The sequence below is a fragment of the Lactococcus sp. genome, from assembly GCF_036648155.1.
Classification (GTDB): Bacteria; Bacillota; Bacilli; order Lactobacillales; family Streptococcaceae; genus Lactococcus; species Lactococcus cremoris.
Genome location: NZ_JAVXIY010000001.1, coordinates 114,004 through 171,674 on the forward strand (window position 1 = coordinate 114,004; position 57,671 = coordinate 171,674).

The following is a 57,671-nucleotide window of genomic DNA, read 5'->3' on the forward strand; positions in this document are numbered from 1 at the left end:
ACGCTAAAGACACGACGATATCCAGTTATATTAACAAGAACCCCACCAACTATAGGTCCGATTAATGTTCCAGCTACGGAACCTGTTGTGAGTAATGATAAAACGGAACCTGATTTTTCTTTAGGTGCTGAGCTTGCCATCAAAGCCATTGAATTGGATACAAATCCAGAAAAAGCACCAAGCAACATTCTTAAAATAAGGAGTTGCCAAGCAGCTGTGACGAAAGCCATTAGAGAAATTGAAATGGCCATTCCGAGAGAGGCTCTTAAGAGCATCAGCTTTCGACCTTTTTGGTCAGCTAATCTCCCCCATAAGGGAGAAACGATGGCTAAAACAATAAAAGTAGATGAGAAAACCATACCAGACCAAATGTTTAATTCCGTTTTTGAATAGTGACCTAGTGTTCCGATATAGAGTGATATAAAAGGGGAAATAAGGCTTGAGCCAATTCCCGTCATAAATGTCCCAAACCAAAGGACGATTAAATTTCGTTGCCATGATTCTTTCATGAATAAATGTACTTCTTTCTTGATGTATTCATAATAATATTATAAAACTATTGTTCGTAGTTTGTCAATGACGAATCATCACTTGAAAAAGAGAGTGAATAGTTTTATACTGAAATAAGATGCTTTGAGATGAAAAAAATCTCAAACTTCAAGAAAACTTTCTAATCAGAAAGTACTGAAAGGAATCCTATTATGGCAAGGATTGCATTAACCCGCGATAAAATTGTTCAAGCGACAATCAAGTTAGCTAGTGAAATTGGACTCTCTAATGTGAGTTTCCCCCGTTTAGCAGAATATTTTGGAATTAAAGCTCCGTCACTTTATAATCATTTTAAAAATATGGAAGAAGTCCGAGTAGCGACTGCAGTTTACTTACAAAAAGAACTAAATCATGAATTGACTCACGCAATGGTAGGCTTGACGCCTTTAGCCGCTCTTAGAGCTTATGCTGAAAGCTATAAAAAATTTGCCGAAAAATATGAAGCAGTTTATGAATTGATTAATGTGATACATCAGACAAATAATGGTGAACTTGAATATTTAGCAAAGGAAAATATTCGCTTGGTTCGTCGTAGTTTAGAAAATTTTAATTTATCAGAAGAAGAGAATTTTCATATTAGTCGAATGTTTAGGTCAACATTGCATGGTTTTATTACATTGACACAGTTGGGCTATTTTCGTCAATCGGGTTCAATTTCTAAGGAAGAATCTTTTACTTACATGGTAAACCATTTACTTAGTACACTTGATAGTGTTCGTAATACATAAAATACTTTTGTTGATGAAAAACTTATAGTAAAAAAGCAATTAAGAGAAATTTCCGCTAAAAGAACGTTTTCATTTGAAATAGTGACTTTTTAGCAACTTTATGATAAAATTAGTACGATAATTTCTAAAATGGGAGAGAGTGGCTTGGCTATAAAAAAAACATATCGCGTTAAACGCTCAAAGGATTTTGACCAAATTTTTTCAGCGAAACATAGCTTTGCCAATAAAAGGTTTGTAGTATACAAATTAAATGCAAATCAGCCTCATTTTCGTGTAGGTTTATCAGTAAGTAAGAAACTTGGACATGCGGTTTTGCGTAATCGAATTAAGCGTTTGTTACGTCATGCGGTAGCTGAATTTAAACCTTATTTGGTAAATGAAGATTTTGTAGTCATCGCTCGTTCGGGTGTTGAAACACTTAGTTTTGAAGAAGTAAAGAAAAACCTAAAACACGTGTTGAAATTGTCAAAAATCTATGTGGATGGAGAAAACGATTGAAAAAGAAATTTAGTTTGATCGCAATGGCGGGAGCTGCTCTTTTGTTACTTACAGCCTGTGGAACTACGGCAGTAACAAGTGGTTCAAGCAATCTTTGGGATCAAATTGTATATGGCTTTGCACAGGTTATTCGTTTCTTGTCATTTGGTGGTTTGACCGGAGTTGGTATTATTTTATTCACAATTATTATTCGGGCAGCATTGCTCCCGTTGATGAATATCCAAATCAAATCTAGCCAACGTATGCAAGAAATTCAGCCAGAAATTAAAAAAATTCAGGCTAAATATCCAAGCAAAGATATGGAATCTCGTCGTTTGATGAATGAAGAGATTCAAAAACTTTATGCTGAAAACAAAGTTAACCCTTATATGGGATGTTTACCTTTGGTTGTTCAGATGCCAGTGCTTTGGGCACTTTATCAAGCCTTGTCTCGTGTAGACTTTTTGAAACACGGAACTTTCCTCTGGTTTGAAATTGGAGCAAAAGATCCAACTTTTATTTTACCTATATTGGCAGCAATCTTTACTTTCTTGAGCTCATATTTAATGATGAAGTCTGCTCCTGAAAGAAATGCAATGACGACTTCAATGACTTATATTATGCCGATTTTCATCTTGATTATGGGTGTAAACTTTGCGTCCGGAATTGCACTTTACTGGGTAATATCTAATGCTTTCCAAGTCTTTCAAACGATGTTGTTAGCTAATCCATACAAGATTATTGCAGCGCGAGAAGCTAAGGTACAGGTCGAAAAAGATAAAGTTAAAGCTCGTGAGAAAGCATTGAAGAAGGCAAGAAAAAAATAAAAAATACCATTGGCAGTTTTTATTTTAATTGGAAGTTGTGCTAGAAATTGTCAATAGGCTTTATCATATGACAGGAGTAGTTTGATTATGGCTATTTTTACTGGTGAAACGGTCGAAGATGCAATTGATCGTGGTTTAAATCGATTAGGCGTTAAGCGCGAGAATGTTCATATTCATATTGAACAAAAAGAGAAAAAAGGTTTCTTAGGATTTGGAAAGAAACGGGCTCGGGTTAATATTGAGCCAATCCATGAAGAAACGGTGCGTAAGGCTGATCATTTGGCTGAACGTGGTGTAGATGATACAATTAATCTTGGCGTTCCTAAATCACAATCCGCAATGGAAGCAACGCTTGAGCTAAGTCAAGTTGTTAAAGCGGTTCGTGCGGCTGAGAGAGAACAAAACGGCGAAATCACTGAAGAAGAGCGTAATGCGATTATTGAAGTGGCCAAAAAAACAGTTGTTCAAAATCGCCAAGGAACAACAGATCTTTCTGATGTTGTTGCAGCTGTTAAAGAAGAAGTTGAAGCTAAAAAAGAAGTTTCAAATGAAGAAGAAAAAATTGCTTCAAAAATTTCGAGCTATTTGACAACTATCACACAAGAAATGGGAATTGCGACTCGCGTTTCAGTTTCTCGTGATGGGAATTTGACAGTCTTTAACTTGACTTCTAACCATGATGCTCTACTTATTGGTAAGCATGGTAAAATTTTACAAAGTTTACAAATTTTAGCAAAAGCTTATGCCAATAGTATTTTGAATACACGAATGAATATTGCTGTTAATGTAGGTGATTATCATGAAAAACGGAAAGCTTATATCGTAAGCCTTGCTCATCGTGCGGCAGAACGTGCGCGTGGTGGTGAAACTGTTTATATCAATGATTTACAATCTAATGAGCGTAAAATTGTTCACACGATTATTGGTCAAGAAAATGGTGTGTCAAGTCATTCAGAAGGACAGGAATATAATCGCTATATTGTTGTAGCTAAAGAGATTTAGTCTTGACAAAAGACCTTTCATAGTGTAGAATTGTAAGGTATGCTTTTAATAGCAGTAAACTAAGATGAAAGGAACACCGAAAAGGTGGAGCTACTTTCAACCAAAAGTGAAGTAGCCCAGGGACTTATATAATGAAACGTACTTACCAACCACACAAAAAATCTCGTAAGACTACTCACGGATTCCGTAGCCGCATGGCAACTAAAAACGGACGTCGTGTCCTTGCAGCTCGTCGTCGTAAAGGACGTGCTTCACTTACAGTTTAATTTGTAAATGAAATAGAAACCAGCAGATGCTGGTTTTTTTATTTAAAAAAAAATTTGTTAAACGGTTTCATTTATTGTGGTATAATAGCTTTATTGATTAATTAATGGAGTTTTCCTTTAGTAATTGAAGTATAAGGTAAAATTTCATATCTGATAAGGAGATTTTTATCGTGAAAACATTTAAGATTGGTGAACTTGAAGCTTCTCAAATTATTCTAGGATGTATGAGAATTAATGAAGAAGGAAAAGACCCTGTTGCTGTAATTGAAACTTCAGTTGAAGAAGGAATTAATTTCTTTGACCATGCGGATATCTATGGTGGTGGAGCTTGTGAATCGATTTTTGCTGATGCCTTAAACAAATCATCAGTCAAACGAGAAGATATTATTTTACAGTCAAAATGTGGTATTGTTCCAGGAAAAATGTTTGACTTTTCAAAAGAACATATCCTTGAATCGGTTGAAGGAAGTCTGAGTCGCTTAAAGACGGACTACTTGGATACTTTGCTCTTGCATCGTCCAGATACTTTGGTTGAACCTGAAGAGGTAGCAGAAGCTTTTTATGAGCTTGAAAAAGCTGGAAAAGTACGTTATTTTGGAGTCTCTAATCAAAATCCAGGTCAGGTTGAACTTTTAAAAACAGCCGTGAAAGAACCTTTGTTATTCAATCAATTACAGTTTGGTTTGAAACATACAGGTATGATTGATGCTGGTATTCATGTCAATATGAGTGATGATGCTTCCTTTGTCCATGATAATGGAATTTTAGAATATTCTCGTATTAATAAAATGACAATTCAGGCTTGGTCACCTTTCCAATATGGCTTCTTTGAAGGAGTTTTTGTTGGGAACGAAAAATTCCCTGATTTGAATAAAAAATTGGAATATTATGCTGAAAAATATAATTCTAGTCCAACGGGAATTGCTATTGCTTGGATTAATCGCCATCCAGCAAATATTCAAACGATCATTGGAACAATGACTTTGAATCGAATTAAAGAAATTGCAGCTGCAGCAGATATCGTTTTGGAACGTGAAGAATGGTATGATTTGTATATGGCGGCTGGAAATATTCTGCCTTAAATCTAATAAGAATAAAAAACTAGCAATTAATAGCTAGTTTTTTTATTTAACTATGTTGAAGAGGTTTTGATGAAATTTTTAAAGTATTTTAAAGAAATAACAATAAACAAAGACTCTAATCATTCGTTTAAGTTATTGAATTTTGAAGATTTAACAGATGATGAACTACTAGGAGTTTCGGGAGGTGGATTTTCTGATAATCTCCGACAAAAAAGGCTAGAAGCAGGGTGGACACAAGAAGAACTAGGGAAATTATTATTTACGAGTAAACAAGCAGTTTGCAACTGGGAACATGGTAGGAGACAGCCAAATTTGACGCTGCTTCAAGAGATGTCAAACTTATTTGAGTGTTCAATAGATGCTCTATTGAAAGAGAGAAAGTAAAAACTAAAGTACACAAAAAGAATACTAAAAGACTATTGACCAAATATTCAGACAAGAATAAAATATACTTGTAATTAGTTACGGATATTTGAAAAATTAATGGGTGATTTTAGTAGAAGTGCACATCGACTGAAAATGCTCAAAAAAGTCCAAATCGGACTAGAAAGTGTGTTCTTATGGAAGGACAAAAGATTTTTGAAGTGTTTGAAACATTGACTGATGCTGAATTGATGGAGATTAGTGGGGGAAATGGGGTGGATAGTTATTATCAAAGCTGGCTTTCACCATTACTTGATATTGGTCCTGAAGGAGATCTTTATTCTCATTATTAATATTTTTTGCTAATCCTATTTTATTTTTGAATGAAGGATTGTTAATATGATTTAACAACCTTTTTTAGGAAGATTTTATGGTTGAGCTTATGAAAAAATGGTCACAGACTAAATTAAAAATGCTTCTAGTTTTACTAGTAACGGTAGTGCTTTACAATGGTTGGGAACCTAGTTTAGGTATTTTTCCGACTGGTTTTTATGATTTTACTTTTAATCATTATGGAGCGGTGGATATTTTAACTTTTTCTCTAATAATGATTATTGCTTACAAAAATGGAGCTTTTAGAAAGTTTTTTGATATTTTTCGTTGGAAAAATCTATTATTTATCTTATTTTTTATTATTGGTGGGGTTGTTTTTATTGCGTTAGCGCATAAATTATATTTTCAAATGACGCCTGCTTTGGAGGCATTCCCAGAACATGGTGTGGACGTAGCAAACTATCTTGCACGGACTCCGTTTTGGACACACTCTTTAGATTTATTTGTAATTGGGCCGATTTGTGAGGAACTTATTTTTCGTGAATATCTTTATCGACTTTTCGATAAAAAATGGTTGGCTTGCTTTGTAAGTGTCGTTGTGTTTGCATGGATACATACTGGTTTTACTTATTCATTCTTTTTTTATTTGCCGATAAGTTTGGTTGTTACTTTGGCTTATCATCGACGTAAAGCAATTGGGGAGAGTATTATTCTTCACAGTTCGATAAACTTGATCAATAATTATTTGCCTTATTTGCTAAATTTCTTGGTGCCTTGAGTCGATAGGACTGTAATGTACATTATTTGGTGATTTTTCAAATTAGAATTCATATTTTATTTAAAAGTCTTTTCTAAAGACTTTTGTTTACTTTACTAGAGAAAACGGTTGAATTCAGGCAAAAAATAACGTATAATTAACATGTATCTAAGAAATTTTTAATGAGATATTTCTGTCAGTATTAGAAAATGTAAAGTTCTCTAAAGATGAGAAAGTTAAGTAACTGACAGAAGTGAAATTATTAGTTTTTAGTTTGATCTGGCTTTTTACAGATAAATTTAAAGGAGGTGTCTTATGAGTTTTACAGATGAAACAGTCCGTTTTGAATTTGGTGATTCGGACAAGAAAGAAATTGGCGAAACACTCGTTGATGTTTACAATGTACTTGAGGCTAAGGGTTACAATCCTATCAATCAAATCGTGGGTTATGTTTTGTCGGGAGACCCTGCTTATATCCCTCGTCATGATGATGCGCGTAATAAAATTCGCCGTTTTGACCGAGATGATATTGTTGAGGAATTAATCAAGAATTATTTGAAAGATAATGGTGTAAATTTATAGTGTTTGCACGAATTTTAGGTCTTGATGTTGGTACAAAAACGGTGGGTGTGTCTGTCAGTGATTTACTTGGGATGACCGCTCAGCCTGTTGAAACCATTAAGATTGATAGTGAAGCTGGTGAGCTCGGTTTTGATCGTCTAGCTGTCTTGATTAAAGAATACAAACCTGAAAAGGTGGTTCTTGGTCTTCCAAAACATATGAACGGAGATGAAGGCATTCGTGCTGAAGCTTCGCGTGATTATGGAACAAAGTTGGCCAATGAATTTGGCTTAGAAGTAGCCTATCAAGATGAACGTCTGACTACAGCTCAGGCTGAAAAAGTTTTAATTGACGGTGGAGTACGCCGCAAAGACCGAAAAAAATCGATTGATAAGTTAGCTGCTGTTTTGATTTTACAAAATTATCTGGATGCGCACGCATTAAAATTATAATTTTTGATTACTGACGAGCCTGTCAGTGATAATAAGTCTGCTTGTTTTGTTATAAGTAGCAAAAACTTCCTATAATTAAGGATGAAGAAAAGGAAATAGAATGACTCATACACATGATCACGAACATGACCACAATCATGAACCTGACTATATTACTTTAGTTGATGAAAACGGAAATGAAAGTTTATTCCAAATTTTGATTACCATTGATGGACAAGAAGAATTTGGTAAAAACTATGTTGTTTTACAACCGACTGAATTTGAAGAAGATGAACAAGGTCTTATTGACGTTTTAGCTTACTCATTTACTGAGAATGCTGACGGTACTGAAGGTGATTTACAACCAATCCCTGAAGATGCTGAAGATGAATGGGATATGATTGAAGAAGTCTTCAATAGTTTCATGGATGAACAAGAAGATTAAAATAAAAAGCTGTCATTAACTGACGGCTTTTATTTTTTAAAAAAGCTGGCTAAGGCTAGAGCACCGAGCATGGCCACGCAAACCAAGCCAATAGGAGGCCAAAACCAAACAATTGGAAGGGATATTCCTAATATGATGAAGATATTTCTGCGGGAAATACTATGCGTAAGCTCTTTGTATTCTTTATCTGGATTTTCTTTGAGGAGTTCATAATCCATGAGATGAAAGACGGCTGTCCAGAGAAAAACAATGACGAGATAGAAGAACTCAGGAAGAAATTCAGTTGCATGTTTTCCGACCCAACCGGTAGTAAATGGGAAAAATGACATGATGAATAGCCAAAGGGTATTCAATAAGAAAATTCGAGGAGTAATATTTTTAATGTCGCGATAAAGTTGATGATGATTGTACCAGACGGTCATAATCATAAAAAAGCTCAAGGCATAGGCCAAAAGTGGAACAGTTAATTCTGTCAGGGCTGGCCAGCCGCTTTTATCAGGGGTTTTAAATTCTAAAACCATAATTGTTGCAATGATAGCGATGATAGCATCGGTAAAGGCTAAAAAACGTTCTTTTTCCATAAAATTATTTTATCATAAATATTAAGATTTTTTTACGAATAGATTGTAAATATAAAAATTACTGACCAATCTGTCAGTAATTTTTTCATTTATTTTTTAAATTTACGCTTCAAGCCATTTTTAGCGACGTCTTTAATCACTTTGTTACGTAAGCCTGGTTCATAGTTATCATATATTGTTCCATCAAAATTGATAATTTGAGCATTGTGATTTTTGTCATCAAAAATAAATTTACTAATCATTTGAGCTGTTTCTTCTGGAGATTTGACAAAAGGACTGTCACCAACTTTTGCGCCATTTAAATCTGTTGCAACAGCCCCAGGCATGACAGCAAAAATTTGTTTTTGTGATTTGTCTTTTTTAAATTGATGACCAAAAGCAAAAGTCATGGCATTCTGAGCGGCTTTTGAAGTGACATAGGCCAGCGGCATCCAATATTCCTGAGAAACGGGTACGGTGATGTTAATAATTTTAGCATTTTCGGTCAGTGAATGTGGGAGGAGTTCTGTAATCACTGCATGTGTTCCCAAAAAGTTGGTCTTGATTGTTTCTTCTAAGTCAGAACTAGAATAATCAAAAGCTGATTTTTCCATATCAAGATGTCCTTTATCTGAATGAATATTACCAGAAATTCCAGCATTATTAATGAGTAAGTCAATGTCTGTCAGTGCTGACAGGCTAGTTAATTGATTTAAGTCATCTAAATCAACTTTGACAAATTCCGCATTGATTCCTTCGGCTTTCAATTTTTCAACGGCTTCTTGTCCACGAGTCTCATTACGAGCTCCGACTAAAACTTCATAGCCACGATGACCGAGATTTTGCGCAAGAGCAAAACCAATTCCTTTATTTGCACCTGTGATGAGTGTTTTCATTGTATTTCTCCTTTAATTTCTAGTTGTCGCCCTTAGATATTTGTTGATGGTCAATTAAATCAGCATTTAAAAACCAGTGGCGGTGCCAATCTCCCGCTAAAGCAGTAAAGGAAACAGGTTCTTGACCAGCATTTTCAACTTTTTCTAGCAAGTAATTTCTTAAAATCCAAGTGTCTTCTAGTGTTCTTTGTTTAAGTTTGAAAATTTTTTCAAGTTTGACTTCGCTAATTTTTAAATCATTAGCAATTTCAGATTTGCTGAGTCCTGTGAGCTCAAAGTTTTGACGGAGCTCTTTTTTGGTGTTGTGCATTTGGAGTGGATTAAGTGACATTTTTCTCCCTTATTCTTTGTTTTTTGGAAAATAGTTACTGAGCATTTGATTAGAGAGAAGTTTGGTGTTTTCGTCACTATTAACTTTTCCCATTTGGTGAAGCTGTTTGGAAAAACCAGCATCAATTCGCTCTAAGCCATTTTCAAGTCCGGCTAAAGTTTCATTAATCAAATCCGAAAGGGCCATGTTATTAGGTGCGTCAGTATTTGTATGGCTTTCAAGATTTGTTTCGGCAACTAATGGTGGAACTAATTCTACAACCTTTAAAGCTTTATCAAAATATTTGGCTTGTTCTCGAAGGGCATCAGAGTAAAAATGAACACTAGCTTTGGTCAAATTGTAAATAGGATGCGCACCGTCAGCCAGATTTGATAAGCCAGATGAAACGTTAATGACCCTCCCATTATTTGCGACAAGAACTTCCAAAAAGGCTTGTGTGACAGCAATAGTTCCTAGTAAGTTAATATTAATTTCTTCTGTCAGTGCTTCTAGAGAATTGTCAGCTTGTTCAAACAAATTGATGGCACGCATAATTCCGGCACAATTCATGAGAAGGTCAAGCTTAGGGAAATTTTCATTGATGAAATTGACCAATTGGGACAGAGAATTTTCGTCAGCAACATCACTGACAAATCCTGAAAAAGTTGGATTTTCGCTTAAAATTTGATTGAGTCTATCTTCATTGCGTGCAGTGATGATAACTTTATTTCCTAATTCAGCAAATTTTTTTGCAAAACCTAGACCAATCCCGCTTGTACCGCCTGTGATTAAAATGGTATGTCCTGTAAATGTCATGATTTCTCCTTAACTATTGATAAAGGTTATTATTTTTTGTTTTTATAACCAACAAAATGAATTATAAACCAGAAAGTTATATTTGTCAAGAATTATAACTTGTGTTACAATTAATTTATGAACACACGTGAAAAAATATTAAAGAAGACAGAAGAATTTATCCTAAAAAATGGAATTGAAAAGTTGACCATTTCAAAAATTGCCAAAGAATTGAATATTAGTCAGCCAGCGATTTATAAACATTTTAAAAGTAAAGATGAACTTTTGACCATTCTATCACTTCGTTGGCTTAATGGTCAGACGCTTGTCAAAATTTTTCCTTTTGATACAAGTTCTTATGAGCATCAAAAAGATATTGTCCATGATTGGCTTTGGTCAGTAGCTATTGCCAAGTACGAAGCCCACAGAAATACACCAGAAATGTTTGCTCTATATACTACTTATATTGGTGAGAACTTAGAATTGGGACGCCAACATATTTTAGAAATGGTAGAGAGTTTAAAAACGGCGGCAAAACTAGAATCTTATGAGGAGGCTGGCGCTTATATCCAAGCTTTCGTTTATTTTCACCACCCGAAAATTGCCCCTCAGTGGGACGATCAATTTCAAACGCAATTTGAAAATCTCTGGACTTTGATGGAACCAAATTTAAATGCATTTTAGAAATTACTGACAGACTTTTCGGATTTCTGTCAGTAAAAAAACCTGTCATTTGACAGGTTTTTTTATTATTTAATTTTAAACACCATCGCTGTTCTAGGTTCAAGAATCAAATTTAAAGTTCCTTTTGACCAACCAAAACTACTTCTAGGACCAAATCCCCCGAATTTTTGATCATCACTGTCAAAGATAAGTTCTGGTTTTTTAGAAAATTGGAGCTGAAGTTTTTGCTCATAACTAGGGTGGAAATTAAAGACAAAAACTAATTGTCCTTTTTTGTATGCCAGTAATTTATCCGAATCCTTAATCCAAAGCTGTTGAACAGGATCTGTACTTTCTAAAAATTTGAAATCATGTTCTAAATTGAGCATGGCTTGGTCAAATGCCAGTAAATATTTGAAACGTAAATTTTCGTTATCAGCAAGTGACCATTGTCTTCTAGCATGTTGAAAATCATCATGATTTTCTTCTCGAGGGAAGTCAAGCCATTCAGGATGACCAAATTCGTTTCCCATGAAATTTAAATAACCTTCACCTGCTAGACTAAAAGTGATCAATCGAATTAACTTATGGAGGGCAATGGCGCGGTCAATAATCAGAGATTGACTATTGATGTCCATGTTCCAATAGATTTCTTCATTAGCTAGCCACATCATCAGTGTTTTATCTCCAACTAAAGCTTGATCATGACTTTCTGAATAACCGATATTTTTTTCTCCAGGTCGTCTGGTCGTCAATTCCCACCATAAACTTAGCAAATCTAAACTATTATCTGTTTTTTCTTTCAATTGTTTAATCCAAAAATCAGGAATTCCCATTGACAAACGATAATCAAAACCAATTCCGCCAGCCGAGATAGGTAGTGCCATCCCAGGCATGGCAGACATGTCTTCGGCGATTGTTGTTGCTGATGGATTAAAGAGATGAGTTAGTTCATTAGCCAGCATCAAATATGTCACGGCTTCAACATCTGTATTAAGTGAAAAATACTTACTATAATCTGTAAAAGCAGTTCCTAAACCATGGTCATGATAAAGCATTGAGGTTACTCCATCAAAACGAAAACCATCGAAATGATAAATGTCTAGCCAAAATTTTAGATTTGATAGTAAAAAATGAAGGACTTCATCTTTGCCATAATTAAAAAGTTTCGTCTTCCAAGCTGGATGATTTCCCCGTTCGCCTTCATGAAAATACTGATTTTCTGTTCCATCAAAATAGTTGAGCCCATCCTCAATATTTTTTACAGCATGTGAATGAACCACGTCTAAAAGCACTTGCAAACCCAAACCATGTGCCTTATCAATCAATTCCATTAAATCTTCTGGCTGACCAAAGCGACTAGAGATGGCAAAAAAATTGGAAACTTGATAACCAAAACTAGCATAGAGCGGGTGTTCCATAATTGCCATCAGCTGAATGGTATTGTAACCATCTTTTTTAATTCTGGGTAAAACATCGCGCGTGAATTCTTTGTAAGAATTAATTTTGTATTCTTCGGTTGAAATCCCAATATGTGCTTCATAAATCAAAGGTGCTTCGCTTAGTTTAGGGCTTTTATTTTTCCATTCGTACTTAGGCTGAGTAATAACCCCGTCTAAACCATGATTTTCATTAGGAAGAGCATACATAATGTAAGAAGGAACACGATAAACAACTTCTCCAGTTGGCAAAAGCAACTTTATTTTTACTTTAGAACCCACAGGTAATAATCCAGGAACTGAAATTTCCCAAGTCCCGCCATAAGCCTGTTTTAGTTCATAGTTGTTTTCCCAATTGTTAAAGTCACCAACAAGCCAAGCTTTTTTAGCATTTGGTGCCCATTCGCGGAAAGTCCAGTGTTTACTTTCTTGTTGAAAGCCAAAATACTTATAGCCGTTCGCAAAATCAACTAAAGAACCATCAACGCCCAAAAGCCGTTTCTTAGTTCTAGCAAATTCAAAGAGGCGTAAAGACAAGTCATCTTTGAAAGGTTCCAAATAGGGGTCATAATCCAAGATATTTAGAGGCATAAGCTATTCTCCTTTTACTGACAATCATTTCTAGCTCTATTTTAGCACTTTTGCAAAGGTTTTCATAATGGAATTAAAAATAAAAAAATTTACTGACCAAAAGCTGTCAGTAAATAATTATTATTCATCATTAAATCCAAACCAAGGGTCTTCCTCGCCTGTCAGATGTTCTTGACTAGGAGAAAGTGTCATTGGAATTTGCGCAGAAGCTGTAGAGGCTTGAGAATTTACTGACCAATCTGTCAGTAAATTTTTGTCCACAGAAGTTTTATCAGCGGCAAAAAAATGAGTTTCTAAATACTGAATATATTCATAAAACTCTGTCAGAAGTTCATGATAGGCCTTTAATTCAGTCGATTTATCCATGTTTTTAAATTTCTCTTGAAATTCTCCCCAGCGTTCAGCGATATGTTTACTTTTCATAAAATCATCATAATTCATGTCAGCCCTCACTTCTATCTATCTATTATAACCTATTTTATGAAGTCTATTAGTAAACTTGTATCTCATTTTATTTATTGTTTCATTCGTCATTTAAAGTAGGTTATATATTACGTTTCGCAATATTAGAAAGCTGATTTAAATTTCAAATCGATTTTTTTTATTTGTTTTTTTAAAGAGCCTATAAATCAAAAATGCTATTTAAAACGCTTGGTTGAGCTATGGTGTCTTATTTTCTATAAAGCCTTAAAGAAAAAAATATAAAACAAGCGTAACATTTAAAAATAAAATGTACGAAATACAATACACATTTGTAGTATATTGTGTTATAATGTCCTAGTATCAGAGGAACGCAATTGGATGATTAAGAAAGACTTTCTATGGTGTGATTTCTGATTAAAAACTCAACAAGGAGGACATTATGGAAAGTAGAAAAAAAGTCGCTTCTATAATTCTAGGACTAGTATTGCTTTTGCAATATATTGTTACACCAGTAGGAGTGATTGCGGAAGCATTGACTAAGGATAGCGTAAATACTGCTATTAACCTGAGCCAACTTAAAATAGACGAATCAGAAGCAAAAACTGATTTAACGTCATTTAACTTAACACTTAAAGTTGAAAAACCAATTGAACAAAATGAGACAGTAATTATCGATTTGAACAGTTCTATTAATACACCTAGTGAAGATAATAAAGCAAAATCAACAACAGATTTTACTGCTAATGAAAACAAATTAACGGTAGTTGTAGCTGCGAATAGCAACAATGAATTGAACATTAACTTTTCTGTACTAAAACAAAAATTAAAAGACCTCAATCAGTTAACAGCAACGCTTAATAATCAAAAGGTGAGTGTTGCTCTTCCAACAACTGATTCAACGACGGACTCAACAGAAAATTCAACGAGTACTTCAGAATCTAAAAGTACAAGTAATTCAGAGATTTCAACAAACTCTTCTGAGAGCAAGAGTCAGTCAACTTCTGAAAGCAAAAAAGAACAAACAAAACAAGAAACAATAACTCAAGCTGATGCCGGTCGAAATATTCGTGACCTTCTAGATGCTGCTGGTGTTTCTCCCGATTCCATCATCAATGGAGGAACGGTTGTTTATGTTGATAAAGACGGAAATCCGTATCCTGATCAAACTAATGTCCCTATTGACGCCGCTGTTAAAATTGATTACACATGGAGTATCCCAGAAGATATTATGCCATTAAAGGCTGGAGATTATTTTGACTTCAAGTTACCAGATGGAGTGACAATTGAAGAAGCTATGGGAAATATAGGGGATTACGGAACTTATACTATTGATGCTGATGGTACAGTTCACTTTGTATTTAATGAAAAAGTCGAAACAAAACATGATATTCATGGGACTTTCCATTATGATGCCCACTTTGATAAAGAAACCATTCCTGGGGAAGTTGTAATTGATACACCAACTGAGGAAAATTTCCCTCCTTCTGAGGTTCACGTTCGCCCAGACTATAATCAAGGGATAGACAAATCAGGACACTTTGACAAGACCCCAAATCCTAGTGAAGTTATTTGGGAAATTAATATTAATCGTCCATTAAATACGATGGAGAATGCAACTCTTACTGACCCAATGCCAGCTGGAACTACTTATAAGTCAGTAGTCATTTATCCAGAAACAGTTGGGCCAAATGGAGAAATCCTATCAGTTGATAAAGCTCATCCTTTAGTTGAAGGAACCGATTATACGGTAGATGCAAATGGGGAAATTACATTTATCGGTAAGTATGCGAAGACTGATCAAGCCTTTAATGTTGTTTATACAACATCTATTGATGACGATACTATTCCAGAAAAAGGCGGAAATGTAAACTTTACAAATACAGCCACATTAAATGATGGAAAAACAGATACTGATGCAAGTGCCTCAGTTGATGCTGAATATAAAGGACCGATTACCAAAAATGGCCCTTACTCAACTGGTGATGATCAAGTTTACAATTGGAATGTTGAGTATAATTATAATGAGCAAAAGCATAAAGCTGGCTCATATATTGAAGATACAATGAGCGATGCTATTGAACTCGTGGACGGCAGTGTTAAGCTCTATAAAATTACTTTTGATAAAGATGGAAATGAAATAAAAGGGGCTGAATTAAAAGAGGGCGAAGATTATAAGCTCGTTCCAGACCCCAATGACCCGCAAAAATTTAAAATTGTATTTCTTAAAGATATCGATTATGCAGTAAAAGCAGAATATCAAACAAAGGTTAAAGATATTGTAGATGAAAATGTGCCAATTGAGAACTCAGTAGAGACAGATACTGGGGACAAAGATGGGTCAACAGGAAATGCAACTCAAGAAGGATTAGTAAAAAATGTTGATGGTGATATTGACTACAGCAAAGATGAAATTCCTTGGAAAATAGATATCAATAGTGCAGGCTATTGGATGGAAAACTGGTCACTTGAAGACACAATGTCTCAAGGCCTTACATTTATAGAGGATAGTTTCCAAATTATTGATAAAAATGAGGGAAATCGTGTTCTATTACCAACAGAATATACACTAGTAAAAACTGCAACAGGATTCCAAGTTTCCTTTAACTCTCCTTTAAAAGAAGGAACTGATCATAAATATCAGATTAAATACAAGACAAAATTTGATACCAGTGCAATTGATAATGGAAGTGGTCATGAAGGAGACATCAAATTTAAAAACGATGCTTCTATGACTTGGAATGATAAAGAGGGTGGAGATCATACAAATACTGATCATAAAGATGTTAAACCTCTTCCACCATTCCAGTACAATGGACAAAAATCTGGTGACTATAATGCAACGACTAAAAAGATTACATGGACGGTTGCTGCTAATTTCAATCAACAAGAATTAAAAGATGCTTCAATAGTAGACCCAATTTCAGCGGATCAAAAATATGTTTCTGGAAGTGCTAAAGTTTATGAAGCCACAATTAATAGTGATGGGACTTATACTTTAGGTGCTGATGTTACTTCAACATCAGGAATTAAAGTGACCGAAGGTAAAAATGATATTAAGGTTAACCTTCCTGACAAGAGTAACAAAGCTTACGTGTTAATCTTTGAAACCAGTTTGGCTGGTGAACTCATCAACCAAAAAGAATATAAAAATACAGCTACATTTACTAATAATGACATTTCTCATGATTTAACTGCCAGCGTCACGGCAGCTCATGAAGGTGAATTTGTTTCAAAATCTGGTGAACAATCAAGTTCAGATTCTGATTATGTGGATTGGACGCTTACCGTCAATGCTTCACAATCAACTTTGAAAGACGTTGAAGTTGTTGATAATCCTTCTTCAAATCAATATGTTGTTCCAGAAGATGTCGTTGTTTACGGAACGACAATTGATAAATCAGGAAATATTACCGAAGATAAAAACACAGTGCTCAAACAAGGAGTTGACTATACTGTTGATATTACTACAGATAACATCACCGGAGCACAAGCAATCACTGTTGATTTCTTAGCTGAAATTAACACAGCCTATATGGTGGAATATCGGGCATTGATTACTACTGATAAAACTAATGATACCGTAAGTAATCAAGCTCATATTAGTGGAAATAATGAAACAACGATTGAAAAAGATGTTGAAGTAGATGTTCCTGTAATCAATCACGATGGGACGGCAGATGGCTCAGAAGGGTCAGTTACTTTTGAAAAAGTTGGTCCTGACAAAGAAAAACTAGCTAATGCGCATCTCCAACTTTGGTCAATTAATGATGAAGGTAAAAAAGATAAATTAATCCGTGAAGGAGATACCGACCAAAATGGTGATTTGAAACTGGGACACTTACGTGTCGGTGATTATCTTCTTATTGAAACAAAAGCTCCAGCAGGATACACACTTGATGAAGAATTGGTTAAAGGTAAAAAAGTAACTGTCGCTGAAGATGGTGAAACAGCTAACTTTCCTATCCAAGAAGTCGAGAACGAACCAACAAAAGTAGTACTTAAAAAAGTAGGAATGACCATTGAAAATGGAGAAGAAGTAAAAAATCCACTTCAAGGAGCAGAATTTAAACTCTTAGATGACTCAGGTCAAACTGTTGCGGGTTATGGACAAATTACTTCTGATAGTTCAGGAAATGTTACCATTGAAAAATTAGTACCTGGCAAGTACTCACTTGTAGAAACGAAAGCTCCAGCAGGTTATATCTTAGACCCAACTCCAATTGAATTTGAACTCAAAGCAAATGAAGAGGGAATAATTTCAGATGTTAACTTGGAAAAAGTGAATTATCAAGGTTCAGCTGAGTTAATCAAACATGACAGTAAAGGTCAACCTTTATCAGGTGCAATCTTCAAGGTTGTTGATAAATCAGGCAAAACAATTCAAACGAATTTAACATCCGATAAAGATGGCAAAGTAATAGTTGACGGCCTAGCGCCAGGTGACTACTCATTTATCGAAACGCAAGCTCCAACAGGTTATGTATTAAATACAGACCCAGTTCACTTCACGGTTGCTGATCAAGCAGAAGGCCAACCGCAAATCGTGATGGCTTCTGATAACTTTATTAACTATCAAGGCTCAGCTGAATTAATCAAACATGATAGTAAAGGTCAACCATTATCAGGTGCAATCTTCAAGGTTGTTGATAAATCAGGCAAAACAATTCAAACGAATTTAACATCTGATAAAGATGGCAAAGTAATAGTTGACGGCCTAGCGCCAGGTGACTATTCATTCATCGAAACTCAAGCTCCAATAGGTTATGTATTAAACACAGACCCTGTTCACTTCACAATAGCCACTGAATCAGAAGAGAAACCTCAGCTTGTTATGGCTTCTGATAACTTTATTAACTATCAAGGCTCAGCTGAATTAATCAAACATGATAGTAAAGGCCAACCTCTATCAGGTGCAATCTTCAAGGTTGTTGATCAATCAGGCAAGACAATTCAAACGAATTTAATATCCGATAAAGACGGTAAGGTAATAGTTGACGGCCTAGCGCCAGGTGACTACTCATTTATCGAAGTTCAAGCTCCAACAGGTTATGTATTAAATACAGACCCAGTTCACTTCACAATAGCTACTGAATCAGAAGAAAAACCACAGCTTGTCATAGCTTCTGATAACTTTATTAACTATAAAGGCTCAGCTGAATTAATCAAACATGACAGTAAAGGACAGCCTTTATCAGGTGCAGTCTTCAAGGTTGTTGATCAATCAGGCAAAATAATTCAAACGAATTTAACATCCGATAAAGATGGTAAAGTAATTGCCGACGGCCTAGCGCCAGGTGACTACTCATTCATCGAAGTTCAAGCTCCAACAGGTTATGTATTAAACACAGACCCAGTTCACTTCACAATTTCTGCTGAATCAGAAGAAAAACCACAGGTTGTCATGGCTTCTGATAACTTTGTTAACTACCAAGGTTCCGCCGAATTAATCAAGCACGATAGCAAGGGTCAACCTCTATCAGGTGCAATCTTCAAAGTTGTCAATGAATCTGGAAAAGTGATTAAAGAAGGGCTGACATCCGATAAAGCTGGTAAAGTAGCAATTGATGGTTTGGCGCCAGGTGACTACTCATTCATCGAAACGCAAGCCCCAACTGGCTATATCTTGAATACTGAAAAGGTTAATTTCACTATTTCTGACAAAGAAGAAGGTCAGCCAAAAGTAGTGACGGCCTCGGATAACTTTGTTAACTACCAAGGCTCAGCCGAATTAATCAAACATGACAGTGAAGGCCAACCTTTATCAGGTGCAGTCTTCAAAGTTGTCAATGAATCTGGAGAAATGATGACTGTCAGTGTTTCTCAAAGTTCTCCAATTCAAGAAGTTATAAATAATGGTGTGGATACTCCGGTGTCAGGAGGCATATCGTTTATGAATTATCTTTCATACGATGGGAAAGTGCTCACTAATAATCCACAAGTCGTCCATTCTAAATCTGCAGGGGAAGTAGGAGATACCGTAGTAATTGATAAGGCTTCGCCGAGTCTCTTTGCCTTAAAAGTTCCTTCAAGTTTTCAGAAAGTAAATTCTGAGTTTAAAGGGACTTTATCATGGACTTTGACAAGCGCTCCATAGAAGATAGAACAATGATGAAAATATTTTGGGCTGACATTTATGATGAAGTAAACATTCAGGGGATACTAGGGAAAGAGTACACAAGTAATAGTGTATTGATGGATAAGAAAAATGGAAAATATATTTTATCTACGTTTGAAAGCTTTGACTCATGAATCTGGTAAGTCATTTAATCAAATTGAGAGAGAATTAGGCTATACTAGAAATGCTCTTGCAAATTATAAAAATGGTGGAGTGCCTTCTGGAATAAGATTGATGGAGTTAGCAAACTATTTTAAAGTTCTGCCCGATTATTTGATTGGAAAAGTTCCTTTTGAAAATGTGGAAAACATCGAAAACACATTTGTTTCTCTTACAAATAAGCAAAAAATTGAAATGTATCTTCTTTGTCAAAAATGGATATTATCAAGAATAAAAGAAGATTGATTGTTTATTGAGCTTAGGACAAATAAAAACTACTGAACTAATAATTCAGTAGTTTTTTATTTTGTAGATTAAGAGATAATTTTAGTAAAAAGTGGAATGGAATAATGTTTAAAAAAATCCTTATCGATAGACAAGGATTTTGAATTAGTGCCGACTATAGGAATCGAACCTACGACCCCTTCGTTACGAGTGAAGTGCTCTACCGACTGAGCTAAGTCGGCACAAAATAAAAGTGGTTCTCCACTTTTATTATAATACAACTTTTTAAGTGCTTTTTCAAGAACTAAAAATCTTTGGCATTGGGTTGATTGTAGCCATAACGTTCACAGAAATCTTCACGGAATTCTAGAAGGTTATCATCCATGATTGCTTGGCGAACATCTTTCATGAGGTTTACTAGGAAATGAAGATTATGGTATGAGCAAAGGCGTAAACCAAAGGTTTCATCGGCTTTAATTAAATGACGTAGATAGGCGCGTGTGTAGTTGGTACAAGTGTAGCAATCACACATTGGGTCAAGTGGAGTGAAATCATGCTCATATTTAGCATTTCGAATATTTACTCGACCAAAATGTGTCATTAGTGTTCCGTTACGAGCGATTCGTGTAGGAAGAACACAGTCAAACATATCCACCCCGCGTATAACTCCATCAATCAAGCTATCTGGAGCACCAACACCCATTAGATAGCGTGGTTTATCTTCAGGAAGCATTGGTGTTGTAAAGTCAAGAACAGTGTTCATTTCTTTATGTGATTCTCCAACGGCAAGACCACCGATCGAATAACCAGCAAAATCCATAGAAGTTAAATCGCTAGCTGATTGACGACGTAAATCTTCAAAGCCAGCTCCCTGAACAATTCCAAACAGTCCTTGGTCATTTGGACGGCGGTGAGCATTGAGCCCACGTTCAGCCCATCGTGAAGTTCGTTCAACAGAGGCTTTAACGTAATCATAAGGTTGATAAAAAGGCGGGCATTCATCAAAGGACATCATGATATCTGAACCAAGATTGTTTTGGATACTAATTGCTTTTTCTGGATTGAGGAAAAGTTCACGTCCATCTAAATGGCTTTTAAATTTAACGCCTTCTTCTGTAATATTTTTCTTATTTTGAACAAGACTATAAACTTGGAAACCACCACTATCTGTTAGGATGGGTTGGTCCCAATTCATGAATTTGTGAAGACCACCAGCTTCAGCAACGAGTTCGTCCCCAGGACGCAGCCAAAGGTGATAGGTATTTGAGAGAATGATTCCAGAGCCGAGAGTTTTGAGTTCTTCTGGACTCATTGTTTTTACAGTGGCTTGGGTGCCGACTGGCATGAACATTGGAGTTGGAAAGGTTCCGTGAGGGGTGATGATTTCTCCCAATCTTGCTCCAGTGTGTTTTTCTTTTTTTATTAATCTGTATTTTATTGCGTGTTCTGTCATAACTTTCCTTTATTTTCCATCTTATCCGCTAACTTTTATGGTTAATAATTCTGATAAGCTTAAAAAGCAAGCACTTATAAGTATAACAAAAAATAAATGGTTTTTATAGATGGTTTTAAAAAAATCAATCGAAAGTCTTAGAGATTTTGTCCATTTATTGATATAATGTAGTAAATAGAAATATAGGATAAATGATTGGGAGGTGTTTTATGTCAAGATGGGAATTGAAAAATCAAGCCAAGGGAGCCTTACGTGATAATTTCGGCTCGAAAATGTTACTTTTTATTATTCCAATAATCATGGGAATACTAGGTGGCGGAAATGGTATGAAACAATCAATGGACTACAATGCTTCTTTTGATAATGTACCGAGTAGTGTCTGGATGGCAGTTAGTTTTGCGACATTGCTTATTGTAATTTTGATGATTGTGGTCGCTTTGTTTGTTTCAGTGGTGACAGTGGGAGCAATCTTTAACTATATTAAAATTTTCCGTGGTGAGCGTAATAATCCGCAATTCAAAAATGTTTTTGGACCATTTTATGATGGCTCGGCTGGAAAAATAATTCTATTGAATATTGTTAAGGGAATCATTTTTGTTGTTTTAATGTTTATTCCAATCATTGGTTGGGCAGTTGGCATTTATTTGGCACTTGGTTGGTCACAATCAACTTACGTTTTGTTTGATCAGCTAGAAGAAGATCGTTATAGTGGTGTGATGAATGTATTGAGCGAATCAGCGACCATGATGAAGGGACTACGTGGAGATTATTTCATCTTCAAATTTAGTTTCTTTTGGTGGTATGTTCTTTATGGTATTTCTGGGGGATTAGCAGGATTTTGGACGACTCCTTACCTCAATATGGCTTCAATTGCTTATTATGAAAATATTGGTAAATAAAAAAGCTGTCAGTAAATTGACAGCTTTTTTATTTACTGACAGCCTTCAGTAAATTAATTTTCAGTTTTAACGTGACGTCCGTGGACAAAATGATAAATGACAGCAATTAGAAGCGCAAGAATTGCTGATGCAAAATAGAGATTACGATAACCTAATAAGGGCATAAACATTCCTAAAATAAAGGGTCCAAAACCAACACCCATATCCATAAAACCAAAGAAGGTAGAAGTAGTTACTCCTAGACGGTGAGCTTCAGAGTTACGAATGGCAATCGCTTGTCCAAAAGGAGAGAAAGAACCATAGCCTAATCCAATGAAGATTGCGGCGATAAGGAGCATCCAACCTGATTGAGCTAATCCAATTAATAAAAGTCCTAAAGCGAAAAAGAGATAGGTGGGATACATGACAAAGTTATCCCCAAATCCATCAAAGATACGACCAGTGATTGGACGTGATAAAAGAACAGTAATCGCATAGACTAAAAAGAAAAATGAAGCAGCTTCTGAGAGATGAATATTAAGAGCGTAGGCATCCATAAATGACAGAATACTTGAATACGAAATTCCGATGAGAAAAGCAATTAGGGAAATGGGTAAAGCTTCTTTTTCAAAATAATTTGACCAAGCAAATTTTTTATGATTTTCTGTAATTGCAGAACTGTCAGTAGGTTTTTCGTTCACGCGTAAGAAGAAAATACCAATCAGTGCAAGGAATAATAATAAAGCGGAAAGCCAGATTAAAGAGTAAAAGCCAGAAGTTCGATAAAGGAACATTGATAAAAATGGCCCAACTGCTGACGAGAGCGTCACAGACAGGGCATAATACCCAATTCCTTCACCACGACGAGAAGAAGGCACGATAGCTCCTGCTAGAGTACCAGAAGCTGTTGCAGCAATCCCAAAACCAACACCGTGTACTAGACGGAGAATGAGCAAGAGAGCAACACTATGAACGATAAAGTAGACAAAGGTGAGTAAGAAATAAATTAAGGTTCCGATATATAGAAGCTTTTTAGCACCAAGGCGCTTCATATTATTTCCAGCCCAAAGCCTTGCGATAAATCCGCCGACAATAAAAATACCAGATAAAATACCAGCAATACTAGCAGAGGCATGATAACGATCCATGGCCATTGTCCCGATGACAACGGTAGGGAGATAAAAAACAAGATAAAAAATAAAATTAAGTAACATATTAACAACGAAAGTTGTTGTCCAAAGTTTTTCTTTCATAAAGTTCCTTTCTTTGAGAAAAATTTATGAATGCGTAAACATCCGCCTAAAAAACAGATAAAACTCCCGCTTTTTAGACGAGAGTTTTGTGTTTGCGTAATTCAACTTTATTATTGTATCAAAAAAATCTAATAAAATGTTGACAGGGAAACTTAATGATACAAGCCCGCATTTTTTTTAGCTTATTTTCTTCCTAATCCTGAATAAGCATATTCGATTTTAATACAGCGATTCATCACGATTTTGCTTTTTCCAGCAGTTCGGAGAATTTGTTCAGCTTCTTGAGATTGAAGGCCCAATTGAGCCCAAAATACGTCAGCGTCTGTCTCAATAAAATCGCGGGCCACATCTGCCAAAAATTCACTTCGACGAAAAATATCGACAATATCAATGTGAAAAGGAATATCTTTGATAGAAGAAAATACTTTTTCACCTAACAATTCAGTTCCTGCAAGTCTGGGATTAACTGGAATGACACGGTACCCATTTTTTTGTAATCCTTGAGCGATTAAATAAGATGAGCGGTCTGTTTTATCACTAATTCCTACAACGGCAATCGTTTTAGCTTTTTTGAGGTAATCAAACAGGACCTCTTGTTCTGGATTTTCAAATTCGTACATCAGATTTCCTCCTCTTGTCTTTGAGTCTATTATACAATATTGAAGGAATTGGTGCCTTATTTTAGCCTTTTTATAGGGAGGTTCAAACTTTTTTAGAATTACAAAATCTTTTTAATTTTTTTGCTATAATTAAGCTATGAATAAGAAACAATTAAAAACAATAATAAGCGTGGTTGCAGTTATTATTGCACTAGCTGTGGGATATTTTGGTTCTGGACGTTTACATTTAGGGCAAGGAAATGATTCATCTACTAGTAGTAGTCAAGTTTCCACAAAAGCCTTGGCAACATCAGTTAAGCAAGCTCCTTTGCCTTTTAAAAACCAAAAACAAATGGTCATGGCAAATACTGATGCTTTAGGGCGTGCAGTTGATGCGCACATTCAACTTAAAGATTCGCAAGAACCTAAAGTAAAACGGGAACCTTTAACTTATAATCCTGTTGGCTGGCATAATTATAATTTCTATTACAAGAAATCCAATGGTTCGATTGGTAAAATGTGGTTGATGGCGCGTGGACATTTGGTTGGTTATCAATTTTCTGGTTTAAATGATGAAGCAAGAAATTTAGTTCCGGAAACTGCTTGGTTTAACGGTGGAAATTTCACGGGAACGAATGATGGAAATACTGCCAGCATGCTTTATTATGAAAATCGGTTAGACAGCTGGCTTGCCAATCATCCTAACTATTATTTGGATTATCAAGTCACTCCACTTTACAAAGGAAATGAGCTCTTGCCACGCCAAATTCGATTGGCTTACGTTGGAATAGATAAAAACGGTCAAAGCTTGTCAATTAAACTTGGCGGGGGACGTGAAAAGTCTGGGAATGGTGGAGCAACTGTTGTTGTTCTTGATAATGTCGCTCCTAATGCTAAAATTAATTATGCTGACGGGACTGCAGTCAATACAGTCAAACCTTAAATAATTACTGACAGGTCTGTCAGTAAAATTAATTCTTAATTCAATAACAGAAAGCCTGAAAAATCAGTCAAAAGACTGAGAACTAAGGCTTTTTTTCTTGCTATAATTAGAATATAAAGACAGCTTCACAAATATAATAAGAGGTTGTTAATTACTGGAGGAAAAAGAATGTTTTTATTAGTCATGTTAATTTTAGTCATGTTACTTTTGATAAAGGGTTTCTTTAAATTTGTTTTACCAGCATTGATTATCTTAATGATTTTAAAATTTTTGTTCGGTGGTTTAATGCTTTTGTTTAGTCCTCATTTCTGGGGTGCATTACTTGTGATTGCTTTCATAGTATGGCTCGTAAGAGCCAGTCGTAGTCATTACTACTAAAAGGAGTGAATATGTTTTTAGGAATTTTGTCAGGAATAATCGTACTTGGAGTGCTTTTGTCAATATTGTTAGTTTTTTTGGGAGTCATAGCCTTAAGAGTCTTTTTACGCTATATTTTCCCGATTTTACTCATCTTGTTAGTCATTCGTTTGATGATTTCAGGAATTTTACTTTTGTTTAATCCGCATTTTTGGTTTTTCATTGTCATCGTCGCCCTAGTCCTTTGGGTACTTGGTAAAATGAAAAATTAAGTAGCTTTTTAAATGATGATAATTATAGAATTACTGACAGTTTCGTCAGTAATTTTTTTGATTATAATTTTATAATCATTTTTAATTTTATTGAGTGTTTTAAAAAAATTTGATATAATTCTTTTACTACTGTGTATTTAAAACAAGTATTTTGTTTATAAAAAAAGATTTCCGCTAAGGAAACATCGGAGGACGTCATGTCAAATGAATATAGATCGCGCTCATCGCGTCATGAGCGTAGAAGCTCTCGTTGGGCAAAAAAAGATTCTGATGTCGTGGAAGCGGCAGCAAATCAAGCGATTAAACATTTAGAAGAAGCAGAGTATCAAACAGCCGAACGAACTGAAGAACAAAAAACAACACATGAAAAGACGCTCAGAATTTCCTTAGCAACCTATGGATTACTGACAGGGTTGTCAATGATTTTAGCCCTTAGTTTTTATGCTCTCCCTTTGTGGAAACCTGTTGCAACGGCTAGTCAGTCACAAAATCTTTATTCTGGGTTTGCAATGCAGCATGGTTTAGTTCCTTACAATGACTTTTATGGAACTGGTGGCTCAATTTTTTATCTTATTAATTGGTTTGGTAATGTTGGAGGAAGCACTTGGTTTCTTTGGATTTTTGAAATTATCGCCTTATTGATCAGCGGTATTTTAACTTATCGTTTGGTAAGTCAACAGACACGGAATCATACGGCATCATTGACTGTGTCAGTATTTACATTAGTTATTGTCGCTGGTTTATCTAGAGGAGGAGATAGCCCGACACTTTTTGCACTTCCTTTTGCTCTTTGGGGCGCTCTATTTTTGAACCAGTATTTTCAAGACGGGTCAACCGATAGAGGATTTATTCGTTTTGGGATGGCTGCAGCTTTTGCATTAGTTATTTCACCTGTAATGGTTATCTTCTTCATACTATCTGCTATTGCTCTATTGATTCATAACATTGCCACTGGTAAAATTGGGCATGGTTTTTACCAAATGCTATCAACAATTTTGGGAGTTTTGTTAGTTGGTTATTCAGTGGCTTATTATTCTCTTGAAGCACAAACGGTCTATACTTCTATTGAACAATCCGTTTTAATTCCATTTACTCATTTTGGACCTACTGGAGATTTATTAGTCACCTTAGCGAAGGCATTAGTATTAACTCTTATCTTTGGGATTGTTGCAGGATTTTTCCAAGGTCTTGTGCAATTAAAAAAAGGTGGACCAGCCAGAATTTGGTATGTGATGCTACTTATTGGGATTGTTGGTGTAACAACACTAGTTGTTTTTGCGCAAACTTTTGATAGTTCTAATCTTTTAGCAGTCTTGCCATTTACCGTTGTCTTTGCTGGTTTGGGTCTGAAGGACAGCGACCAGATTCTTTTAAAATATTTACAAAATCGCTTATTTGCCCCTATTCTAGCAATTCTTTTCGTCATTTTCACTCCAATTAGCTATCATTTTATGAATCGGACAATTGCTTCAGAAGAGCAACATGTTGCACAATATATTCAGAATAATGCTAAAAGTTCTGACCGAGTTTACGTGGTTTCAGACGGTAAAAATATTAATAATTTGACAAAAACAATTTCGACTTTGGACAATGTACCAGCAAATTATCCAGTTAAATTTACACAAAACTATGATTTGAAAGTTGGAAAATTAACAGATAAGTATGTTGTTTTGCAAGCTGCTCAAGAAGTTCCTGCTAGTTTGAAAAAGGTCTTGGATAAAGATTATAAAGTAAGCAATTATTCTGGTAAGTATTTCCAAGTCTATCAAAAGAAATAAAAAATTGTTAAGCACAAGGAAAGCCAAACCAAAGCGTAAAGGTGCTATAATGACGTGAGCGGGCTAAATTAATAAGTCTGCTGCTGAGTTTTGAATGCTAAACTTCATAACACTTACGGAGGTCAATTATGAGAAAGTTTGAAAAATCGCATAAACTTGATAATGTCAGCTATGATATTCGTGGTCCAGTGCTTGATGAAGCACAGCGTATGCGAGCCAATGGTGAAAAAATTCTTCGGTTGAATACAGGAAATCCAGCGGAATTTGGTTTTCTTGCCCCAGACGAGGTGATTAGCGATTTGATTCAGCATGCTGTGGATAGCGAAGGTTATTCAGATTCTAAAGGTATTTTCTCAGCTCGTAAGGCGATTATGCAATACTGTCAACTTAAAGGCTTCCCTAATCTGGATATCAATGACATTTTCACTGGTAATGGTGTTTCTGAATTAATCGTTATGGCTATGCAAGGGCTTTTGGATACGGGTGATGAGGTATTGATTCCTATGCCTGATTATCCGCTCTGGACGGCTTCTGTCAGCTTAGCTGGGGGAATAGCGGTTCACTATCTCTGCGATGAACAAGCTGGATGGTTTCCGGATATTGATGATATTCGCTCAAAAATTACTAGTAATACTAAAGCCATTGTTTTAATTAATCCTAATAATCCAACGGGCGCGCTGTATTCTAAAGATTTATTACTTGAAATTGTCCAAGTGGCTAGAGAAAATAATTTAATTATTTTTTCGGATGAGATTTATGACCGTTTGGTCATGGACGGCGCTGTTCATGTTCCGATTGCAAGCTTAGCACCAGACCTTTTTGTGGTCACAATGAATGGACTTTCCAAGTCACATCGTATTGCTGGATTTCGTGTGGGCTGGATGGTTCTGTCAGGTGAGAAATCGCATGTCAGAGGCTATATCGAAGGATTGAATATGCTCGCTTCAATGCGACTTTGTTCAAATGTTTTAGCTCAGTCTGTTGTTCAAACCTCACTTGGTGGGACTCAATCTGTTGATAAGCTGCTTTTGCCAGGTGGACGAGTTTATGAACAAAGAGAATTCATTTATAAAGCCATTAATGATATTCCAGGCTTGTCTGCCATGAAGCCACAAGCTGCTTTCTATATTTTCCCTAAAATTGACAGAGAAATGTATAAAATTGATAATGATGAACAATTTGTTTTAGACTTTTTAAAACAGGAAAAGATACTTCTTGTTCATGGTCGAGGATTCAATTGGAAAGATCCTGATCATTTTCGGATTGTCTATCTGCCTCGTGTAGATGAACTGGCGGAAATACAGGAAAAAATGGAACGCTTTTTATGGCAATACCGTAAATAATAAATAGAAAAAGATGTATGAATAATTCGTATATCTTTTTTTGTTGAGAATAATTTTCTGACAATTTTTATTGTTTTTCATCCTTTTTTATGTTATACTGATTATGAAAAATTTTGTATAAAAACAAGAATATAAAAAAATAGGAGAACAAAGTGACTACATTACTTGAAAAAACACGTAAAATCACCGCGATTTTGCAAGATGGAGTGACCGATTTGCAACAAGAGTTGCCATATAACAGTATGACTGAACGCTTGGCAAACGTCATTGATTGCAATGCTTGTGTGATTAATACGAAGGGCGAGTTGCTTGGTTACTCATTGCCTTACAATACAAACAATGATCGTGTTGACCAATTTTTCTATGATCGTAAATTGCCTGACGAATATGTTCGTGCAGCAGTACGTATTTACGATACAATGGCAAACGTTCCTGTCGATCGTCCTTTAGCAATTTTCCCAGAAGAAAGCCTTGGAAACTTTCCAAAAGGTTTGACAACTTTAGCGCCTATCTATGGTTCTGGAATGCGTCTTGGAACATTTATTATGTGGCGTGAAGATGGTGAATTTACAGATGACGATCTTGTTTTGGTTGAGCTTGCAACAACAGTAATCGGTGTACAACTCTCAAACCTTAAACTTGAACAAATGGAAGAAAATATCCGTAAAGACACTATGGCAACAATGGCTGTTAATACACTTTCTTACTCAGAAATGAAAGCTGTCAAAGCGATTATTGAAGAACTTGATGGTGAAGAAGGGCATGTTATTGCCTCTGTCATTGCTGACAAGATTGGTATTACACGTTCAGTGATTGTTAATGCTTTACGTAAACTTGAATCTGCTGGTGTTATTGAATCACGTTCACTTGGTATGAAAGGAACTTATCTTAAAGTTCTCAATACTGGTTTGTTTGATAAACTTGCTGGACGTAATTTCTAAAAGTCAGAGCTTAACGCTTGCTCTTTTATCATTTGTTTTTGCAGGTAGATAAATGGACAGCTAGATGGCGTTTAGCTTTCGACTTCACAAGAACCTCCTATCGCTGATGGGAGGTTCTCGTGTTTTAATTGCTTCTGTCAGTAAGTTTTATTTTAAGCTAAGAGCAATCATTAAAAAATATGTTAAGAAGCCTTTTAAAATTGCTGACAGACTGCGAAAATGCTGATATTTTGTTATAATTAACAAGAATACACTCTAAAAAATGGAGATTGAAAATATGAGTCAAATTACAGAGGAGCAAGTCAAGCACGTGGCACTTTTGTCAAAGCTTGAATTCTCGGAAAATGAAGTAAAATCATTCACCGATACTTTCGGAAAAATCATTGATATGGTTGAAATGTTGGATGAAGTCGATACTGATGGTGTACCATTTACTATGAATGTGGCGGATAACCTCAACTTTATGCGTGAAGATGTGGCGGAAAAAGGACTTGATCGTGAAAAACTCATGGCAGCTGTTCCTGAAAAAGAAGACGGCTTTATCAAAGTTCCAGCAATGCTTTCTGATGGAGGAGATGCCTAATGTCATACAATAACAAATCAATCAAAGAACTACATGAGCTTCTGGTCAAAAAAGAAGTTTCGGCGGTGGAATTGACAAAAGCGACTTTGGCGGACATTGCTGCACGTGAACCAAAAATTGACGCTTTTTTGAAAGTCACAGAAGAAAAAGCTTTGAAAGAAGCTGCAGCAATTGATGCTCGTGGAATTAATCCAGACGTTGTGACTGACGGAATCTCAATTGGTGTCAAAGATAACATCGTGACAGAAGGTATTGAAACAACAGCGGCTTCTAAGATTCTTGGGGGTTGGATTCCTCCTTATAATGCAACAGTTGCTAATAAGTTGAGCCAATCTGGGTTAATCACTGTTGGTAAACTCAACATGGATGAATTCGCCATGGGTGGGTCTGGTGAAAATTCTTCGATTAAGCCAACTAAAAACGCCTGGGACCAAACAAAAGTACCTGGTGGCTCTTCATCAGGTTCCGCTGCCTCAGTTGCTTCTGGTGAGGTTCGTTTATCACTCGGTTCAGATACTGGTGGTTCAATCCGTCAGCCAGCTGCTTTCAATGGAATTGTTGGTTTAAAACCAACTTATGGTCGTGTCAGCCGTTTTGGCTTGATTGCTTTTGCTTCATCATTAGACCAAATCGGTCCATTGACACCAACAGTTGAAGAAAATGCTCAACTTTTGAATGTCATTTCTGGCTTTGATAAAAATGATAGTACGTCATCAAATGTTGCGGTTCCTGACTTTACAAGTAAAATTGGTCAAGACATTAAAGGAATGAAAATTGCTTTACCTAAAGAATATTTTGGTGAAGGAATTGATGAAAAAGTCAAAGAACAAATTTTGGCAGCAGCTAAACATTTGGAAAAATTAGGTGCCATCGTTGAAGAAGTCAGTCTTCCTCATAGTAAATATGGTGTCGCAGTTTATTATATTATCGCCTCTTCCGAAGCTAGCTCGAACCTTCAACGTTTCGATGGCATTCGTTATGGTTATCGCGCACAAGACATCAAAAATCTTGAAGATTTGTATGTGAAATCGCGTTCTGAAGGATTCGGTCCTGAGGTTCAACGTCGAATTATGTTGGGAACTTTCAGTCTGTCGGCCGGTTCTTATGATAAACATTTCAAAAAAGCAGGACAAGTTCGTACTTTAATCATCAATGATTTTGCTAAAGTTTTTGAAAAATATGATTTGATTTTAGGGCCAACAACTCCAACAGCAGCTTGGGATTTAGGAGCACGTGTTGATGACCCAATCTCAATGTATTTGGCAGATTTATTGACTATTCCAGTCAACTTAGCTGGACTTCCAGGGATTTCGATTCCTGCTGGTTTTGCCGATGGACTACCTGTGGGAATGCAATTGATTGGTAAACGTTACGATGAAGAAACGATTTATCAAGTAGCGGCTGCTTTTGAAGCAACGACTGATTTCCACAAAAAACAACCGATTATTTTTGGAAAATAAAAATGGAATTTGACGAATTAATCAAGCGATTAAATGCAATTGTGGATGCTGGCCTTTTTTATGGGAAAGATACTTTTGATATTGAACGTTATCATGAAATAAAAGAAATTTTACCTCAACTCGTGAATAATCCAACTACTTTGACTAAAAAGGAGTTGACAGATTTCTTTCGTCCAAGTGCCTCTTATCCTACACCTATGATTGATGTACGGGCTTTTATCCAAAATGATAAAGGGGAGGTGCTCTTTGTCCAAGATAAAAAACGAAGAGATTGGGCTTTGCCTGGGGGGTACGGTGAAATTGGCTTTACTCCGAGCGAAAACGTACTTAAGGAATTGCAAGAAGAAGCAGGGGTTTCAGGAGAAATCAAGCGGCTATTAGCAATTTTTGATACGGATAAATGGCAACCTCAAGGAAAACAATTTTATAAATTTGTTTTTGAGTGTAAAGTTTTATCTTTTGAATTTTTTAAAAATAGTGAAACTTCAGAGGCGAGATTTATAAACTTGTCAGAGCTAACAAATTTATCAGTAAAACGAAATACAATGGCACAACTTAATTTGCTTGAAAAATTGTCAAAATCTGGAAAACAATATATTGACTAGATAATTTGACTTTCTTAAGGAAAGTATCGGAGAAAATAATGAACTTTGAAACAGTAATTGGGCTTGAAGTCCACGTTGAGTTAAGTACAAACTCAAAAATTTTCAGTCCCGCCTCTACAAAATTTGGTGGCGACCCTAATAGCAATACAAATGTGATTGATTGGTCACTTCCTGGTGTTTTACCAGTCATGAATAAAGGGGTAATTGATAGCGGAATTAAAGCGGCTCTTGCTTTGAATATGGATATTCACAAATCAATGCACTTTGACCGCAAAAATTATTTCTACCCTGATAATCCCAAAGCTTACCAAATTTCACAATTTGATGAGCCAATTGGTTACAATGGTTCAATCGAGATTGAACTTGAAGATGGTCATAAAGCAACGATTCGTATTGAGCGTGCTCACTTGGAAGAAGATGCTGGGAAAAATACTCACGGAACAGATGGTTACTCTTATGTTGACTTGAATCGTCAAGGTGTGCCATTGATTGAGATTGTTTCAGAAGCAGATATGCGCACTCCAGAAGAAGCTTATGCTTATCTGACAGCGCTCAAAGAAGCTATTCTTTACACAGGAATTTCTGATGTGAAGATGGAAGAAGGTTCAATGCGTTGTGACGCCAATGTTTCGCTTCGCCCTTATGGGCAAGAAGTTTTTGGTGTGAAGACAGAAGTTAAAAATATGAACTCTTTTAGCAATGTCAAAAAAGCTTTGGACTTTGAAGTGGCACGTCAAGCTAAAATTTTGCGTGCGGGTGGCGAAATTCGTCAAGAAACACGTCGTTTTAATGACAAAACCGGTGAAACAATTTTGATGCGTGTCAAAGAAGGTGCGTCTGATTATCGTTACTTCCCAGAGCCAGATGTTCCTCGTTTTGAGATTTCTGACGAATGGATTGAACAAATGCGCGAGAGTCTTCCAATGACAGCAACTGCAAGACGTGCACATTATATTAATGATTTGGGCTTATCTGACTATGATGCGCGTCAATTGACAGCAACTAAAGAAGTTTCAGATTTCTTTGACCAAGCGATTAAATTTGATACTGACCCTAAATTGGTTTCAAACTGGTTGCAAGGCGAGGTCGCTCAATATTTGAATAGCGAGAAAAAAGAACTTCATGAGATTGGATTGACCCCAGAAAATCTGACAGAGATGATTCGTTTGATTTCAGATGGAACAATTTCTTCAAAAATCGCCAAAAAAGTCTTTATTGAATTAGCAAAAAATGGTGGTTCTGCCGAAGAATTTGTCAAGAAAGCTGGTTTGGTCCAAATTTCTGATCCTGACCTTCTTTTGCCAATCATTCATGAGGTCTTTGCTAAGAATGAACAATCCGTGGCCGATTATCGCGGTGGGAAACAAAATGCAGCCAAAGCTTTGGTTGGTCAATTGATGAAAGCAACTAAAGGACAAGCTAATCCAACAGTCGCTCAAAAACTTTTGTATCAAGAATTAGATAATTTTTAATAAATATAAATATCCGTCCTAATTTGGAACGGATATTTTTTATTATGCTTGATAAGTATGGTAAAATGTTGGCAGAATGAGTTTGTCAGCAAAGATATAAAACTCAGCTTTTAAAGGAGAATCATGCTTGAAATTAAAGATGCAACTTATTGGGCGGAGCAATTGAAATCAAGGAATCTTTCTGCCAAAGAATTATTAGAAATGACAAAGCAAAAAATTGACCAGCTCAATCCACTCTACAATGCGATTGTGGCAGAGGATTTAGCGGTCGCAAAAGAAGATTTAGCTTTGACAGGTCAAGGTTTTTTTGCAGGACTGCCATTTGCGTTGAAAATGTTGGGGCAAACGCATAAAGGATTGCCTGATACAGCTAGCTCTCAGCTCTTTTCAGAGAATGTGGCATCTGAGGATGATAATTATGTTAAAGCGCTGATAAGGGCAGGATTGACGCCTTATGGGCAGACGAATTCGCCAGAGTTTGGTTTTAAAAATATTTCGGATTCAAAACTTTATGGTGATACACGAAATGTTTGGAATTCTGATTATTATTCGGGTGGGTCATCTGGTGGTGCGGCTTCAGCCGTGGCTTCTGGGATGTTTGCGATTGCTGGAGCTTCTGATGGCGGAGGGTCAATTCGGATTCCAGCCTCATTTTCAGGTTTGATTGGTCTAAAGATGACGCGTGGGCGAATGCCACAAGGGCCAGGCTCTTATCGAGGTTGGCAAGGGGCATCTATTTCAGGGGCGTTAACAGTATCAGTGCGGGATACGGCAAGATTTATTTTGGAAATGCAAACTTTGCAAGAGGCAGCGCCTTATCAGGCGCGCTTGTTAGATGAGAAAAAACTTTTAGAAGTCTGTGAATCTACTGACAGTTTTGTCAGTAAAAATTCGTCAGTAAAATTAAAAATTGCTTATTCTTTGCAAAGTCCGATTTCTGGAATTGAACTTTCTGATGACGCTCTAAAAGCGGTCAAAAAAGCTGTTGAATTCTTAAAAGGACAGGGACATGAACTTGTGGAAACTGATTTTCCATTGAATGCTCGTCCTTTAATTCAATCTTATTATCAGATGAATGCAGCGGAAACGGCGGCTATGCTTGAACCTTGGGAAAAATCAGCGGGTCGCCAATTGACAAGTCAAGATGTTGAACTTTTGACTTATGCCCTTTTAGAAGCTGGACGAAAAGCGCCCGTCACCACTTATATTAATGCTTTGGCTCAATGGGATCAGGCAGCCGAAACCTTTGCTGACAAGATTTATGCTGACTATGATTTATTTTTGACCCCAACTACGGCAAAAACAGCGCCAAAAATTGGTGAAGAATTAATGACAGAGGAAATATTGATCAAAATGTCAGCAATCAGTCAATATGATTTTGAACAACAAATAGCAATTATTGAGGCGGCTTTTGAGCGTTCATTGGCCTTTACACCCTATAATTTCATCAGTAATTTGACGGGACAACCAGCTCTTTCACTACCGATTTATGTCAATAAAGAAACAAATCTTCCATTGGGGATTCAACTCTGGGGACCTAAAAATTCTGAAATTGAATTACTAAAAGTAGCCAAAGAATTTGAAAATGCTGGTCAGTTTATTTTGCCAAAATTCTATCAGTAAAAATTACTGATGGCTATTTGCTAAAAAACTGTCAGTAAAATAAAAAACCGTCTTAGAGACGGTTTTATGCTAAATCTTGGTTTTGTCTAAAACGTTTAATCATACGAATGGTGGTTGGAATTAAAATGGATGTCGAGCCAAGCCAAGCGGCAGGATTACTTGAAATGATTACCGTATAGTTCAGCAAAAGTACCCCGATAATTGCGACACCGGCCCGCATAAATAGCTCAGCAAAGCCACAAAGTGTTGGGATTTTCGCATTTCCAAGACCTTGAATGGTTGAGCGTGTGACAAATAAAATCGCTAAGAGCCAATAAAAACTACCATTGACCAGATAATAATGACTGGACATCTCGATAACAGCCGTTTGGCTACTTGAGATAAAGGCCGTTGTGAAATAGAAATGCGCCAGATTCAAGATAATTGCAAAGACAATGGACCAACCAACCGCAATGGCAAGGGCACGCATCAAGCCCTGATTAATCCGTTTGTATTGTTTGGCTCCATAGTTTTGGGCGCCGAAAGTAGCCATGGCAAGCCCGATTGAAATCATCGGAAGCATAGCAAATTGGTCAATTTTTGAAACAATTGCCTGTGTAGCCACCGCATTGGTTCCCATTTTATTTAAGGCAACTTGTAGTGTGATAGAGCCAATTGCAATGATGCTTGATTGGAATCCCATTGGAATCCCGAGTCTAGCATGGTGAGCAATTTCTGCCCGGTCCAACCGCCATAAATTTTTACTGATTTGAAATTCAGGAACTTTTCTTCTAATGTGCCAAAAAAGGAATAAAACAGAAATCATTTGGGCCAAGATTGTCGCTCCACTTGCTCCTGCGATTCCTAATTTCAAAACTAATATCGCAAAATATTCAAAAGCAATATTTAAAATTGAGGCAGCAATTAAGGCATATAAAGGCGTTTTTGAATCGCCTAAAGCCCGAAGAGCATTAGAGAGGTAGGCATAGAGATTAGTGGCAATCATCCCACCCAACATGATGCTTAGGAAAGTTTTGGCACCCTCAAAAATTTGGCTTGGCGTTTGCATAGCTTGCAAAAGAGGTCCAACAAATATAAGTGATAAAATGCTAAGTATGATAGAAACGGCAACGGTAAAATAAAGACCGGTCACATATGATTTTTTGATGGCCAATTTATCTTTCGCCCCAAAACGCTGAGCCGTTAAAATGGTTAGGCCCGCTGTCATTCCTTGAGCAAAACCGACAATTAAAAAGTTGATGGAGCCAGTCGCTCCAACAGAAGCTAACGCATCTTTTCCTAATGTCTGTCCGACAATGAGTGTATCTGCCGTGTTATAGAGGACTTGAAAAAAGTTACCCATGAGTAAAGGTAAAGTGAACGCAATGAGTCCTGTTAAGATATTTCCTTTTGTTAGATCTTTCATTTTTTCCCTAAATAAACTAAATTGATTCCTTTATTTTAGCCCATTTTACTTGTTTTTACAAGGCTATTTCTTTAAAAAAAGCATTTTTTTGTTAAGGCTTTCATATAAAAAAGTTTGTCAGTAAAAAAATGGCGCAAAAAAAGTCACTGACAATTTTGTCAGTGACCCTCAAAGCTTTAATTATTTTTGGATGTTAACAGCTTGAGGTCCACGAGGGCCTTCTTCAACGTCAAAAGTAACTTTTTGACCTTCGTCAAGTGTTTTGAATCCATCAGTTTGGATAGCTGAGAAGTGTGCGAAAACGTCGTTTCCTTCTTCAGTAGTGATAAAGCCGAAGCCTTTAGTTGCGTTAAACCATTTAACAGTTCCTTGTGCCATTTTTGGTACTTCCTTATTTTATAAATTTGTAAATCTAATTTCTTGAATAGGAATGAACCCAAAAGCACAGAACTAATCGTAAAACAAAAACTTACACTTTCATGTTATCATAGTTAATATGGAAAGTAAAGTAGAAAATCGCAAAAAAATATTACAAATGTTAAAAAATTTTCAGACTACGAGAAAGGGCGTCAGAACAAGGAAGTTTTAGAGCAGTTAACCGCTTCCTCAGATTGGAAATCTGCAAAAAAAATAGCGCTTTATATGTCAATGCCAATTGAATTTAATTTGACAGAACTTTTTGACCAATCTGACGACAAAGAAATTTTAATTCCCAAATGTCTACCTCAGCGTCAAATGATCTTTGCTAAATATGACAAGGAAAATCTTGTTCGCTCAAAATTTGGCTTACTCGAGCCAAAATCAGATTTAGCAATTGAACCAGATTTTATCTTAGTTCCCGGTTTAATTTGGAATGATGAAGGTCATCGAATTGGATTTGGTGGCGGCTATTATGACCGTTATCTAGCTAATTTTGAAGGCATGACTGCTTCAGTTCTTTATGATTTTCAAAAAATGGATTTCGCTGCTGAAGCACATGATATTGCAGTAAAAAAACTTTTTATAGGGAGAAAAAATAATGAATTTTAATGAAATTAAACGAGATTTTACACGTTACAAAGCCACTTATGTTTTATCAATAATCACTCTTTTAGTATGGTTATGGCAATTTTTCACTTATGGAACCTCAGCGACCTCAGCATTTAATCTTTTTAAAAGCGGAGCCATACTCGGTCAAGTAATGGTCTTTGACCCAAGCCAAATGTGGCGTTTACTTACGGCGAACTTTATCCATATTGGTTGGGCGCATGTATTATTAAATGTGGCAACGCTCTTTTTCATTGGCCGACAAATTGAAAATGTTTTTGGTTGGCTACGTTTTACGCTGATTTACCTTTTGTCAGGTATTTTTGGAAATGCGATGGTCTTTCTATTGACGCCTCAAGTGGTTTCTGCAGGTGCTTCGACTTCTCTATTTGGACTGTTCGCGGCAGTTGTTGGATTAGCCTATTTTACAAAACATCCATTTTTACAACAAATCGGTCGAATGTTTGCAGTATTAATTGTTGCCAACTTAGTGATGAACCTCTTTTCTTTAGGAAATGTAAGTATTTGGGCGCATATCGGGGGAGCAATTGGAGGACTTTTGTTGTCAGTTATTCTTCCTCCAAAGGCTTTTGTACCCTCCATTCCAAAACAATATCGAGTATTTGCAATTGGCGCCTTTATCATTTTGTTCTTTCTTTTTATTGGCTTACCATTTTTTAAATAGAAATTTATTTTGCTATTGAAAACATGAAAGTGCTTGCAAAGAATCTTTAATCTTGCTAGAATAAACTTAGTTAAAAAAACTTGATAAGGGAGAAAAAGATGAGAATTGATAAAATAGTTGATGCCCCAAGAGAATTTATCTTTGAAAAAATAGTTGATTCGTGTTTATTTGATATCGAAAAAAATACAGGAAAACGGCCTAAAGTCAGAAGTCTTAATGGCTATGAATATAATAAAAGCTTTGGTAAAAATCAAAGAGGAACCATTAAAATTACCGAGCTGACAGAACCAAGCATTTATGCTTTCACGACTAAAACAAATCGTAATACCTTTAGCACACGCTGGGAATTGCATAAAATTGATGACCGCAGCACTCAGGTCATTATTGAAGAAAATCAAAGCTCAAATGGTTTTATTCAAATGGTCAATGATAAAGCCGTTGGTTTTTTCCTTGGACGTTTCAAGAAACGTCAAATGGTTGCCATATTGGATAATGTTAATCGTGCCTACAACGGAGGTAGAGCGCACTAATCAAAGAAGAGAGAAATGTGATGAAAATTGAACATGTTGGTCTAATGGTTCAAGATTTGGAAGGAATGCGTCACTTTTATGAGCATTATTTTGAAGGGCAGGCGGGTCAAAAATATCATAATCCTAAAACGACTTTTCAATCTTACTTTTTAACTTTTTCTGATGGAGCGCGACTTGAAATTGGGACTAAAGAGAACTTGAAAAGTGCTGACAAATCTGTTTGGACAGGTTATGCCCATTTAGCTATTTCTGTTGGTTCCAAAGAAAAAGTGGATGAACTCTGTCAGCGATTTTTGGCAGATGATTTTGAAGTCAAATCTGGGCCAAGAACCACGGGAGATGGATATTATGAAGCCGTCATCTTAGACCCCGAAGAAAATGAAATCGAAATTACTATTTGAAATAGCAGCCTTTTGTAGGCTGTTATTTTTATTTTTCGAGAATAATTTTATAAAGTAAACGCTAACAAAAATGTTTTCTTATTTCTACAGTTTTGTGTTAAAATGAATTTATGAATACGAATACAAAAGAAAAAAAAGAATATTTAAATTTAGCAATATACGCCTTTCATAAGCCAAAAACATTAGAACGTGCAAGAGCTTTTGATAAACTTCTGGAATTTTCAAAAGCATATGGTCATTATGAAAATGAGAAATTAACTTCAATGCTGATTGATTCACATTTCAGGGGCCATTGGGGAGATAAAAATGTGAAAATTTCTGGTATTGGTTATGTTGCAAGCTATCCTGAGTACCGAGGAAATGGAGCCATTCGCCAGTTGATGACCGAGAGCCTGCAAGAAGATTATGAAGAGGGGACAATTTTTTCATATTTGGCACCATTTTCGTACGGCTTTTACGAAAAATTTGGTTACCACTATGCTTTTAATCAAAAGCATTATAAAATCCCTGCTCAGGATTTTCCAAAAGGGCAAAGAACGACGGGAGAAATTAGCCGTGAAAAGTTTGAATTTGAAGCTGAAATGTCAAACGAAAAAACTGTCAGTAAAAGTAGTGAGATTTTTAAAGTGCTGACAGACATTCATCAGAAGGCTTACAACCAAGGCTCGCTTGTTCGTTCAGAGGAACTTTGGTCATATTTTTTCATCCATAAATCACAACCTCATGTAGCAATCTACCGTGAAAATGGCAAAGCTCTTGGATATTTACTCTATGAATTTTCAGAAATGACATTTGTGATTAGAGAGCTTATTACATTAACTGATGAGGCCAAACAAGCCCTTTATCGCTTCATTTCAAGTCATGCAGGTTCTTTTTCAGAAATCGCTTGGCAGGCTCCTGCGGATACACTACTAGAAGAAGAAATGATTGAACCTCAGCGAGCAGAAATTAAACTTGTGCCTTATATGCAAGCTCGCATCGTTAATCTAAAAGAATTTTTAAAAGTAAATGGTCAACCGAATTTTTCAGTCCAAATTACTGATGATATTATTGCTGAAAATAATATGACAATTGGCGAAGGAAAAGCAGAAAAAATGACAATTGGTCAATTTACGGCTAAAATTTTAAAAGAAAATCAAGCCATACTTCGTGAATACTTTTAAAAAGTTACTGACAGCTTTGTCAGTAACTTTTTTTGTGCAAAAATAAAAAGGGCATAATGAACCGCGGTAAAAAAATTAGAAGAGTGTGGAAGAGATAATATATTTATTACACTAATATTACTAAGAAAATTGGTATAGCTCACTTTTGCTTATTTTAAAGATTTAATTTAAAGAAAGCGCTAAACCTATCTAAAAATAAGAATTTGTCGTTATTGTTTCAATTTGAGAAACATGTTTTTTTTAGAGGGATAACGCTTGCAAAAATCTTTTGAAAGCCTTATCATAGAGTTAAGCTATATTTCAGAAATCAAAAATGAAGTATGAAAATTAGAAAAAGGAGAGAAATAAATGGGAAAATTAGGGGTATCTATCTATCCAGAACGTTCAAACTTTGAGGCGGATAAAACATATCTTGATTTAGCGCATCAATACGGATTCAAACGTGTGTTTACTTCCTTGCTTGAAATTGATGGGGATAAAGAAGGAGTACTTGCAGCTTTTAAAAAAGTTGTAAATTATGCCAATCAATTAGGAATGGAAGTGATGGTGGATATCAATCCAGGTCTCTTTACACAGCTTAATATCAGCTATGATGACCTGAGCTTTTTCCATGAAATGGGAGCAGACGGTGTTCGACTTGACATTGGCTTCACAGGAGCCGAAGAAGCCCGAATGACTCGCAATCCTTACGGAATTAAAATTGAAATCAATATGAGTCAAGGAACGACTTATGTTGATTCGATAATGGACTATTCTCCAGATACAGAAAAACTCTTAGGTAGTCATAACTTCTATCCTCATCGTTATACAGGATTGGAATTTAACCATTATCTTAAATGCACAGAAAAATTCAAAGGTTATAACTTAAACACCATGGCCTTTGTCAATTCACACGCTGCTACTTTTGGTCCTTGGCCAACTCAAGATGGTCTTTGTACCCTTGAGGACCACAGAGCACTTGAAATCGCAACTCAAGTGAAGCATTATAAGCTTCTTGGTGGCATTGATGATATTACCATTGCTAATGCTTATGCGAGTGAAGAAGAACTCAAAGCGATGAGTCAAGCATTTAATGCAAGCATGCCAGAAGTCAAAGTCGTTCCACGTGAAACAATTACTGAGAATGAACGAAAATGTCTTTTTGAAGCGACACATAGCTATCGTGGGGATAAATCAGCTTATATGCTCCGCTCAACAATGACAAGAATCACTTATAAAGACCTTGACTTCCCAGCTCATGATACTGATAAAATCCAACGTGGTGATGTCATTATCGACAACGAAGGCTATGGTCAATATAAAGGTGAAACTCAGATTGCTTTGCGTGAAATGGAAAATGATGGCCGTGTGAATGTGGTCGGGCGCATTGCTGATGATGAATTATTCCTGCTTGATTTCCTAAAACCATGGAGTTCATTTAAACTCATCGAAAGTAAATAAATGATGAGGCTTCAATTCTGTCAGTACTGACAGACCTTAATTATGTTCAAAAAGTTTTTTTGAAAGTTATTTATTATTATATTATAAAGGAGGAATTCCATGAACGGAATTACTGCGTGGATGGAGAAATATCTCGTCCCTGTTGCGGCAAAGATTGGGTCTCAAAAACACCTGGTTGCGCTGCGTGACTCATTTATCGGTATGTTGCCAGCAACACTTGCTGGTGCCTTGGCTGCAATGGTTTCGGCTATTGTCACAACATTCCCATCAGCTATCCAACAAATGATGTTGGGAGCAACAGCATTCTCAAAATTAGCACCAGAAAAAGTCTGGACACTTGCTAATACACCAATTATTGGTGATTTGAACAATATTTCAGCCCTTGTTAACCAAGGAACACTGACAGTTATTGGTCTTATCTTTGCCTTTTCTTGGGGTTACAATTTGGCCCGTGCTTACGGAGTCAACGACCTCGCTGGTGGTATCGTATCAGTTGCAACCCTATTTGCAGGTTTGCCAAACCAAATGGGTAAATTTACAGCAGCCCTTGGGACAGGTAAAGCTGGTGTAGCAGCAACTGACAAGATCAATGGCGTACTTGGAGATCAAGGACTTGCCGCTTGGAAACCACTCTTTGCCTCAGCTCACCTCGATGCTGGAGCTTACTTCACAGTTATTATTATGGGTGCCCTTGCAGTTATTATTTATGCAAAACTCATGCTTGCTGACATCACAATTAAGATGCCAGAATCAGTTCCACCTGCAGTAGCAAAAGCTTTCTTGGCTATCATTCCTACAATCGCAGCCCTTTATATCGTCGGCTTAATCTACTACATCATTGGTAAATTAACTAATGACTCTGTCATTAACCTTATCACTCACTACATCGCAGAACCGTTCCAAATTCTGTCACAAAATATCTTCTCAGTACTGATTGTTACACTCTTTGTTTCAGTATTCTGGTTCTTCGGACTTCACGGCCCAAACGTTTTGGCACCAGTACTCGATGGTATCTGGGGACCTCTTGGACTTAATAACCAAGCCCTTTACTTCCAAGTTCACTCACAAGGTATCCGTGACTTGATTGCTAAAGGTGCGGTTGATAAAGCTCATGCCATTAATGGTGACTATGTTAACCTTTGGGTACGTGGTTCATGGGATGCCTTTGCATGGTTTGGTGGATCGGGTGGTACAATTACACTTGTTATTGCAATCATCCTCTTCTCTAAACGTAAAGACTACAAGATTGTTGGACGTCTTGGACTTGCGCCAGGTATCTTCAATATCAACGAACCAGTCCTCTTTGGTCTACCAGTTGTCTTGAATGCAATCTTCTTTATCCCATTTGCAGTAGCTCCTTTGATTTCTGTAATCATCGCCTACACTGCAACAGCCCTTCACTTGGTTGATCCAGTTGTCAATGCTGTGCCGTGGGTAACACCACCAATTATGAATGCCTTCATGGCAACCGGCTTTGACTGGCGGGCAATTGTCCTTACAATCATCAACTTAATCATCACCTTCGTTATCTGGGTACCATTCGTTATCGCAGCTAACAAGTTGGAAGAAACAGAACTTGACTAAATTTGAAATTAATGGTAGAGCAAGCAAGAAAACTTGCTCTACACATTTTTTGTTAAATCTGGTAAGATTTATAAATATAAACCTTATCAGATGTGATAAAAAACATTCATAGAGGAGGAAATACTATGATACTCGTAAATTCTGCAATGATGCAAAAAGAAATTATTGAACTTTTAGAAGAAAATGGCTTTAAACATACCAAAAAACAAGGATTAAAACTTTTCTTTGAAACTCCAACGGACGATGCAACGACTGACGCAGCCATGGCTAAACAATTAATTAAGGGAAGCTCATTTGGAGCGGCTGTCTTCTTTAATGTGAGTGTTGTATGAGTACCTGGGGAATAGCTTTTATCAGTTTAGGCCTATTGCTTGTGGCTTATCATAACTGGCTTGGTCTAGCGATTGTATTAATTGGTTTCGTGATGATTTTTATTGCACGCAGTCAAAAAAAGAAGGCCACCAAAATAGAAGAAGAAAATAGACAAGCACACAAAGACATAAAGATAAAAACAAGAAAATAAAGTTGTCTTTTAAGGCAACTTTTTAAATTTTTTTGTCTAAAATAAAAAAACAAATTCCAAAATATAAAACAAAATAAAACGGTTACAAATGTTATAATAGTAGTATAAATAACCAGTGGGGGAATAATATGGAACACAAAAAATTGAGCTCATTTCCAAGGGATTTTCTTTGGGGTTCAGCTTCAGCAGCTTATCAAGTTGAAGGAGCACCTTTTGAAGATGGTAAAAAAGCGAGTGTCTGGGATAACTTTGTCCGCATTCCGGGTAAAACTTTTAAAGGGACAAACGGGGATGTTGCTGTTGATCATTACCATCGTTACAAAGAAGATGTCGCTTTGATGAAAGAATTAGGACTTAAATCCTACCGTTTTTCGATTGCTTGGACACGTATTTTACCTGACGGACGTGGCGAAGTCAATCAAGCGGGCTTGAAATTCTATGAAGACTTGATTGATGAGTTGATTGCTAATCATATTGAACCAATTGTCACGATTTATCATTGGGACTTGCCCCAAGCTTTAGAAGACCTGTATGGCGGCTGGGAATCACGAGAAATTATCTCAGATTTTGTTAACTATGCTGAAGTTTTGTTTAAAGCCTTTAAAGGTAAAGTAAAATATTGGGTATCGCTTAATGAACAAAATATCTTTACAAGTCAAGGTTGGTCACTCGCGACTCACCCACCAGGGAAAAGAGATATGAAGCTCTTTTATCAGGTCAATCATATCGCGAATTTGGCAAATGCTGCGGTAATTAATAAGTTTCATGAGCTTGAAATGGATGGACAAATTGGCCCTTCATTCGCCTATACACCGCAGTATGCTAAGGATTCTGACCCTTTAAATGTTTTGGCTGCTGAGAACGCTGAAGAACTTTATAGCCACTTTTGGATGGATGTTTACCTTTATGGTGAATACCCAATTGCAGCAATGGCTTATCTGCGGGAAAATGGTTTAGCACCTGAATTTGAAGCAGGAGATGCTGAACTCTTGAAGTCAGCTAAACCTGATTTTCTAGGCATTAATTACTACCAAACGGCGACTAACGCATTGAATCCAATTGATGGTGGGGTTGGAGTCGGTTCATTTAATACAAGCGGTAAAAAAGGAACAACCAAAGAATCAGGAATTCCTGGGCTTCATAAAAAAATTCAAAATCCGTTCATTGACCGCACAAATTGGGATTGGGAAATTGACCCAGAAGGTTTGCGAATTGCACTTCGTCGTATCACTTCTCGTTATCGTATTCCAGTGATGATTACAGAAAATGGCTTGGGCGAATATGATAAAGTTGAAGACGGAAAAATTCATGATGATTACCGAATTAAATACCTAGAAAGTCACGTTAAGGCAATCAAAGAAGCCATGACTGACGGTGCTACGGTCATTGGTTATCATACTTGGTCTTATACTGACTTACTTTCATGGTTAAATGGCTACCAAAAACGTTATGGCTTTGTCTATGTTGACCAAGATGAAACAATGGAAGGTTCATTGAAACGGATACCGAAGGATTCTTATTACTGGTATCAACATCTCATCGAAACAAATGCTGAAGAAGTCTAAATGAAAAGCGCTCTCTGAGTGCTTTTTTTATGATATAATAGAAAAAAACAAATGAGGTAAGAGATGAAAATTCGTGGATTTGAAGTGGTAACTAAATATAAAAATGCTGGAATTAATATACCAAAACGTTCAACTGAACATTCAGCAGGTTATGACATTGAAGCAGCTGAAACCGTTAGTTTTGCTCCAGGTGAAATTAAATTAATTCCAACAGGTTTAAAGGCTTATATGCAGACAGGCGAAGTTCTTTATATGTATGATCGCTCATCAAATCCTCGTAAAAAAGGATTGGTTTTAATCAATTCGGTTGGTGTCATCGACAAGGATTATTATAATAATCCTGATAATGAAGGACACATGTTTATGCAAATGCGTAATTTCACTGATGAAGAAGTTTTAGTTGAAAAAGGAGAGCGCGTGGTTCAAGGAGTATTTATGCCCTTCTTAGTTGCTGATGGCGATGAAAATCAAGAAAAAGAAGAACGAACAGGTGGGTTTGGGTCAACGGGTGCTTAATTCAAATTAAAGTAATTTAAGAAGCGCAATCGCGCTTTTTATTTTTGTGAACGGAGGCTTTCAAAGCTTATTACTTATGATATAATAGTATTATGAATAAACTGCGTATCCTCCATTTGAATGATTTACACTCTCACTTGGAACGTTTCCCTGTGATTGAGCGTTTTTTTGCGGAAAAATCACAGGAAAAAGTTGAAAGTTTACGTTTTGACTTGGGTGATAATGTGGACCGGGTCCACCCTTTGACGGAGGCAACAGAGGGGCAAATTAATGTCGAATTGATGAATCGCTTAAATTTAACAGCCGCAACCATTGGTAACAATGAGGGTTTGGGATTGACGCATGAGATGCTTTCGCATCTTTATGATGAGGCTAATTTTCCAGTTCTCTTATCCAATTTGATAACTGATTTTGCTCAAGTTGACCCTTTGATTGTGACCACTTCATTTGGCTTACGCATTGGTATGATTGGATTGACGGCTCCATATGGGCGTGTATACCCTCAAGTAGGTTGGGAGCTTTTAGACCCTTTTGTTGTATTAGAGCAACTTTTACCCAAAATGGATTGTGATTTTACTATTTTGCTTTCTCATTTGGGTAAGAATGTCGATGAACAAATTGCAAAAGACTATGATATTGACTTGATTATCGGAGCTCATACGCATCATTTGTTTGAACATGGCGCTCAAGTCAATCAAACTTTGCTTGCTGCTGCTGGTCGCTATGGTGAGTATGTGGGACAAATTGATTTGGCCTTTAATGAAAATAATCAATTAGTTGATGCGCAGATTGAAGCAATCGCAACCAACACGCTTCCGCAAAAAAGATCAGACAATGTCGAAACAAATGGTTGGGAACTAAGAGGACATCAACTTTTAGAAGGAACAGTAGTTACTCAGTTAGCTAAACCCTTGCCTAATCTATCTCCAGATTTTACAGCAAGTCATTATCTGGCAAAACTTTTTGCAGATTATGAAAAGACAGCACTCTGTCTGATAAATTCTGGTCTATTAGTGACGGATGAGTTACCGCAAAGTTTGACTTTGGATGATTTACATGAATTTTTACCTCATTCAATCCGCTTGGTTCGCTTCACATTTACAGGTGAGGAACTTCGGCAAGTTTTACTTGAAATTATTGATGTTTCGGCTTTTTTAGCCACTCAAAAAATTCAAGGGATGGGGTTTCGTGGGAAAACTTTTGGCTCACTTATTTTTCAAGGAATTGAACCAATCAATGGGGACTTTTACCTGAAAAATGCGAAGGATGATTCGCTCGAAAAAATTAATGATGAGCAAAAGTATCAAATCCTTTTACCTGACCAATATCTATTTGCTTGGTATTTCCCATTGCTGAAAAAATTAGGTCAGTCGGAAATTTTATTTCCCTATTTTTTACGGGAAATTGTAGCAGAATATTTTAAAAATAAATAGAAATAGAAAAATTAATGGCTAAAGTAATAGATGAAACTAAATTAAATTATAACAAGTACCCTGGGGAACATGTTATGGCATCAGGAGAAGTCGTTCAAGTTGGAAAACGAACTTTTCACATTGTTCATAATTATCGAGAGGCTTTTGACGCGGAAAAATTGGAGCAACGTTTTTCTGATGTTTTAGATAAATATGATTATATCGTTGGAGATTGGGGCTTTGAACAATTACGTTTAAAAGGTTTTTTCTCAACGAGTCGCAAAAAAATGTTAGCAGATAATAAAATTGACCATCTTGAAGATTATATCAATGAGTATTGTAATTATGGTTGTGCTTACTTTGTCTTACGTCGAATTCGGACAAGGGACGAAGCTTTTGTTTCTGAAAAACTTTTTACCGAAAAAGAATTAAAACAAGGTTTAGATAAGCCACGTCGAAAAAGAAATCGAAATCGAAATCGAGCCCGTGATGAGCAAAATGTGAATTCTAAAGATGAGAAACGTTCAGAAAACGCCTCAGAAGCTCGGAAAGATTTTAAAATTCGTGATAAATCTGCTGACAGAAAAGCAAAACCAACTGACAAAAAGATAAATAAGCCGCTCAGCAAGAAATCGCAAGAAGGACGAGCTAACAAAGCAGTTAATAAAAGAGCTACTTCTTCCAAAGAATCTGATAAAAAATTTACAATGAAAAAACGGAATCCACGGAAAAAAGTTGAACAAACAGAGTCTAAAAATCAAGGAAATCAAGGTTTTGTTATTCGTAATCGGAAGAAAGACTAAAGCTTTGTAAAAGTTATTTGACGGTCAGTGAACTTGTCAAAGATTAAAAATTATCGTAGAATTAACATTTATGGATTCCTTAAACATTTGGAATTGAAAATAATTAGACGAATATAAAGTAGTTTTGATTGTGTATTCAAGGGATATGAAAATGTTCACAATTAGAATTCTACATAACGATAAGGAAAATAATGACAGAGAATATAACAACAGAAACACGTCCGTCTATCTATGGATTGACACGTGATCAATTAATCGAATGGGCCATTGAAAATGGTGAAAAGAAATTCCGAGCAACACAAGTTTGGGATTGGCTTTACCGCAAACGTGTTCAATCTTTTGAAGAAATGAGCAACTTATCAGCGGTATTTATTGATAAACTTAATGAAGCTTTCATTTTGAATCCATTGGAACAAGTGGTTGTGCAAGAGTCTGCTGACGGAACAGTTAAATACCTCTTTATGCTTCCTGATAAAGTGATGATTGAAACAGTTTTAATGCGCCAATCTTATGGTTTGTCTGTCTGTGTCACCACTCAAGTGGGCTGCAATATGGGCTGTACCTTCTGTGCTTCTGGAATTTTGAAAAAAGAACGCGATGTAACAGCCGGTGAAATCGTTAGTCAAATCATGCTTGTACAAAAGTATTTTGATGAACGTGGTTTAGACGAACGTGTTTCGCATGTTGTTGTGATGGGAATTGGTGAACCCTTTGATAATTATGAACATTTGATGAACTTTTTACGTGTGATTAATGATGATAATGGACTTGCTATCGGTGCTCGTCATATTACTGTTTCTACTTGTGGATTTATGCCAGCAAAAATCAAAGAATTTGCTCATGAAAACCTTCAAATCAATCTAGCTATTTCACTTCATGCTCCAAATAATGAATTGCGTACTTCATTGATGCGAATTACTCGTAATGCTCCTCTTGAAAAACTCTTTGAGGCGATTGATTATTATACAGAAACGACCAATCGACGGGTGACTTATGAGTACATTATGTTGTCTGGTGAAAATGACAGCCCTGAAATCGCGCAACAGCTGGCAGATTTAATTAAACCCCGTAATAAATTGTCTTATGTCAACTTGATTCCTTATAATCCAGTTGCTGAACATATCAAGTATGAACGTTCAACAAAAGATAATACTGCAAAATTCTATGATGTTTTGAAGAAAAATGGGATTAACTGTGTCGTTCGTCAAGAACATGGAACAGATATTGATGCGGCTTGTGGACAATTAAGATCAAAACAAATTAAGAAAAATAAGGCCAAATTAGCCTAAGAAAAAACTGCTGACCAAGCAGTTTTTTTACTGACAGTTCTGTCAGTAAAATATTTCGGAAATAGCTTAATTTTTAATAAAAAATAAGAACAATGAATAAATATGCTATGCAAAAGTTACAAAAATTTGCTAAAATATAGACAAGTAAAAGAAAACAGGTGTCTGCTCTACTAGACTTAGAAATTGCTTAGACCAATTTCATAGCGACTATTCAGCTGCATCCTATAAGAGAAATAGAGGAGTATCATGGATTACGTAAAGCTTAATAAATCTCGGCACAAAGTAAAAACATTTGATGGAAAAAAAATTCCCACAGTTGATGTTAAACAAATCATCTCGGCGGCAAGCCTTGCACCTTCAGCACACAATATTCAAAGTTGGCACTTTGTCATTGTTGAATCAAAAGAAAAACGTGAAGCTTTACTGACAGAAGTGGACCCTGGGAATCATGAACAAATCAAAGAAGCAGGAGCGGTCATTGTCCTTTTCAGCGATACAGATTTGGTTGAGCGTTCTCGGGAGATTGCAAGAGTAGGTGCTGGTGAATTGGACGATGAACAACTTTTGCGTTTCAATAGTCGCTATCCACAAATGTATGAAGGTTTTGAAGAACTTCATGAGAGTAATTACCTTTCAATCAATATTGGTCTAGTTACAATGAATCTCGTTTTGGCTATTAAAAATTACGGATATGAAAGTAATATCATCATGGGCTTTAATCGGACTCAAAGAGTGAATGAACTTTTAGAAGTTGAAAAACGCTACCGTCCAGAATTAATTATTCCACTTGGAAACTCAGAAGACAAAGGAAAACCAAGCTATCGTCTTCCTCAAAGTCAAATTATGGAAATCAGATAAAAAAGAGGTTCAGCTGAACTTCTTTTTTTGATTATGAAAAGAAGCCATTATGTTCGCAACATTTGGTCTATTTTGCTAAAATAGAGTAAAGTATTTGATAAATAATTATCAAAAGAAATGAATGAATTATCGAGAGGAAAGAGAAAAACATTGCTCACATTTTGGCAGGATTATCCCGAAATTCAGAATAAATTAAAGGATGTTCAAGCGCTCATGATTGAGCGTTTAAAAATTAATAATCAAGAAATAGAAGTAGCACTGCAAAAATTTGCATCACGTGGTGGGAAAATGGTGCGTCCTGCGCTTTTTTTGCTGTTCGCTGGTATTGTTCCTAATGGCTCAAAAGATGAGGAGAAACTAATCAAAATTGCTGCTTCCTTAGAAATGCTTCACTCAGCAACATTGATTCATGATGATATTATTGATGATTCACCTCTACGTCGTGGAATGCCATCAGTAGAATCGCAATTTGGCAAAGATGTGGCAGTTTATGCTGGAGATTTTGTTTATACCGTTTATTTTGAGTTACTGATTGAAACGATGAATGGGACGAGTTTTGTTGCTAAAAATGCTCAGTCAATGAAAAGAATTCTTCAAGGGGAGTTAACTCAAATGCAGTCTGCATTTGATAAAAACAATACGGCTCGCCGCTACATGAAAGCTATCAGTGGGAAAACTGCTGAATTACTCAGTTTAAGTTGCCTAGAAGGTGTTTATTTTGCAGGTGGTGACAAGAAACTACAGCATTCGGCACGGAAAATTGGTCGAGCGATTGGTCTAGCTTTTCAAGTTTACGATGATATTTTAAATTTCACTGTAGGGCTTGATGAAGCCGATAAACCAATTTTAACTGATTTTCGTCAAGGGATTTACACCTTACCCTTGCTTTTGGCTAGAGAAGTTAATGAAGCAGCAATCGCTCCATATCTAGAAGCACCAGAAAAACTATCGAGACAAGAATGTTTAGATTTAGCAGAATTGGTGACAGAATTAGGTGGAATAACGGGTTCACTTCTTGTTGCAGGAAGGCTGACAGAACTTGCCTTGAACGAAATTAAAAAATTACCAGAATCACCTAACCGTCAAATTTTAGAAGAAGCGACACAGATTTTATTAGAGCGAAATTATTAAAAGCCTGTCACCGATAGGTTTTTTAATTATTATAAGTTGTCGTCAACTGACGAAGTTTGGATAAAAATATCTAGTTTTTTTGTAGAAAGTTTTATATTAAAAGATGATAGAATGAGATCTTAAAATCATGTTTATCACTGATTCAAAGTTCAACTATCAATCAAAAAAGTCGATAAATCACATTAAAAGAGGAAATAATGAATTTTAAAACATTCGCTGAACTTATTGAACTAAAAGCTAAAACGGCTTCGGTCTTTCCGTTTCTGCTGGGCCTTTCGTACTCGCTTTACCATTACCATTCACTGAATTTATTAGCATTAAGTATTTATTTTGTTGCCATGTTTATGTTTAACTGTTTTGTTGATATTTGGGATAATTATAATGATTATCATAACGCGGTGGATACCAATGATTATCAAAAAAATACAAATATTATTGGTCGTGAAAACCTGTCAATGGGTTTAATTAAAGCCTTACTTGCTTTTTTCTTTTTTGGAAGTTTAGCATTAGGAATCATTGTGGCATTGATGACGGGTTGGGCAGTTTTTTGGCTAGGTCTTCTTTGTTACGTTGTTGGAATCTTTTATGCAGGAGGCCCAAAACCTTTGTCGTCCCTTCCTGTGGGTGAGCTTCTCTCAGGCTTAACAATGGGTTATATCATCTTTCTCATTTGTGTATATATTAATAGTTCGCAGGCCTTTGTTTGGTCATTTGCTAATCTTGCGACTACCTTCTTGATTGCTTTACCCAATACACTGCTTATCGCTAATCTCATGTTAGCGAATAACACCTGTGATTTAGAAGAAGATGAAGCCAATCATCGTTTTACAATCGTGCATTATATTGGGAAAAAAGCAGCACTCATTTGGTGGACTTTGGCTTTAATTTTGTCTTTTATCGCTATTATTGTATCAGTAATTTTAGGATTACTTTCTCCGATAATGCTTTTGATTTTATTGATTGTTCCTTTAATGATAAAATTTGCAAAGCCTTATCTTCAAAAACAAGTTAAAAGAGAAACTTTTATCTATTCCGTCAAAATTCTAATGGTTTTCCAACTGGTTCAGGTTTTATTGCTCTTTATTAGTCTGATTAGATTTTAAATAAAAACTCCAATTAATTAATTGGAGTTTTTTTACTCATCTTTGATGTCCTATTTAGAGGTTTTGCACCATTAACCAGAGTCAACAAGGCGAAAATTGGCCCTCCGATACAGGGGAATAGTAACCAACAAAGATTTCCTAAATGAAAATCAAAGAAAACAATTAAGAAAACATAAAGCGCAATTGCCAAAAGAAAAAGGAGATAAATAGGGAGTGCTTTATCAGCAATTTCGGCTCGGTTACCAGGATTAGCAGATGTTTTTGAAAAAAGTAGAATAGATGGTAAAATCAGTAGACCATAAAGCATTGAAAGTAAGGCAAAAATTTTTCGGAAAGCTGAGTTTTCTGCTAGAGCAGGTAGTTTACGAATTGTAAGCTGTGGCGTTTGATTTTGGATAGCAGCAATAAATTTTTCTCTTTGGGTCCACCCAGTGTAGAATAAGGCAAAAGCTAAAATTCCAAAGATGAACCATTCATATAAAATGGTCAGAGGATTAGTTTGCTGTGAAGAGAGGTTGCCAGAACTGACCATGATTGCCATGAAATCATTCATAGCATGTACGAATATTGCAAAGAGTAGATTGCTTGTTTTTATATAGACAACTGCGGCAAATAAACCAAAAGCCATGACTCCAAGGACTTGAATGATAGTGTTATCTAAAGGCTGATGACGTAGGTTGACTAAATGCATCAGTCCAAATAAAATACTCGAAATAAACAAGGGGGCAATAATTTTATTCTTAGAGTTTCTAACTAAAAGTCCAAAAATCAAACCCCGAAAGGTTAATTCTTCAGCTAGACCAATTAATAAAGTGGCGCAGATAGCTAGAAAAATGTAGGAGGTAGGTGCGTTTTTACTTAGAGCAGTGACTAATCCAGCAACAAACATTAATAGCGGAATCACCAACATTCCTAAGGATTTTTTCCAGTTATATGCTTTAAAAAGAAGCTTTTGATGCCAGAAAAAATGATTAAGCAAAAGTAAAATTAAAATAATTGGAATTTCTTGGACAATGATGGAAGTAAGTGAGGCAAATAGTCCAAGACTACGCAACCAATTGATGATTCCAAAAACTTCAAGAATGGGGTTGAGTCCTAAAAGGTAGATGAGCCAAATAGCAAAAACACTAATGACACTAATATATTTTTTCATAGAAAATCCTCTTTTGATATTAAAAAATTTGTCAACGAGTGTTATTGAAAAAACTTTGACATTTCTTGCATAATATTGCATTTATGTTTTGATTATAGTTTTTAATTTTCTTATTGTCAATTAGAAACGAAGGATTAGCTGACAATTAATTATGACGTAAAATAAAAAATACTGACAGAGTTATCGGTATTTTAAAAGAGGCAAATTGAAAACAAAAACACTGACAGATAATAGTTCTTCAGCGGATGAATAGGCTCATCTTTGGAAAACTTCTGTCAGTGATTTATTAATTACAACAGTCGTGTTTTGTCTCTGTTTTTTTATTTGTCGAAGCTTGATTAGACGTGGGCAGAGCTGCGGCTCCTTTAACTGGACAAGTGTTAACATTACAGTCTTCACATGCCCCTTTACTGCGAACAGTTTTAAAGATGGCAAATCCAGTAATGATGAGAATGATTGCCAAGATAACGATACTAGCTAAGTTCATAGGAAACATCCTTTCCCTTTCTGAAAATAAAATATAAACCAACCAACAATACAAGCAGAGCGACTAAACTAAGGACATCAAAGTTTTGTGAGCTGAAAAAACTGCCTAATTGGTAAATGATGAAACTCATACTATAAGCGACTAATGTTTGGAAACCAACGGCACGTAAAGTCCATCGGACATCTCCCATTTCTTTATAAATGGTTGAAATTGCAGCGACACAAGGCGCACAAAGGAGATTGAAAACCAATAAAGAATAAGCAGAAAGAGGAGTATAAGTTGCTTGAACAGCCGACCAAAGTTGATGACTGTCGCTAGAATTATGAGCGAAAAGCACACCCATTGTTCCGACAATCGTTTCTTTAGCGATTAATCCCGTAATCGTCGCAACTGTCGCACGCCATTCTCCAAAACCAAGTGGAGCAAAGACGACTGCAACAACTTTACCAATATCAGCAAGAATAGACTGACCAGCATCAACATGGGCTAATGTCCAATTATAATTAGAAGTGAACCAAATCAAAACATTCATCGCAAAAATGATCGTACCGGCCCGCTTCACAAAAGAAAAAGCACGGTCAAAAGCATATTTTAAAACGGTCAGTGCATAAGGTAAGTGATAAGTAGGAAGTTCCATAATAAAAGCTGAGGTATCTCCAGAAAACATTCGCGTTTTTTTCAAAATAATACCAGAGAGAATAATCATGGACATTCCTAGGAAATAAGCACTTGGAGCGACCCAAGAAGCATGGGGGAAGAAGGCACCAGAAACCAAGGCGATGATTGGTAATTTTGCAGAACAAGGCATGAAAGTTGTGACCATAATCGTAATTTTTCGGTCCCGTTCTTGTTCAATGGTTCTCGTTGCCATAATTCCGGGTACACCACAGCCAGAAGCGATGAGCATCGGTATAAAAGACTTACCCGAAAGCCCAAATCTTCTAAAGATACGGTCCATGACAAAGGCCACCCGAGCCATATATCCAGAATCTTCAAGGATTCCTAAAAGTAAAAAGAGGACAAAAATTTGAGGAACGAAACCTAAAATTGCACCAATCCCTGCAACTACACCATTCAAAACTAAATCTTGAACCCAAGGAGTGACCGCTAAAGCATTCATTCCATTGGCAATCAAGTCAGGAAGCCACTGACCAAAAAAGACATCATTAAGCCAATCAGTTGCCGCTGTTCCGACAGTTTGAATGGAAATAAAGTAAACTAGCCACATGATAAAAACAAAGATAGGAAGTCCCAACCATTTGTGAGTGATGATTTGGTCGATTCGGTCTGTCAGATTGACTTTGCCTGTTTCAGTTTGGCTGACAGAAAGCTGAACAAAGTGACCGATTAAGTCGTAGCGTTCATTGACAATAATGGACTCTCGATCATCAGTCATTAATTTTTCAGTGATACTGACAATTTCCTCAACTTCATCTAGTTGTTCTGCTGATAATTTTGTCAGTAAAAGTTGGTCTCCTTCAAAAACTTTAATTTGTTCAAAGCGATTTGTAAAACCAGTGACTTTGCTAATTTCTGACAAGGCTCCTTCAAGACGATGGTCATAATCTAAAGGTTGAACTTCAGGACTTCTGAGTGCTGCTTTAACGACCTCATCTAAACCTTTGTTTTTAATAGCTGAGGTTGTAATGACAGGAATACCAAGACTGTAAGAAAGTTTTTCGAGGTCAATTTTCTTTCCCTGATTTTCTAATAAATCGCTCATATTGAGCGCGAGTACCATAGGAATTCCAAATTCCATCAACTGTAAAGTTAAGTAGAGAGAACGTTCCAGATTGGTTGAATCAACGATATTAATTAGAGCATCAGGTGGGGTTTTGACCAAAAAATCTCTGGCGACTTGCTCATCAAGCGAGTAAGGAGAGAGGGAGTAGAGACCCGGTAAATCTTGAATACAAACATTTTTATCTTTTCGGTAGATTCCAGATTTTTTTTCAACCGTGACGCCCGGCCAATTTCCTACTTGCTGGTTGGAACCAGTTAAAAGATTAAAAATGCTAGTTTTTCCACTATTTGGATTTCCGAGTAGAGCAATTATTTTCATATTATTGTAATTTCTTATTAAGGGCTGTTATCATTTACTAAAGATGTACTTTAAAGAAAGATGTTATTAGTAAAATTAACGTGAAATAGATTGAGTTGAAGATTATTGTTCGAGAACAACTTTGATTTTTTCGGCATCTGTCTTTCTCAAAGAAAGAGCGTATCCGCGAAGTCGAAGTTCAAGTGGGTCACCAAGCGGGGCTAATTTTTGCAGATGTACGCTTGTTCCTCGGGTAATTCCCATATCCATTAAACGTCGGCGTATATCAGAAGTGGCGTCTATCATACGGACAGTACCCGTTTGGCCAACTTGCAAATGAGCTAAGCCAATAATTTCTTCGCTAGAACGTTCTTCTTTAACGAAAATTTGTTCTAAAAAAGAAGAACTTAATGCTAAACGCATCTCGTCAATTTTGATGATTGAATTTTCACCATCAGTAGAAATAAGTGTAATTTTTTTATCGGATATCAGGCCTAAATCACGTAATTTACTTTGATTTTTGCCAATAACTTTATGAATATAGTAAATTTGCCCAATATGGGTATTGTTAAGAGTTTTCATTTTACCTCCTGGGATCAAATGATTACAGAAAATGTCAAGTACATTTTACATTTATGATTATATCAAAATTTAAAGTACGATACAATAATTTTCTGAAAAGTAACATTATATTTTAGAGTTTAAAAAAGGAAAGAAGGATGGATTTATAAGTGATTTCAATGGAAATAAGCCTATTTTTTTGATATTATGTAGCTTACTCAAAGAGTGATTTTGATTTTTATAGGGTTTGATTGCGCTGAAAAACTCAGCAGTGTAAACTATTTGTCAACTTAGTTTACACCAATGTCAAAAGGGTTGACAATCAATAATTACTTACAAGAAAGGAAAGTTAATGAAAAAAGAAGAACTTAAAAAGAAATTGAGTCCGCTTGCTTATCGTGTTACTCAAGAAAATGGAACAGAAGCCCCTTTCACTAA

At 36.2% G+C, this 57,671-nt stretch carries 60 protein-coding genes, 1 tRNA gene and 1 pseudogene (2 of these 62 only partly in view); 45 read left to right on the forward strand and 17 right to left on the reverse strand.

What is annotated here, in order from left to right; translation table 11 throughout:
- On the reverse strand, positions 1 to 509 hold the 5' portion of the coding sequence (locus RSC39_RS00600; RefSeq protein WP_063282053.1) for a multidrug efflux MFS transporter. Its footprint begins 688 nt before the window's first position; 509 of the gene's 1,197 nt are visible here — the first part of the coding sequence; the start codon lies at positions 507 to 509; its stop codon lies off the left edge, out of view.
- 192 nt (positions 510 to 701) lie between these two features.
- On the opposite strand from RSC39_RS00600, the gene RSC39_RS00605 reads away from it, so the two are divergent.
- The 12 genes from RSC39_RS00605 to RSC39_RS00660 all read left to right on the forward strand — a co-directional run bounded on the left by RSC39_RS00605 (position 702) and on the right by RSC39_RS00660 (position 7,821).
- Positions 702 to 1,277, forward strand: a complete 576-nt coding sequence (locus tag RSC39_RS00605) for a TetR/AcrR family transcriptional regulator (RefSeq protein ID WP_332534336.1) — start codon at positions 702 to 704, stop codon at positions 1,275 to 1,277.
- A gap of 129 nt (positions 1,278 to 1,406) precedes the next feature.
- On the forward strand, positions 1,407 to 1,775 hold the full coding sequence (gene rnpA / locus RSC39_RS00610; protein ID WP_196756667.1) for a ribonuclease P protein component: 369 nt from the start codon (positions 1,407 to 1,409) through the stop codon (positions 1,773 to 1,775).
- Positions 1,772 to 2,581 carry a YidC/Oxa1 family membrane protein insertase gene (locus tag RSC39_RS00615; protein WP_063282051.1) on the forward strand — a complete coding sequence of 270 codons (810 nt, stop codon included), beginning with the start codon at positions 1,772 to 1,774 and terminating at the stop codon, positions 2,579 to 2,581. The genes rnpA and RSC39_RS00615 overlap by 4 nt, the downstream gene beginning before the upstream one ends.
- 87 nt (positions 2,582 to 2,668) lie before the next feature.
- A complete protein-coding gene (gene jag, locus RSC39_RS00620) occupies positions 2,669 to 3,583 on the forward strand; it encodes an RNA-binding cell elongation regulator Jag/EloR (RefSeq protein ID WP_332534343.1) in 915 nt (304 codons plus the stop codon).
- A gap of 131 nt (positions 3,584 to 3,714) precedes the next feature.
- On the forward strand, positions 3,715 to 3,849 hold the full coding sequence (rpmH, locus tag RSC39_RS00625) for a 50S ribosomal protein L34 (protein WP_003131818.1): 135 nt from the start codon (positions 3,715 to 3,717) through the stop codon (positions 3,847 to 3,849).
- 170 nt (positions 3,850 to 4,019) lie between these two features.
- On the forward strand, positions 4,020 to 4,931 hold the full coding sequence (locus RSC39_RS00630) for an aldo/keto reductase (RefSeq protein WP_063282049.1): 912 nt from the start codon (positions 4,020 to 4,022) through the stop codon (positions 4,929 to 4,931).
- A gap of 69 nt (positions 4,932 to 5,000) precedes the next feature.
- Entirely contained in the window at positions 5,001 to 5,315 is a 315-nt protein-coding gene (locus tag RSC39_RS00635) for a helix-turn-helix transcriptional regulator (RefSeq protein WP_332534345.1), read from the forward strand.
- Positions 5,316 to 5,491: 176 nt separating this feature from the next.
- Positions 5,492 to 5,647 carry a bacteriocin gene (locus RSC39_RS00640; RefSeq protein WP_332534347.1) on the forward strand — a complete coding sequence of 52 codons (156 nt, stop codon included), beginning with the start codon at positions 5,492 to 5,494 and terminating at the stop codon, positions 5,645 to 5,647.
- A gap of 77 nt (positions 5,648 to 5,724) precedes the next feature.
- Entirely contained in the window at positions 5,725 to 6,405 is a 681-nt protein-coding gene (locus tag RSC39_RS00645; protein ID WP_332534349.1) for a lysostaphin resistance A-like protein, read from the forward strand.
- Positions 6,406 to 6,699: 294 nt separating this feature from the next.
- Complete coding sequence (locus RSC39_RS00650; protein ID WP_003131820.1) at positions 6,700 to 6,966, forward strand: IreB family regulatory phosphoprotein; 267 nt, start codon at positions 6,700 to 6,702, stop codon at positions 6,964 to 6,966.
- Positions 6,966 to 7,397, forward strand: a complete 432-nt coding sequence (gene ruvX / locus RSC39_RS00655) for a Holliday junction resolvase RuvX (RefSeq protein ID WP_021036560.1) — start codon at positions 6,966 to 6,968, stop codon at positions 7,395 to 7,397. Before RSC39_RS00650 ends, ruvX begins: the two co-directional genes overlap by 1 nt.
- A 100-nt stretch (positions 7,398 to 7,497) precedes the next feature.
- Entirely contained in the window at positions 7,498 to 7,821 is a 324-nt protein-coding gene (locus RSC39_RS00660; RefSeq protein WP_003131822.1) for a DUF1292 domain-containing protein, read from the forward strand.
- Positions 7,822 to 7,850: 29 nt separating this feature from the next.
- On the opposite strand, the gene RSC39_RS00665 is transcribed toward RSC39_RS00660, so the two are convergent.
- The 4 genes from RSC39_RS00665 to RSC39_RS00680 form a co-directional block, all read right to left on the reverse strand.
- Positions 7,851 to 8,402, reverse strand: a complete 552-nt coding sequence (locus RSC39_RS00665; RefSeq protein WP_332534352.1) for a TMEM175 family protein — start codon at positions 8,400 to 8,402, stop codon at positions 7,851 to 7,853.
- Positions 8,403 to 8,491: 89 nt separating this feature from the next.
- A complete protein-coding gene (locus tag RSC39_RS00670; protein WP_046781351.1) occupies positions 8,492 to 9,277 on the reverse strand; it encodes an SDR family NAD(P)-dependent oxidoreductase in 786 nt (261 codons plus the stop codon).
- Positions 9,278 to 9,296: 19 nt separating this feature from the next.
- Positions 9,297 to 9,608, reverse strand: a complete 312-nt coding sequence (locus tag RSC39_RS00675) for a DUF2316 family protein (protein ID WP_332534355.1) — start codon at positions 9,606 to 9,608, stop codon at positions 9,297 to 9,299.
- A 9-nt stretch (positions 9,609 to 9,617) separates the two neighbouring features.
- Positions 9,618 to 10,403: an SDR family oxidoreductase gene (locus RSC39_RS00680; RefSeq protein WP_063282043.1), complete on the reverse strand. Its 786-nt coding sequence runs from the start codon at positions 10,401 to 10,403 to the stop codon at positions 9,618 to 9,620.
- A gap of 117 nt (positions 10,404 to 10,520) precedes the next feature.
- Here RSC39_RS00680 and RSC39_RS00685 point away from each other — a divergent pair, with 117 nt between their 5' ends.
- Positions 10,521 to 11,066: a TetR/AcrR family transcriptional regulator gene (locus RSC39_RS00685; RefSeq protein ID WP_332534358.1), complete on the forward strand. Its 546-nt coding sequence runs from the start codon at positions 10,521 to 10,523 to the stop codon at positions 11,064 to 11,066.
- Between the two features lie 65 nt (positions 11,067 to 11,131).
- Here RSC39_RS00685 and RSC39_RS00690 read toward each other — a convergent pair whose 3' ends face one another.
- Together RSC39_RS00690 and RSC39_RS00695 are read right to left on the reverse strand one after the other, a co-directional pair.
- Entirely contained in the window at positions 11,132 to 13,075 is a 1,944-nt protein-coding gene (locus tag RSC39_RS00690) for an alpha-amylase family glycosyl hydrolase (RefSeq protein ID WP_011834250.1), read from the reverse strand.
- A 120-nt stretch (positions 13,076 to 13,195) separates the two neighbouring features.
- On the reverse strand, positions 13,196 to 13,516 hold the full coding sequence (locus RSC39_RS00695; protein ID WP_332534360.1) for a hypothetical protein: 321 nt from the start codon (positions 13,514 to 13,516) through the stop codon (positions 13,196 to 13,198).
- 421 nt (positions 13,517 to 13,937) lie between these two features.
- Between RSC39_RS00695 and RSC39_RS00700 the strand changes: the two genes are divergently transcribed.
- Together RSC39_RS00700 and RSC39_RS00705 are read left to right on the forward strand one after the other, a co-directional pair.
- Positions 13,938 to 19,592 carry a SpaA isopeptide-forming pilin-related protein gene (locus RSC39_RS00700; protein WP_332534362.1) on the forward strand — a complete coding sequence of 1,885 codons (5,655 nt, stop codon included), beginning with the start codon at positions 13,938 to 13,940 and terminating at the stop codon, positions 19,590 to 19,592.
- A gap of 111 nt (positions 19,593 to 19,703) precedes the next feature.
- The gene (locus RSC39_RS00705) at positions 19,704 to 20,018 is read left to right on the forward strand and encodes a helix-turn-helix domain-containing protein (protein ID WP_332534364.1); all 315 of its coding nucleotides are present in this window, start codon (positions 19,704 to 19,706) and stop codon (positions 20,016 to 20,018) included.
- Between the two features lie 148 nt (positions 20,019 to 20,166).
- Here RSC39_RS00705 and RSC39_RS00710 read toward each other — a convergent pair.
- Together RSC39_RS00710 and tgt are read right to left on the reverse strand one after the other, a co-directional pair.
- A tRNA-Thr gene (locus RSC39_RS00710) sits at positions 20,167 to 20,239 on the reverse strand.
- 62 nt (positions 20,240 to 20,301) lie between these two features.
- Positions 20,302 to 21,450 carry a tRNA guanosine(34) transglycosylase Tgt gene (tgt, locus tag RSC39_RS00715; RefSeq protein WP_063282038.1) on the reverse strand — a complete coding sequence of 383 codons (1,149 nt, stop codon included), beginning with the start codon at positions 21,448 to 21,450 and terminating at the stop codon, positions 20,302 to 20,304.
- A 209-nt stretch (positions 21,451 to 21,659) separates the two neighbouring features.
- On the opposite strand from tgt, the gene RSC39_RS00720 reads away from it, so the two are divergent.
- Positions 21,660 to 22,349, forward strand: a complete 690-nt coding sequence (locus RSC39_RS00720; protein WP_332534367.1) for a DUF975 family protein — start codon at positions 21,660 to 21,662, stop codon at positions 22,347 to 22,349.
- Positions 22,350 to 22,402: 53 nt separating this feature from the next.
- Here RSC39_RS00720 and RSC39_RS00725 read toward each other — a convergent pair whose 3' ends face one another.
- Complete coding sequence (locus RSC39_RS00725; RefSeq protein WP_011675213.1) at positions 22,403 to 23,581, reverse strand: MFS transporter; 1,179 nt, start codon at positions 23,579 to 23,581, stop codon at positions 22,403 to 22,405.
- A 182-nt stretch (positions 23,582 to 23,763) separates the two neighbouring features.
- Positions 23,764 to 24,204 carry a CoA-binding protein gene (locus RSC39_RS00730; protein WP_041931165.1) on the reverse strand — a complete coding sequence of 147 codons (441 nt, stop codon included), beginning with the start codon at positions 24,202 to 24,204 and terminating at the stop codon, positions 23,764 to 23,766.
- A gap of 133 nt (positions 24,205 to 24,337) precedes the next feature.
- On the opposite strand from RSC39_RS00730, the gene RSC39_RS00735 reads away from it, so the two are divergent.
- From RSC39_RS00735 to RSC39_RS00785, 11 genes are all read left to right on the forward strand, one after another.
- The gene (locus RSC39_RS00735; protein WP_332534369.1) at positions 24,338 to 25,123 is read left to right on the forward strand and encodes a DNA/RNA non-specific endonuclease; all 786 of its coding nucleotides are present in this window, start codon (positions 24,338 to 24,340) and stop codon (positions 25,121 to 25,123) included.
- A gap of 168 nt (positions 25,124 to 25,291) precedes the next feature.
- Positions 25,292 to 25,501 carry a hypothetical protein gene (locus tag RSC39_RS00740; protein WP_332534371.1) on the forward strand — a complete coding sequence of 70 codons (210 nt, stop codon included), beginning with the start codon at positions 25,292 to 25,294 and terminating at the stop codon, positions 25,499 to 25,501.
- Positions 25,502 to 25,512: 11 nt separating this feature from the next.
- Positions 25,513 to 25,752, forward strand: a complete 240-nt coding sequence (locus tag RSC39_RS00745; protein WP_063282035.1) for a hypothetical protein — start codon at positions 25,513 to 25,515, stop codon at positions 25,750 to 25,752.
- Positions 25,753 to 25,949: 197 nt separating this feature from the next.
- Positions 25,950 to 27,530, forward strand: coding sequence for a glycosyltransferase (locus RSC39_RS00750; protein ID WP_332534374.1), 1,581 nt, complete (start codon positions 25,950 to 25,952; stop codon positions 27,528 to 27,530).
- A 128-nt stretch (positions 27,531 to 27,658) separates the two neighbouring features.
- Entirely contained in the window at positions 27,659 to 28,873 is a 1,215-nt protein-coding gene (locus RSC39_RS00755; protein ID WP_332534376.1) for a pyridoxal phosphate-dependent aminotransferase, read from the forward strand.
- A gap of 152 nt (positions 28,874 to 29,025) precedes the next feature.
- Complete coding sequence (codY, locus tag RSC39_RS00760; RefSeq protein ID WP_063282032.1) at positions 29,026 to 29,814, forward strand: GTP-sensing pleiotropic transcriptional regulator CodY; 789 nt, start codon at positions 29,026 to 29,028, stop codon at positions 29,812 to 29,814.
- A gap of 277 nt (positions 29,815 to 30,091) precedes the next feature.
- A complete protein-coding gene (gatC, locus tag RSC39_RS00765; RefSeq protein WP_011675221.1) occupies positions 30,092 to 30,397 on the forward strand; it encodes an Asp-tRNA(Asn)/Glu-tRNA(Gln) amidotransferase subunit GatC in 306 nt (101 codons plus the stop codon).
- Positions 30,397 to 31,857, forward strand: a complete 1,461-nt coding sequence (gatA, locus tag RSC39_RS00770) for an Asp-tRNA(Asn)/Glu-tRNA(Gln) amidotransferase subunit GatA (RefSeq protein WP_332534379.1) — start codon at positions 30,397 to 30,399, stop codon at positions 31,855 to 31,857. Before gatC ends, gatA begins: the two co-directional genes overlap by 1 nt.
- A gap of 2 nt (positions 31,858 to 31,859) precedes the next feature.
- The gene (locus tag RSC39_RS00775) at positions 31,860 to 32,462 is read left to right on the forward strand and encodes an NUDIX hydrolase (protein ID WP_021036581.1); all 603 of its coding nucleotides are present in this window, start codon (positions 31,860 to 31,862) and stop codon (positions 32,460 to 32,462) included.
- A gap of 38 nt (positions 32,463 to 32,500) precedes the next feature.
- Positions 32,501 to 33,934, forward strand: a complete 1,434-nt coding sequence (gene gatB, locus RSC39_RS00780; RefSeq protein WP_332534381.1) for an Asp-tRNA(Asn)/Glu-tRNA(Gln) amidotransferase subunit GatB — start codon at positions 32,501 to 32,503, stop codon at positions 33,932 to 33,934.
- Positions 33,935 to 34,057: 123 nt separating this feature from the next.
- Positions 34,058 to 35,557, forward strand: coding sequence for an amidase family protein (locus RSC39_RS00785; RefSeq protein WP_332534383.1), 1,500 nt, complete (start codon positions 34,058 to 34,060; stop codon positions 35,555 to 35,557).
- A 64-nt stretch (positions 35,558 to 35,621) separates the two neighbouring features.
- Here RSC39_RS00785 and RSC39_RS00790 read toward each other — a convergent pair whose 3' ends face one another.
- Both RSC39_RS00790 and RSC39_RS00795 read right to left on the reverse strand, forming a co-directional pair.
- Positions 35,622 to 36,962, reverse strand: coding sequence for an MATE family efflux transporter (locus tag RSC39_RS00790; RefSeq protein ID WP_011675225.1), 1,341 nt, complete (start codon positions 36,960 to 36,962; stop codon positions 35,622 to 35,624).
- A 180-nt stretch (positions 36,963 to 37,142) separates the two neighbouring features.
- The gene (locus tag RSC39_RS00795; RefSeq protein WP_011675226.1) at positions 37,143 to 37,340 is read right to left on the reverse strand and encodes a cold-shock protein; all 198 of its coding nucleotides are present in this window, start codon (positions 37,338 to 37,340) and stop codon (positions 37,143 to 37,145) included.
- 118 nt (positions 37,341 to 37,458) lie between these two features.
- Here RSC39_RS00795 and RSC39_RS00800 point away from each other — a divergent pair.
- From RSC39_RS00800 to RSC39_RS00880, 17 genes and pseudogenes are all read left to right on the forward strand, one after another.
- Positions 37,459 to 37,991, forward strand: a pseudogene (locus tag RSC39_RS00800) (5-formyltetrahydrofolate cyclo-ligase).
- Positions 37,981 to 38,673 (forward strand): rhomboid family intramembrane serine protease, encoded by a 693-nt coding sequence (locus RSC39_RS00805; RefSeq protein ID WP_332534386.1) that lies wholly within the window; start codon positions 37,981 to 37,983, stop codon positions 38,671 to 38,673. Before RSC39_RS00800 ends, RSC39_RS00805 begins: the two are co-directional and overlap by 11 nt.
- 98 nt (positions 38,674 to 38,771) lie before the next feature.
- The gene (locus tag RSC39_RS00810; RefSeq protein ID WP_011675228.1) at positions 38,772 to 39,203 is read left to right on the forward strand and encodes a DUF3284 domain-containing protein; all 432 of its coding nucleotides are present in this window, start codon (positions 38,772 to 38,774) and stop codon (positions 39,201 to 39,203) included.
- 20 nt (positions 39,204 to 39,223) lie between these two features.
- On the forward strand, positions 39,224 to 39,604 hold the full coding sequence (locus RSC39_RS00815; RefSeq protein ID WP_332534388.1) for a VOC family protein: 381 nt from the start codon (positions 39,224 to 39,226) through the stop codon (positions 39,602 to 39,604).
- A 110-nt stretch (positions 39,605 to 39,714) separates the two neighbouring features.
- Positions 39,715 to 40,767: a GNAT family N-acetyltransferase gene (locus RSC39_RS00820; RefSeq protein WP_332534390.1), complete on the forward strand. Its 1,053-nt coding sequence runs from the start codon at positions 39,715 to 39,717 to the stop codon at positions 40,765 to 40,767.
- Positions 40,768 to 41,115: 348 nt separating this feature from the next.
- Positions 41,116 to 42,207, forward strand: a complete 1,092-nt coding sequence (locus RSC39_RS00825) for a DUF871 domain-containing protein (protein ID WP_014571894.1) — start codon at positions 41,116 to 41,118, stop codon at positions 42,205 to 42,207.
- A 99-nt stretch (positions 42,208 to 42,306) separates the two neighbouring features.
- Positions 42,307 to 43,791: a PTS sugar transporter subunit IIC gene (locus RSC39_RS00830; RefSeq protein ID WP_011675232.1), complete on the forward strand. Its 1,485-nt coding sequence runs from the start codon at positions 42,307 to 42,309 to the stop codon at positions 43,789 to 43,791.
- Between the two features lie 125 nt (positions 43,792 to 43,916).
- Complete coding sequence (locus tag RSC39_RS00835) at positions 43,917 to 44,123, forward strand: hypothetical protein (protein ID WP_011675233.1); 207 nt, start codon at positions 43,917 to 43,919, stop codon at positions 44,121 to 44,123.
- Positions 44,120 to 44,314: a hypothetical protein gene (locus RSC39_RS00840; RefSeq protein ID WP_011834275.1), complete on the forward strand. Its 195-nt coding sequence runs from the start codon at positions 44,120 to 44,122 to the stop codon at positions 44,312 to 44,314. The genes RSC39_RS00835 and RSC39_RS00840 overlap by 4 nt, the downstream gene beginning before the upstream one ends.
- Positions 44,315 to 44,442: 128 nt before the next feature.
- Complete coding sequence (locus tag RSC39_RS00845) at positions 44,443 to 45,879, forward strand: glycoside hydrolase family 1 protein (RefSeq protein WP_332534394.1); 1,437 nt, start codon at positions 44,443 to 44,445, stop codon at positions 45,877 to 45,879.
- A 63-nt stretch (positions 45,880 to 45,942) separates the two neighbouring features.
- Positions 45,943 to 46,395: a dUTP diphosphatase gene (locus RSC39_RS00850; protein WP_332534396.1), complete on the forward strand. Its 453-nt coding sequence runs from the start codon at positions 45,943 to 45,945 to the stop codon at positions 46,393 to 46,395.
- A 92-nt stretch (positions 46,396 to 46,487) separates the two neighbouring features.
- Positions 46,488 to 47,828 (forward strand): bifunctional UDP-sugar hydrolase/5'-nucleotidase, encoded by a 1,341-nt coding sequence (locus RSC39_RS00855; protein WP_332534398.1) that lies wholly within the window; start codon positions 46,488 to 46,490, stop codon positions 47,826 to 47,828.
- A gap of 14 nt (positions 47,829 to 47,842) precedes the next feature.
- A complete protein-coding gene (locus RSC39_RS00860) occupies positions 47,843 to 48,610 on the forward strand; it encodes a YutD family protein (RefSeq protein WP_332534401.1) in 768 nt (255 codons plus the stop codon).
- A 191-nt stretch (positions 48,611 to 48,801) separates the two neighbouring features.
- Positions 48,802 to 49,899, forward strand: coding sequence for a 23S rRNA (adenine(2503)-C(2))-methyltransferase RlmN (gene rlmN, locus RSC39_RS00865; protein WP_011675239.1), 1,098 nt, complete (start codon positions 48,802 to 48,804; stop codon positions 49,897 to 49,899).
- 246 nt (positions 49,900 to 50,145) lie between these two features.
- Positions 50,146 to 50,757, forward strand: a complete 612-nt coding sequence (locus RSC39_RS00870) for a nitroreductase family protein (protein WP_043737122.1) — start codon at positions 50,146 to 50,148, stop codon at positions 50,755 to 50,757.
- Positions 50,758 to 50,907: 150 nt separating this feature from the next.
- Positions 50,908 to 51,888, forward strand: coding sequence for a polyprenyl synthetase family protein (locus tag RSC39_RS00875; RefSeq protein ID WP_011675241.1), 981 nt, complete (start codon positions 50,908 to 50,910; stop codon positions 51,886 to 51,888).
- Positions 51,889 to 52,085: 197 nt separating this feature from the next.
- The gene (locus RSC39_RS00880) at positions 52,086 to 52,991 is read left to right on the forward strand and encodes a prenyltransferase (protein ID WP_332534404.1); all 906 of its coding nucleotides are present in this window, start codon (positions 52,086 to 52,088) and stop codon (positions 52,989 to 52,991) included.
- A 13-nt stretch (positions 52,992 to 53,004) separates the two neighbouring features.
- Here the strand turns inward: RSC39_RS00880 and RSC39_RS00885 are convergent, their stop codons facing one another.
- From RSC39_RS00885 to RSC39_RS00900, 4 genes are all read right to left on the reverse strand, one after another.
- On the reverse strand, positions 53,005 to 54,144 hold the full coding sequence (locus RSC39_RS00885) for a type II CAAX endopeptidase family protein (protein ID WP_063282021.1): 1,140 nt from the start codon (positions 54,142 to 54,144) through the stop codon (positions 53,005 to 53,007).
- 286 nt (positions 54,145 to 54,430) lie between these two features.
- Positions 54,431 to 54,631 (reverse strand): hypothetical protein, encoded by a 201-nt coding sequence (locus RSC39_RS00890; protein ID WP_063282020.1) that lies wholly within the window; start codon positions 54,629 to 54,631, stop codon positions 54,431 to 54,433.
- Positions 54,618 to 56,693 (reverse strand): ferrous iron transport protein B, encoded by a 2,076-nt coding sequence (gene feoB / locus RSC39_RS00895; RefSeq protein WP_332534408.1) that lies wholly within the window; start codon positions 56,691 to 56,693, stop codon positions 54,618 to 54,620. The genes RSC39_RS00890 and feoB overlap by 14 nt, the downstream gene beginning before the upstream one ends.
- A 102-nt stretch (positions 56,694 to 56,795) precedes the next feature.
- The gene (locus RSC39_RS00900) at positions 56,796 to 57,254 is read right to left on the reverse strand and encodes a ferrous iron transport protein A (RefSeq protein ID WP_332534410.1); all 459 of its coding nucleotides are present in this window, start codon (positions 57,252 to 57,254) and stop codon (positions 56,796 to 56,798) included.
- Positions 57,255 to 57,585: 331 nt separating this feature from the next.
- Between RSC39_RS00900 and msrB the strand changes: the two genes are divergently transcribed.
- Positions 57,586 to 57,671, forward strand: partial view of a peptide-methionine (R)-S-oxide reductase MsrB gene (msrB, locus tag RSC39_RS00905; protein ID WP_014571906.1) — the beginning only. It continues 343 nt past the right edge of the window; the window shows 86 of its 429 coding nt (coding positions 1–86); its start codon is at positions 57,586 to 57,588; its stop codon lies beyond the right edge, outside the window.

Bases quoted from the DNA above. Each gene is read 5' to 3' on its own strand.
- RSC39_RS00755 (WP_332534376.1), top strand. From the start codon at position 27,659: ATGAGAAAGTTTGAAAAATCGCATAAACTTGATAATGTCAGCTATGAT.
- RSC39_RS00810 (WP_011675228.1), top strand. From the start codon at position 38,772: ATGAGAATTGATAAAATAGTTGATGCCCCAAGAGAATTTATCTTTGAA.
- RSC39_RS00735 (WP_332534369.1), top strand. From the start codon at position 24,338: ATGAATAAGAAACAATTAAAAACAATAATAAGCGTGGTTGCAGTTATT.
- RSC39_RS00695 (WP_332534360.1), bottom strand. From the start codon at position 13,516: ATGAATTATGATGATTTTATGAAAAGTAAACATATCGCTGAACGCTGG.
- RSC39_RS00795 (WP_011675226.1), bottom strand. From the start codon at position 37,340: ATGGCACAAGGAACTGTTAAATGGTTTAACGCAACTAAAGGCTTCGGC.
- RSC39_RS00645 (WP_332534349.1), top strand. From the start codon at position 5,725: ATGGTTGAGCTTATGAAAAAATGGTCACAGACTAAATTAAAAATGCTT.
- RSC39_RS00790 (WP_011675225.1), bottom strand. From the start codon at position 36,962: ATGAAAGATCTAACAAAAGGAAATATCTTAACAGGACTCATTGCGTTC.
- RSC39_RS00680 (WP_063282043.1), bottom strand. From the start codon at position 10,403: ATGACATTTACAGGACATACCATTTTAATCACAGGCGGTACAAGCGGG.
- RSC39_RS00745 (WP_063282035.1), top strand. From the start codon at position 25,513: ATGTTTTTAGGAATTTTGTCAGGAATAATCGTACTTGGAGTGCTTTTG.
- gatA (WP_332534379.1), top strand. From the start codon at position 30,397: ATGTCATACAATAACAAATCAATCAAAGAACTACATGAGCTTCTGGTC.
- RSC39_RS00650 (WP_003131820.1), top strand. From the start codon at position 6,700: ATGAGTTTTACAGATGAAACAGTCCGTTTTGAATTTGGTGATTCGGAC.
- RSC39_RS00785 (WP_332534383.1), top strand. From the start codon at position 34,058: ATGCTTGAAATTAAAGATGCAACTTATTGGGCGGAGCAATTGAAATCA.
- RSC39_RS00845 (WP_332534394.1), top strand. From the start codon at position 44,443: ATGGAACACAAAAAATTGAGCTCATTTCCAAGGGATTTTCTTTGGGGT.
- RSC39_RS00705 (WP_332534364.1), top strand. From the start codon at position 19,704: ATGGAAAATATATTTTATCTACGTTTGAAAGCTTTGACTCATGAATCT.
- RSC39_RS00740 (WP_332534371.1), top strand. From the start codon at position 25,292: ATGTTTTTATTAGTCATGTTAATTTTAGTCATGTTACTTTTGATAAAG.
- RSC39_RS00635 (WP_332534345.1), top strand. From the start codon at position 5,001: ATGAAATTTTTAAAGTATTTTAAAGAAATAACAATAAACAAAGACTCT.
- rnpA (WP_196756667.1), top strand. From the start codon at position 1,407: ATGGGAGAGAGTGGCTTGGCTATAAAAAAAACATATCGCGTTAAACGC.
- RSC39_RS00860 (WP_332534401.1), top strand. From the start codon at position 47,843: ATGGCTAAAGTAATAGATGAAACTAAATTAAATTATAACAAGTACCCT.
- RSC39_RS00720 (WP_332534367.1), top strand. From the start codon at position 21,660: ATGTCAAGATGGGAATTGAAAAATCAAGCCAAGGGAGCCTTACGTGAT.
- rlmN (WP_011675239.1), top strand. From the start codon at position 48,802: ATGACAGAGAATATAACAACAGAAACACGTCCGTCTATCTATGGATTG.
- RSC39_RS00685 (WP_332534358.1), top strand. From the start codon at position 10,521: ATGAACACACGTGAAAAAATATTAAAGAAGACAGAAGAATTTATCCTA.
- RSC39_RS00820 (WP_332534390.1), top strand. From the start codon at position 39,715: ATGAATACGAATACAAAAGAAAAAAAAGAATATTTAAATTTAGCAATA.
- gatB (WP_332534381.1), top strand. From the start codon at position 32,501: ATGAACTTTGAAACAGTAATTGGGCTTGAAGTCCACGTTGAGTTAAGT.
- RSC39_RS00825 (WP_014571894.1), top strand. From the start codon at position 41,116: ATGGGAAAATTAGGGGTATCTATCTATCCAGAACGTTCAAACTTTGAG.
- RSC39_RS00605 (WP_332534336.1), top strand. From the start codon at position 702: ATGGCAAGGATTGCATTAACCCGCGATAAAATTGTTCAAGCGACAATC.
- RSC39_RS00775 (WP_021036581.1), top strand. From the start codon at position 31,860: ATGGAATTTGACGAATTAATCAAGCGATTAAATGCAATTGTGGATGCT.
- RSC39_RS00640 (WP_332534347.1), top strand. From the start codon at position 5,492: ATGGAAGGACAAAAGATTTTTGAAGTGTTTGAAACATTGACTGATGCT.
- jag (WP_332534343.1), top strand. From the start codon at position 2,669: ATGGCTATTTTTACTGGTGAAACGGTCGAAGATGCAATTGATCGTGGT.
- RSC39_RS00830 (WP_011675232.1), top strand. From the start codon at position 42,307: ATGAACGGAATTACTGCGTGGATGGAGAAATATCTCGTCCCTGTTGCG.
- RSC39_RS00855 (WP_332534398.1), top strand. From the start codon at position 46,488: ATGAATAAACTGCGTATCCTCCATTTGAATGATTTACACTCTCACTTG.
- feoB (WP_332534408.1), bottom strand. From the start codon at position 56,693: ATGAAAATAATTGCTCTACTCGGAAATCCAAATAGTGGAAAAACTAGC.
- RSC39_RS00750 (WP_332534374.1), top strand. From the start codon at position 25,950: ATGTCAAATGAATATAGATCGCGCTCATCGCGTCATGAGCGTAGAAGC.
- RSC39_RS00675 (WP_332534355.1), bottom strand. From the start codon at position 9,608: ATGTCACTTAATCCACTCCAAATGCACAACACCAAAAAAGAGCTCCGT.
- RSC39_RS00700 (WP_332534362.1), top strand. From the start codon at position 13,938: ATGGAAAGTAGAAAAAAAGTCGCTTCTATAATTCTAGGACTAGTATTG.
- RSC39_RS00850 (WP_332534396.1), top strand. From the start codon at position 45,943: ATGAAAATTCGTGGATTTGAAGTGGTAACTAAATATAAAAATGCTGGA.
- RSC39_RS00805 (WP_332534386.1), top strand. From the start codon at position 37,981: ATGAATTTTAATGAAATTAAACGAGATTTTACACGTTACAAAGCCACT.
- RSC39_RS00880 (WP_332534404.1), top strand. From the start codon at position 52,086: ATGAATTTTAAAACATTCGCTGAACTTATTGAACTAAAAGCTAAAACG.
- RSC39_RS00840 (WP_011834275.1), top strand. From the start codon at position 44,120: ATGAGTACCTGGGGAATAGCTTTTATCAGTTTAGGCCTATTGCTTGTG.
- RSC39_RS00670 (WP_046781351.1), bottom strand. From the start codon at position 9,277: ATGAAAACACTCATCACAGGTGCAAATAAAGGAATTGGTTTTGCTCTT.
- RSC39_RS00665 (WP_332534352.1), bottom strand. From the start codon at position 8,402: ATGGAAAAAGAACGTTTTTTAGCCTTTACCGATGCTATCATCGCTATC.
- tgt (WP_063282038.1), bottom strand. From the start codon at position 21,450: ATGACAGAACACGCAATAAAATACAGATTAATAAAAAAAGAAAAACAC.
- RSC39_RS00815 (WP_332534388.1), top strand. From the start codon at position 39,224: ATGAAAATTGAACATGTTGGTCTAATGGTTCAAGATTTGGAAGGAATG.
- RSC39_RS00900 (WP_332534410.1), bottom strand. From the start codon at position 57,254: ATGAAAACTCTTAACAATACCCATATTGGGCAAATTTACTATATTCAT.
- RSC39_RS00690 (WP_011834250.1), bottom strand. From the start codon at position 13,075: ATGCCTCTAAATATCTTGGATTATGACCCCTATTTGGAACCTTTCAAA.
- RSC39_RS00660 (WP_003131822.1), top strand. From the start codon at position 7,498: ATGACTCATACACATGATCACGAACATGACCACAATCATGAACCTGAC.
- gatC (WP_011675221.1), top strand. From the start codon at position 30,092: ATGAGTCAAATTACAGAGGAGCAAGTCAAGCACGTGGCACTTTTGTCA.
- RSC39_RS00835 (WP_011675233.1), top strand. From the start codon at position 43,917: ATGATACTCGTAAATTCTGCAATGATGCAAAAAGAAATTATTGAACTT.
- rpmH (WP_003131818.1), top strand. From the start codon at position 3,715: ATGAAACGTACTTACCAACCACACAAAAAATCTCGTAAGACTACTCAC.
- RSC39_RS00870 (WP_043737122.1), top strand. From the start codon at position 50,146: ATGGATTACGTAAAGCTTAATAAATCTCGGCACAAAGTAAAAACATTT.
- RSC39_RS00890 (WP_063282020.1), bottom strand. From the start codon at position 54,631: ATGAACTTAGCTAGTATCGTTATCTTGGCAATCATTCTCATCATTACT.
- RSC39_RS00885 (WP_063282021.1), bottom strand. From the start codon at position 54,144: ATGAAAAAATATATTAGTGTCATTAGTGTTTTTGCTATTTGGCTCATC.
- RSC39_RS00725 (WP_011675213.1), bottom strand. From the start codon at position 23,581: ATGAAAGAAAAACTTTGGACAACAACTTTCGTTGTTAATATGTTACTT.